Annotated in this window: 57 protein-coding genes (2 of these 57 cut by a window edge); 24 read left to right on the top strand and 33 right to left on the bottom strand. The window is 66.9% G+C overall.

Features of this window, described 5'->3' with window-relative positions; translation table 11 throughout:
- The 5 genes from mftE to mftA form a co-directional block, all read right to left on the bottom strand.
- Position 1 carries a 1-nt sliver of a mycofactocin biosynthesis peptidyl-dipeptidase MftE gene (gene mftE, locus ACJH71_RS09560; protein WP_406757769.1) on the bottom strand. 746 nt of this gene lie to the left of the window's left edge, so a 1-nt sliver of its 747-nt coding sequence is all that appears in the window; the start codon is cut by the window's left edge — 1 of its three bases falls inside, at position 1; its stop codon lies off the left edge, out of view.
- 194 nt (positions 2 to 195) lie between these two features.
- Positions 196 to 1,386, bottom strand: coding sequence for a pre-mycofactocin synthase MftD (gene mftD / locus ACJH71_RS09565; protein WP_406757770.1), 1,191 nt, complete (start codon positions 1,384 to 1,386; stop codon positions 196 to 198).
- Positions 1,387 to 1,388: 2 nt separating this feature from the next.
- Positions 1,389 to 2,570, bottom strand: coding sequence for a mycofactocin radical SAM maturase (mftC, locus tag ACJH71_RS09570; protein ID WP_406757771.1), 1,182 nt, complete (start codon positions 2,568 to 2,570; stop codon positions 1,389 to 1,391).
- Positions 2,567 to 2,872, bottom strand: coding sequence for a mycofactocin biosynthesis chaperone MftB (mftB, locus tag ACJH71_RS09575; RefSeq protein WP_406757772.1), 306 nt, complete (start codon positions 2,870 to 2,872; stop codon positions 2,567 to 2,569). The genes mftC and mftB overlap by 4 nt, the downstream gene beginning before the upstream one ends.
- A 2-nt stretch (positions 2,873 to 2,874) precedes the next feature.
- A complete protein-coding gene (mftA, locus tag ACJH71_RS09580; protein WP_406757773.1) occupies positions 2,875 to 2,970 on the bottom strand; it encodes a mycofactocin precursor MftA in 96 nt (31 codons plus the stop codon).
- Between the two features lie 105 nt (positions 2,971 to 3,075).
- Here mftA and mftR point away from each other — a divergent pair, with 105 nt between their 5' ends.
- Entirely contained in the window at positions 3,076 to 3,672 is a 597-nt protein-coding gene (gene mftR, locus ACJH71_RS09585; RefSeq protein WP_406757774.1) for a mycofactocin system transcriptional regulator, read from the top strand.
- Between the two features lie 3 nt (positions 3,673 to 3,675).
- On the opposite strand, the gene ACJH71_RS09590 is transcribed toward mftR, so the two are convergent.
- Positions 3,676 to 4,728, bottom strand: coding sequence for a TIGR03857 family LLM class F420-dependent oxidoreductase (locus ACJH71_RS09590; protein WP_406757775.1), 1,053 nt, complete (start codon positions 4,726 to 4,728; stop codon positions 3,676 to 3,678).
- A gap of 81 nt (positions 4,729 to 4,809) precedes the next feature.
- Here ACJH71_RS09590 and ACJH71_RS09595 point away from each other — a divergent pair, with 81 nt between their 5' ends.
- Genes ACJH71_RS09595 through ACJH71_RS09605 form a run of 3 tightly spaced genes read left to right on the top strand, consistent with a single transcriptional unit; the run spans position 4,810 to position 8,053 of the window.
- Positions 4,810 to 5,802, top strand: coding sequence for an aromatic ring-hydroxylating dioxygenase subunit alpha (locus tag ACJH71_RS09595; RefSeq protein ID WP_406757776.1), 993 nt, complete (start codon positions 4,810 to 4,812; stop codon positions 5,800 to 5,802).
- A complete protein-coding gene (locus ACJH71_RS09600) occupies positions 5,799 to 6,416 on the top strand; it encodes a cysteine hydrolase (RefSeq protein ID WP_406757777.1) in 618 nt (205 codons plus the stop codon). Before ACJH71_RS09595 ends, ACJH71_RS09600 begins: the two co-directional genes overlap by 4 nt.
- On the top strand, positions 6,404 to 8,053 hold the full coding sequence (locus ACJH71_RS09605; protein WP_406757778.1) for an acyl-CoA synthetase: 1,650 nt from the start codon (positions 6,404 to 6,406) through the stop codon (positions 8,051 to 8,053). Before ACJH71_RS09600 ends, ACJH71_RS09605 begins: the two co-directional genes overlap by 13 nt.
- A 5-nt stretch (positions 8,054 to 8,058) precedes the next feature.
- On the opposite strand, the gene ACJH71_RS09610 is transcribed toward ACJH71_RS09605, so the two are convergent.
- Complete coding sequence (locus tag ACJH71_RS09610; RefSeq protein WP_406757925.1) at positions 8,059 to 9,486, bottom strand: aldehyde dehydrogenase family protein; 1,428 nt, start codon at positions 9,484 to 9,486, stop codon at positions 8,059 to 8,061.
- A 17-nt stretch (positions 9,487 to 9,503) separates the two neighbouring features.
- The gene (locus ACJH71_RS09615; RefSeq protein WP_406757779.1) at positions 9,504 to 10,322 is read right to left on the bottom strand and encodes an NAD(P)-dependent oxidoreductase; all 819 of its coding nucleotides are present in this window, start codon (positions 10,320 to 10,322) and stop codon (positions 9,504 to 9,506) included.
- Between the two features lie 125 nt (positions 10,323 to 10,447).
- Between ACJH71_RS09615 and ACJH71_RS09620 the strand changes: the two genes are divergently transcribed.
- The 3 genes from ACJH71_RS09620 (at position 10,448) to ACJH71_RS09630 (ending at position 13,823) form a co-directional block, all read left to right on the top strand.
- Entirely contained in the window at positions 10,448 to 11,233 is a 786-nt protein-coding gene (locus ACJH71_RS09620; RefSeq protein WP_406757780.1) for an SDR family oxidoreductase, read from the top strand.
- 23 nt (positions 11,234 to 11,256) lie between these two features.
- Positions 11,257 to 12,537 carry a cytochrome P450 gene (locus ACJH71_RS09625; protein WP_406757781.1) on the top strand — a complete coding sequence of 427 codons (1,281 nt, stop codon included), beginning with the start codon at positions 11,257 to 11,259 and terminating at the stop codon, positions 12,535 to 12,537.
- 74 nt (positions 12,538 to 12,611) lie between these two features.
- The gene (locus tag ACJH71_RS09630; protein WP_406757782.1) at positions 12,612 to 13,823 is read left to right on the top strand and encodes a cytochrome P450; all 1,212 of its coding nucleotides are present in this window, start codon (positions 12,612 to 12,614) and stop codon (positions 13,821 to 13,823) included.
- 4 nt (positions 13,824 to 13,827) lie between these two features.
- Here the strand turns inward: ACJH71_RS09630 and ACJH71_RS09635 are convergent, their stop codons facing one another.
- The gene (locus tag ACJH71_RS09635) at positions 13,828 to 15,363 is read right to left on the bottom strand and encodes an aldehyde dehydrogenase family protein (protein ID WP_406757783.1); all 1,536 of its coding nucleotides are present in this window, start codon (positions 15,361 to 15,363) and stop codon (positions 13,828 to 13,830) included.
- A 104-nt stretch (positions 15,364 to 15,467) separates the two neighbouring features.
- Between ACJH71_RS09635 and ACJH71_RS09640 the strand changes: the two genes are divergently transcribed.
- From ACJH71_RS09640 to ACJH71_RS09655, 4 genes are all read left to right on the top strand, one after another.
- A complete protein-coding gene (locus ACJH71_RS09640) occupies positions 15,468 to 16,796 on the top strand; it encodes a CaiB/BaiF CoA transferase family protein (RefSeq protein WP_406757926.1) in 1,329 nt (442 codons plus the stop codon).
- A gap of 75 nt (positions 16,797 to 16,871) precedes the next feature.
- On the top strand, positions 16,872 to 17,303 hold the full coding sequence (locus ACJH71_RS09645; RefSeq protein WP_406757784.1) for a Zn-ribbon domain-containing OB-fold protein: 432 nt from the start codon (positions 16,872 to 16,874) through the stop codon (positions 17,301 to 17,303).
- Entirely contained in the window at positions 17,300 to 18,448 is a 1,149-nt protein-coding gene (locus tag ACJH71_RS09650) for a thiolase family protein (RefSeq protein ID WP_406757785.1), read from the top strand. Before ACJH71_RS09645 ends, ACJH71_RS09650 begins: the two co-directional genes overlap by 4 nt.
- A 15-nt stretch (positions 18,449 to 18,463) precedes the next feature.
- Entirely contained in the window at positions 18,464 to 19,693 is a 1,230-nt protein-coding gene (locus tag ACJH71_RS09655; protein WP_406757786.1) for an amidohydrolase family protein, read from the top strand.
- Positions 19,694 to 19,761: 68 nt separating this feature from the next.
- On the opposite strand, the gene ACJH71_RS09660 is transcribed toward ACJH71_RS09655, so the two are convergent.
- The 8 genes from ACJH71_RS09660 to ACJH71_RS09695 form a co-directional block, all read right to left on the bottom strand.
- Complete coding sequence (locus tag ACJH71_RS09660) at positions 19,762 to 20,520, bottom strand: SDR family NAD(P)-dependent oxidoreductase (protein ID WP_406757787.1); 759 nt, start codon at positions 20,518 to 20,520, stop codon at positions 19,762 to 19,764.
- Positions 20,521 to 20,651: 131 nt separating this feature from the next.
- Positions 20,652 to 21,140 carry a nuclear transport factor 2 family protein gene (locus ACJH71_RS09665; protein ID WP_406757788.1) on the bottom strand — a complete coding sequence of 163 codons (489 nt, stop codon included), beginning with the start codon at positions 21,138 to 21,140 and terminating at the stop codon, positions 20,652 to 20,654.
- The gene (locus tag ACJH71_RS09670; RefSeq protein ID WP_406757789.1) at positions 21,133 to 21,555 is read right to left on the bottom strand and encodes a Zn-ribbon domain-containing OB-fold protein; all 423 of its coding nucleotides are present in this window, start codon (positions 21,553 to 21,555) and stop codon (positions 21,133 to 21,135) included. Before ACJH71_RS09670 ends, ACJH71_RS09665 begins: the two co-directional genes overlap by 8 nt.
- A 5-nt stretch (positions 21,556 to 21,560) precedes the next feature.
- On the bottom strand, positions 21,561 to 22,769 hold the full coding sequence (locus tag ACJH71_RS09675) for a thiolase family protein (RefSeq protein ID WP_406757790.1): 1,209 nt from the start codon (positions 22,767 to 22,769) through the stop codon (positions 21,561 to 21,563).
- 16 nt (positions 22,770 to 22,785) lie between these two features.
- Positions 22,786 to 25,005: an acyl-CoA dehydrogenase gene (locus ACJH71_RS09680; protein WP_406757791.1), complete on the bottom strand. Its 2,220-nt coding sequence runs from the start codon at positions 25,003 to 25,005 to the stop codon at positions 22,786 to 22,788.
- Entirely contained in the window at positions 25,002 to 25,916 is a 915-nt protein-coding gene (locus ACJH71_RS09685) for an IclR family transcriptional regulator (RefSeq protein WP_406757792.1), read from the bottom strand. Before ACJH71_RS09685 ends, ACJH71_RS09680 begins: the two co-directional genes overlap by 4 nt.
- A gap of 50 nt (positions 25,917 to 25,966) precedes the next feature.
- Positions 25,967 to 26,791: an SDR family oxidoreductase gene (locus tag ACJH71_RS09690; protein ID WP_406757793.1), complete on the bottom strand. Its 825-nt coding sequence runs from the start codon at positions 26,789 to 26,791 to the stop codon at positions 25,967 to 25,969.
- A 4-nt stretch (positions 26,792 to 26,795) separates the two neighbouring features.
- On the bottom strand, positions 26,796 to 28,058 hold the full coding sequence (locus ACJH71_RS09695) for an amidohydrolase family protein (RefSeq protein ID WP_406757794.1): 1,263 nt from the start codon (positions 28,056 to 28,058) through the stop codon (positions 26,796 to 26,798).
- Positions 28,059 to 28,083: 25 nt separating this feature from the next.
- Here ACJH71_RS09695 and ACJH71_RS09700 point away from each other — a divergent pair, with 25 nt between their 5' ends.
- The gene (locus ACJH71_RS09700; RefSeq protein ID WP_406757795.1) at positions 28,084 to 28,902 is read left to right on the top strand and encodes an AraC family transcriptional regulator; all 819 of its coding nucleotides are present in this window, start codon (positions 28,084 to 28,086) and stop codon (positions 28,900 to 28,902) included.
- A gap of 64 nt (positions 28,903 to 28,966) precedes the next feature.
- Here ACJH71_RS09700 and ACJH71_RS09705 read toward each other — a convergent pair whose 3' ends face one another.
- The 8 genes from ACJH71_RS09705 to ACJH71_RS09740 form a co-directional block, all read right to left on the bottom strand.
- On the bottom strand, positions 28,967 to 30,145 hold the full coding sequence (locus ACJH71_RS09705) for an acyl-CoA dehydrogenase family protein (RefSeq protein WP_406757796.1): 1,179 nt from the start codon (positions 30,143 to 30,145) through the stop codon (positions 28,967 to 28,969).
- Positions 30,146 to 30,158: 13 nt separating this feature from the next.
- On the bottom strand, positions 30,159 to 31,244 hold the full coding sequence (locus ACJH71_RS09710; protein ID WP_406757797.1) for an acyl-CoA dehydrogenase family protein: 1,086 nt from the start codon (positions 31,242 to 31,244) through the stop codon (positions 30,159 to 30,161).
- Between the two features lies 1 nt (position 31,245).
- Positions 31,246 to 32,109, bottom strand: a complete 864-nt coding sequence (locus ACJH71_RS09715; RefSeq protein ID WP_406757798.1) for an amidohydrolase family protein — start codon at positions 32,107 to 32,109, stop codon at positions 31,246 to 31,248.
- A complete protein-coding gene (locus ACJH71_RS09720) occupies positions 32,106 to 33,719 on the bottom strand; it encodes an acyl-CoA synthetase (RefSeq protein ID WP_406757799.1) in 1,614 nt (537 codons plus the stop codon). The genes ACJH71_RS09715 and ACJH71_RS09720 overlap by 4 nt, the downstream gene beginning before the upstream one ends.
- 2 nt (positions 33,720 to 33,721) lie before the next feature.
- Entirely contained in the window at positions 33,722 to 34,972 is a 1,251-nt protein-coding gene (locus ACJH71_RS09725) for an amidohydrolase family protein (RefSeq protein ID WP_406757800.1), read from the bottom strand.
- A gap of 14 nt (positions 34,973 to 34,986) precedes the next feature.
- Positions 34,987 to 35,781: an enoyl-CoA hydratase gene (locus ACJH71_RS09730; RefSeq protein WP_406757801.1), complete on the bottom strand. Its 795-nt coding sequence runs from the start codon at positions 35,779 to 35,781 to the stop codon at positions 34,987 to 34,989.
- A 135-nt stretch (positions 35,782 to 35,916) separates the two neighbouring features.
- Positions 35,917 to 36,714: an SDR family NAD(P)-dependent oxidoreductase gene (locus ACJH71_RS09735; RefSeq protein WP_406757802.1), complete on the bottom strand. Its 798-nt coding sequence runs from the start codon at positions 36,712 to 36,714 to the stop codon at positions 35,917 to 35,919.
- Positions 36,715 to 36,729: 15 nt separating this feature from the next.
- The gene (locus ACJH71_RS09740) at positions 36,730 to 37,491 is read right to left on the bottom strand and encodes a crotonase/enoyl-CoA hydratase family protein (RefSeq protein ID WP_406757803.1); all 762 of its coding nucleotides are present in this window, start codon (positions 37,489 to 37,491) and stop codon (positions 36,730 to 36,732) included.
- A gap of 152 nt (positions 37,492 to 37,643) precedes the next feature.
- Between ACJH71_RS09740 and ACJH71_RS09745 the strand changes: the two genes are divergently transcribed.
- Positions 37,644 to 38,393, top strand: coding sequence for a TetR/AcrR family transcriptional regulator (locus ACJH71_RS09745; RefSeq protein ID WP_406757804.1), 750 nt, complete (start codon positions 37,644 to 37,646; stop codon positions 38,391 to 38,393).
- On the opposite strand, the gene ACJH71_RS09750 is transcribed toward ACJH71_RS09745, so the two are convergent.
- Entirely contained in the window at positions 38,394 to 39,569 is a 1,176-nt protein-coding gene (locus ACJH71_RS09750) for a thiolase family protein (RefSeq protein WP_406757805.1), read from the bottom strand. It abuts the gene before it with no gap.
- A 113-nt stretch (positions 39,570 to 39,682) separates the two neighbouring features.
- Here ACJH71_RS09750 and ACJH71_RS09755 point away from each other — a divergent pair, with 113 nt between their 5' ends.
- From ACJH71_RS09755 to ACJH71_RS09765, 3 genes are all read left to right on the top strand, one after another.
- Positions 39,683 to 40,306, top strand: a complete 624-nt coding sequence (locus tag ACJH71_RS09755) for a TetR/AcrR family transcriptional regulator (RefSeq protein ID WP_406757806.1) — start codon at positions 39,683 to 39,685, stop codon at positions 40,304 to 40,306.
- A gap of 67 nt (positions 40,307 to 40,373) precedes the next feature.
- Positions 40,374 to 41,897: an oxygenase MpaB family protein gene (locus ACJH71_RS09760; RefSeq protein WP_406757807.1), complete on the top strand. Its 1,524-nt coding sequence runs from the start codon at positions 40,374 to 40,376 to the stop codon at positions 41,895 to 41,897.
- Between the two features lie 15 nt (positions 41,898 to 41,912).
- A complete protein-coding gene (locus ACJH71_RS09765; RefSeq protein WP_406757808.1) occupies positions 41,913 to 42,671 on the top strand; it encodes a nuclear transport factor 2 family protein in 759 nt (252 codons plus the stop codon).
- Positions 42,672 to 42,703: 32 nt separating this feature from the next.
- Here ACJH71_RS09765 and ACJH71_RS09770 read toward each other — a convergent pair whose 3' ends face one another.
- Positions 42,704 to 43,591, bottom strand: coding sequence for an enoyl-CoA hydratase/isomerase family protein (locus ACJH71_RS09770; protein ID WP_406757809.1), 888 nt, complete (start codon positions 43,589 to 43,591; stop codon positions 42,704 to 42,706).
- A complete protein-coding gene (locus ACJH71_RS09775; RefSeq protein ID WP_406757810.1) occupies positions 43,588 to 44,280 on the bottom strand; it encodes a hypothetical protein in 693 nt (230 codons plus the stop codon). The genes ACJH71_RS09770 and ACJH71_RS09775 overlap by 4 nt, the downstream gene beginning before the upstream one ends.
- A 68-nt stretch (positions 44,281 to 44,348) precedes the next feature.
- On the opposite strand from ACJH71_RS09775, the gene ACJH71_RS09780 reads away from it, so the two are divergent.
- From ACJH71_RS09780 to ACJH71_RS09815, 8 genes are read left to right on the top strand one after another with little or no spacing between them, the layout of a single operon-like run.
- Positions 44,349 to 45,188 (top strand): enoyl-CoA hydratase/isomerase family protein, encoded by an 840-nt coding sequence (locus tag ACJH71_RS09780; RefSeq protein WP_406757811.1) that lies wholly within the window; start codon positions 44,349 to 44,351, stop codon positions 45,186 to 45,188.
- A 17-nt stretch (positions 45,189 to 45,205) separates the two neighbouring features.
- Positions 45,206 to 46,012, top strand: a complete 807-nt coding sequence (locus ACJH71_RS09785) for an enoyl-CoA hydratase/isomerase family protein (protein ID WP_406757812.1) — start codon at positions 45,206 to 45,208, stop codon at positions 46,010 to 46,012.
- Positions 46,009 to 46,797: an enoyl-CoA hydratase/isomerase family protein gene (locus tag ACJH71_RS09790; RefSeq protein WP_406757813.1), complete on the top strand. Its 789-nt coding sequence runs from the start codon at positions 46,009 to 46,011 to the stop codon at positions 46,795 to 46,797. The genes ACJH71_RS09785 and ACJH71_RS09790 overlap by 4 nt, the downstream gene beginning before the upstream one ends.
- A complete protein-coding gene (locus tag ACJH71_RS09795; protein ID WP_406757814.1) occupies positions 46,797 to 48,266 on the top strand; it encodes a class I adenylate-forming enzyme family protein in 1,470 nt (489 codons plus the stop codon). Before ACJH71_RS09790 ends, ACJH71_RS09795 begins: the two co-directional genes overlap by 1 nt.
- Positions 48,256 to 49,782 carry a class I adenylate-forming enzyme family protein gene (locus ACJH71_RS09800; RefSeq protein WP_406757815.1) on the top strand — a complete coding sequence of 509 codons (1,527 nt, stop codon included), beginning with the start codon at positions 48,256 to 48,258 and terminating at the stop codon, positions 49,780 to 49,782. Before ACJH71_RS09795 ends, ACJH71_RS09800 begins: the two co-directional genes overlap by 11 nt.
- Entirely contained in the window at positions 49,775 to 51,349 is a 1,575-nt protein-coding gene (locus ACJH71_RS09805) for a class I adenylate-forming enzyme family protein (RefSeq protein ID WP_406757816.1), read from the top strand. The genes ACJH71_RS09800 and ACJH71_RS09805 overlap by 8 nt, the downstream gene beginning before the upstream one ends.
- Positions 51,346 to 52,167: a mycofactocin-coupled SDR family oxidoreductase gene (locus ACJH71_RS09810; protein WP_406757817.1), complete on the top strand. Its 822-nt coding sequence runs from the start codon at positions 51,346 to 51,348 to the stop codon at positions 52,165 to 52,167. Before ACJH71_RS09805 ends, ACJH71_RS09810 begins: the two co-directional genes overlap by 4 nt.
- Before the next feature lie 7 nt (positions 52,168 to 52,174).
- The gene (locus tag ACJH71_RS09815) at positions 52,175 to 53,656 is read left to right on the top strand and encodes a class I adenylate-forming enzyme family protein (RefSeq protein WP_406757818.1); all 1,482 of its coding nucleotides are present in this window, start codon (positions 52,175 to 52,177) and stop codon (positions 53,654 to 53,656) included.
- Here ACJH71_RS09815 and ACJH71_RS09820 read toward each other — a convergent pair.
- The 5 genes in view from ACJH71_RS09820 to ACJH71_RS09840 are tightly spaced (at most 16 nt apart) and all read right to left on the bottom strand, a layout consistent with a single transcriptional unit that may run on beyond the window.
- The gene (locus ACJH71_RS09820) at positions 53,651 to 54,829 is read right to left on the bottom strand and encodes a cytochrome P450 (RefSeq protein ID WP_406757819.1); all 1,179 of its coding nucleotides are present in this window, start codon (positions 54,827 to 54,829) and stop codon (positions 53,651 to 53,653) included. The genes ACJH71_RS09815 and ACJH71_RS09820 overlap by 6 nt on opposite strands.
- 14 nt (positions 54,830 to 54,843) lie before the next feature.
- Complete coding sequence (locus ACJH71_RS09825) at positions 54,844 to 55,248, bottom strand: hypothetical protein (protein ID WP_406757820.1); 405 nt, start codon at positions 55,246 to 55,248, stop codon at positions 54,844 to 54,846.
- A 15-nt stretch (positions 55,249 to 55,263) separates the two neighbouring features.
- Complete coding sequence (locus ACJH71_RS09830; RefSeq protein ID WP_406757821.1) at positions 55,264 to 55,965, bottom strand: hypothetical protein; 702 nt, start codon at positions 55,963 to 55,965, stop codon at positions 55,264 to 55,266.
- Positions 55,962 to 56,090, bottom strand: coding sequence for a hypothetical protein (locus ACJH71_RS09835; RefSeq protein WP_406757822.1), 129 nt, complete (start codon positions 56,088 to 56,090; stop codon positions 55,962 to 55,964). Before ACJH71_RS09835 ends, ACJH71_RS09830 begins: the two co-directional genes overlap by 4 nt.
- Before the next feature lie 16 nt (positions 56,091 to 56,106).
- Positions 56,107 to 56,417: the end of a CbbQ/NirQ/NorQ/GpvN family protein gene (locus ACJH71_RS09840; protein ID WP_406757823.1), read on the bottom strand. 484 nt of this gene lie beyond the right edge of the window; only the last 311 of its 795 coding nucleotides appear in the window; its start codon lies off the right edge, out of view; it ends in the stop codon at positions 56,107 to 56,109.

Genomic DNA, 56,417 nt, shown 5'->3' on the forward strand with positions numbered 1-56,417 from the left:
TCGGACGATGGTAAGCGAATTCACCTGTCGTACACCAGTTGTTGACGAGTACGACCCAAGTAAATTTTTCGCTCCGGGGCCCGGACTGCTCTCGAGTGATCACGTCCGTCCCGTCCGCCACGGGCGTATCAGAACTGACGCTGATTTAGCAGGTGGGCGCGCCGACCCGACGAGTGGCGGACCTGTGCCTTCCGACTAGGCCTCGGCGGCCGGGACGCCGAGCGCCCGGGTGAATCCGGCCGGAATCAGGATGTCGTCCGGCGACAGATCATGCACCGAGGACCGACCCAAGCCCATCAGGGCCGAGTCGATGCCGCCCCGGAGGATGTCCAGGACGTTCTCCACGCCGGGTTGCCCGGCGGCGCCCAGACCCCACAGGTAAGCCCGGCCGATCATCACCGCACGCGCACCCAGCGCCACGGCCTTGACGACGTCGCTGCCCCGCCGGATGCCACCGTCCAGCAACACCTCGATCTGGTCGCCCACCGCCTCGGCGATGGCCGGAAGGGCGCGGATCGCCGCGGGCGTGCCGTCCAGGTTGTTGCCGCCGTGGTTGGAGACCGATATCGCCGAAACACCGGCATCCACAGCCCGTTTCGCGTCGTCTACCCGCATCACGCCCTTGAGCATGAACGGCCCGCCCCACAGCTCACGCAGCCAGGCGATGTCTTCCCAGGTGGGGGGTGGGGTGCCCATCCATTCCCCGTAGGCCTGGAAGAACGGCGGACCGGCCTCGCCGCGGCCCGCCTGGTTGGGCACCCGCAGGCTCGGCGGTCGCAGGGTCTTGGCCCACCGAAGGAACCATCCGGGCCTGGTGAGAGCCTCAGGCATCATCTTGACCATGGTCTTGAGGTCCATCTTCTCCGGGATGGTGGGGCTGCCCCAGTCCCGCCCGTGCGAGAAGCTCCAGTCGGTGGTCGCGATCATCCCGACGGCCCCGGCCGCCCGGGCGCGCTCCGCCCGCTCGGCGATGGCGTCGCGTCCGCCCAGCCAGTAGATCTGGAAGAAGGTCTTGGGGTTGGCGGCGATAACCTCTTCCATCGGCTTGCTGGCAAACGACGACAGGCCCATCGCGGTTCCGCGCGCCGCCGCCGCTCGCGCAACGGCCACCTCGCCGTCCGGGTCGACTGCCTGCACACCGGTCGGCGAGATCATCACCGGCATCGAGATCTCTTGCCCCATAACCGTTGTCGACAGTTCACGACTGGCGGGCGCACCCACCACGTGCGGTGCGAATCCCAGTTCGCTGAATGCCGCCACGTTGTCGCTGACCGTCAGGCCCTTTTCACTGGCCGAGATCAGCGAGGAGTACGCGGACTTCGGGAGCCGCTTCTTGGCTCGCTCCTGGGCAATGGCAACAGTTTCGAACCAGACATCACGAGCCATGATCAGATTGGACTTTCATTGCAGAGGCGGGCCGGCGGACGCATGGACAGCGTCAACGGCACCACAGTGGTGATCGGCTTGCCGCGGGAGTGGTCCGCGGCCGGACGGGGCTTGGTGCGATCAGCGGCCAGCGCGGGAGCGCCGTAGCCCTGGACACATTCCGGATCGGGCCCGTCCAGCGGCAGGCCGGTGAAGAACTTGGCGGCCATGCAGCCGCCCCGGCAGCTGTCGTAGTGGTCGCAGCTTCCACACGCCCCTGCGGACTGCGGCTCGCGCAGTTCACGAAACAGCGGGGCGTTCTTCCAGACGTTGTCGAAACCGCCGTCGGACAGCACGTTTCCAGCCAGGAAGCGGTCGTGGATGGCGAAGGGGCAGGCGTAGACATCACCGACGGGGTCGATCAGGCACACCACTCGGCCGGCACCACACATGTTCAGCCCGGCGAGCGCACCGGGCGCGCCCAGGCCGGACAGGTGGAAGAAGGAGTCGCCGGTCAACACGCGTTCCCCGTTGGCCACCAGCCAGTCATAGAGCTGGACCTGCTGGCCGGCGGTCGGGTGCAGGTCGTCCCACACGTCGGCGCCGCGGCCCGACGGCCGCAGTCGGGTGATCCGTAGCGTGGCTCCATAGCGGCTGGCCAGCGCTGCGAAGTCGTCGAGTTGGTCGATGTTGTGGCGGGTCGCAACCACCGAGATCTTGGCATCGGAGAATCCGGCCGCAGCCAGGTTCTCCAGCGCGCGGATCGCCATGTCGAACGAGCCGGGGCCGCGGATCGGGTCGTTGACCTCGGCGGTGGCACCGTCCAGGGAGATCTGGACGTCGACGTAGTCGCTGGCCGCCAGCTTGGCCGCCACCTCGGGGGTGATCCGCAGACCGTTGGTGGAGAACTTCACCCCCACGTGGTGCTCGGTCGCGTAGTCCACCAGCTCCCAAAAGTCCGAGCGCACAGTGGGTTCCCCGCCACCGATGTTGACGTAGAACACCTGCATGCGTTCCAGCTCGTCGATGATGTCCTTGCATTGCCGCGTGGACAGCTCGCGGGGATCGCGCTTGCCCGACGAGGACAGGCAGTGCACGCACGCCAGGTTGCAGGCGTAGGTCAGCTCCCACGTCAGGCAGATCGGAGCGTCAAGCCCGTGCTCGAATTGTTCGATCAGCCGGGGCACCGGTGCCACGGATGTCATTGGCCCTCCCTGGGCATCAGCATCTTCGAATCCGCCAACACGCGCAGCGCGTGTAGGTACGGACCCTGGTCGGCGTCGTCGACTCCGGCTGCGCGGCAGGCGGATCGGACATCGTCATGCTCCGGCAGAGACCGCACCACCTCGACGATGGTGCGGTTCTTCAGAAACGACAACTTGCGGGTGCCGAAGTGGTACAGCAGCGCACCAAACGGCTCCGGACGGAGCGCCACCTGCGGGTGCAGCTCCCAGCCGCGGTCGGGGTCGAACACCGTTGCCTCCGACTCCACGGCGACCTCCGGCATGGTCAGTAGACGCCGCACATGCCGTCGATGGACACCTCTTCGACCAGGGTCTCGGTGACGATCTCGGCTGCAGTCTCGTTCTGCTGGTTCTGGTCCATGACGCGGGCCTTTCTCACATTCGGGTTCGACAACGGACTGTCGTGTCCGTCACAATCTCGGACAGAATATGGCATCGAGTGCCGTAAAGGAAGTGGGGCTGTCAGATGGGCGGTACACCGGATGCGCACCCCCGCGCCGGGCGGCGGCGCTCCACCACCCCGCAGCACATCACCGACGTGGCCATCGACCTGTTCGCCGCCCGCGGATTCGGCGAGGTGAGCGTCGACGACGTGGCGCAGGCCGCCGGCATCGGCCGGCGCACGGTATTCCGGTACTACGCCTCGAAGAACGCCATCCCGTGGGGCGACTTCGACGCCCACCTGCAACAACTGCGCGAACTGCTGGACGGCATCGACCCCGCCGCACCTCTCGGCGATGCGCTGCGCGCGGCATTGTTGGCGTTCAACACCTTCGACGCGAGTGAGACGGAGCGCCATCGCCGGCGGATGCGGGTGATCCTGCAGACCGATGAGCTGCAGGCGTACTCGATGACGATGTACGCCGGCTGGCGCAACGTCATCGCGGAGTTCGTGGCACGCCGCGCGGGCTGCGACCCCGACGACCTGCGGCCGCAGACGGTGGCGTGGATGATGCTAGGGGTGGCTCTCAGCGCCTACGAACGCTGGCTGGGAGATGAGTCGCTGGTGTTGCCTCAGGTTCTCGGTGCGGCGTTCGATGCGATCCGCGGCGGGCTGGACTGACGCTCACCCCACGACGTCGCGGTAGGCGGTGACCACCGGCTCCAGCTCGTCAGGGGTGGCCCCGTGCAGGATCACCGCGTCGGCTCCGTAGTCGAACTCCTCGCGGATACGCTCCGCGCAGCACCGCGCCGGTCCGGTGGCCGCCGGCTCCAGCCACTCGCCGGGGATCAACGTCGCGATGTGCTCGATCTGCTCGGCGGTGGCCTTGTGGTCGATACCGCCCGGGATCGAGGTCACCACCGGGTCTTCGCGGAAGCGCTGCAGCACCGCCGGGTCCCAGTTATTGGTGCGCACCAGCAGATCGCCGTAGCCCTGTAGATAGGTAGCCAGCCGCGCCACGGTCTTTTTCAGCCGCAGCTCTTCGGGCAGGTGATCGCCCACGGTGGCGAAACACGACCACACCCGCACGCTCGCCGGGTCGCGGCCGGCTCGTTCCGCGGCGTCCTTCACCGTTTTCACGCTGCGCTGCAAGGTCTCCGGGGTGAAGTAGGTGTGCAGGATGACGTCGTCGAACAATGCGCCGCCCAGCTCGAGCGTCTTGGGCCCGAATGCCACCAGCGCCAGCCGGATGTCTTCGCGGAAGTCCGGGTCCAAGAACAGCACCTGATAGCGGCCGATCGGCCCGTCGTGGCCCAAGATCACCTCGCCTTTCCAGAGTCGGCGCATCACCTGCGCGAAGTCGGCCATCTGCGCGGTGGTGACGTTCGGGATCCCGAACGCGGCGTACAGGGCAGCCACGCCGCGGCCGATGCCCAGGGTGAATCGTCCCCGCGACAGTCGGTGCATGGTGGTCGCCCATGACGCGGTGATCAACGGATGGCGGGTGTTGTGATTGGTTGCCGCGGTGGCGATCTGCATCCGGTCGGTGACCGCGCACGCCGCCCCGACCAGCGACGACGCCTCCTTGACGTTCCAGCGTTCGGAGATGAACGCGGTCCCGAACCCGAGTTCCTCGCCACGGCGGGCTTCATCCAGCAGCGCGGCCGGGCCCTCCCCGCCGGCGCCGGCCAGCAGGTAGTAGCCCAGTTCATCGAGAACCCGATCGGACCCGACCATGACCACACTCCATTCCTGCCGATACATCTATCGATGGGTTTACGGTACGGTATTCAGTTGGATGCCGCGGGAGGAAATGCGATGAAGGTTCCGTTCACCTGGAAGGTCACCGGCTGGTTCATGATCGGCTGGTCACCGGAGTTCGCCATCGGAGAGACCCGGGCCCTGCATTACTTCGGCGAGGACCTGGTCGCCTACCGGGACGCCGGCGGTGGACTGCACGTGATGGAGGCGCACTGCAAGCACATGGGCGCCCACTTGGGCCACGGCGGCACGGTGGTCGAAGATCGCGTCGAGTGCCCCTTCCACGGCTGGCAGTGGGGACCCGACGGCTGCAACAAATTCATCCCCTATCAGCCGGACCGGCCGAACAAGGCGTTGCGCCTGCGGGTCTACCCGGTCCGCGAGCAGCACGGCTGCGTGTTCGCATGGCACCACCCCGACGGCGCCGAACCCCATTGGGAGATGCCCGACATCTTCGGCAAGTTTCCCCAGTTCACCGCCGGCCCGCAGGACTACTATCGGGCCTACCCGGAATTCTCCCGACGTCTGGAGAGCGAACCGGTCCATCCACAGATCGTCGCCGAGAATGCCGCTGACAGCGCACATTTCCAGTACGTACACCACGCGACGGTGACGCCCAGACTGCTCGACTGGGAGATGGCCGGCCAGGAATGGCACTTCGTCGCCGGTTTTCCCGACGAGCGCGCGGCTGACCCGGAACAGATGGCGTTGCGCTTCCACAGTCACCTGTTCGGGCTCGGCGGGGCGATCAGCATCTTCGAGGGCGTGCAGCAGCACCGGCTGATCTTCACCTGCACCCCGGTCGACGAGGGCCGCTCGGACCTGTTCTATTCGATCTGGTGGCCGAGGGTTCCCGGCGACGACTCCGACGCGCCGCCGGACGACGTCCGGGCGCGTGTCGAGAAGCAGTTCCTGACCACCGTCGAAGACGATCTGGGTATCTGGCGCTACCAGCGCTACATCCAGAATCCGGCACTGTCCAAGGTCGACGCGAAACCGTTTATGACACTGCGGAAGTGGGCGACACAGTTCTACGATGTGCCGGCATGACCGCCACACTGGCGGAATTGGTGGCGCCGGAGCACACCGCACTCATCACCCAGGAGCTGCAGGGCGCGGTGGTGGGACCCGACGCCGGCTTGGCGGCCCTCGCCGACGAGGCGCGCCGTGAGGCGCTGCCCAACATCGGCCGGCTGCTGCCGGTGGCGCGGTCGGCCGGCGTTGCGGTGGTGCACTGCCTGGTGCACCGTCGCCCGGACGGCCTGGGCTCGAACCACAACGCGCGGCTGTTCGCCGCCGGCCGCCGCGCGGTGCGCATCGATCCGGGCAGCGCCGGTGCCACCCTGCTGCCCGAGTTCGGGCCGGAGCCGTCTGACCTGGTGCTCAGCCGCTGTCACGGCCTCGGGCCGATGGGCGGAACCGATCTGGACGCAGTCCTGCGCAACCTGGGCGTATCCACCGTTGTCGCGGTGGGGGTCTCGCTGAACGTGGCCATCCCGAACCTGGTCATGGACGCGGTCAACGCCGCTTACCGCGTGGTGGTGCCCCGCGACGCGGTGGCCGGTGTCCCGGCCGAGTACGGTGCTGCCATCATCGACAACACGCTGTCGCTGCTGGCGACGATCACCACCACACAGGAGCTGATGGACACGTGGCACCCCTGACCCAGTTCACCGTGCCCGAGGTCACCGACGCGGTGGCCGCGGCGATTCCCGACCGCGACATGATCGTCCAGGGCGACCGGCGCTACACCTATGCCCAGATCCTCGAGCGGTCCAACCGGCTGGCGTCCTACCTGCACTCGCGCGGGCTGGGGTGCCACACGCCGCGGTCGGATCTGTCCGCGCACGAGACCGGCCAGGACTTGTTGGGCATCTACGCCTACAACGGCAACGAGTTCGTCGAGACCCTGCTGGGCAGCTTCCGGGCCCGGGTGGCGCCGTTCAACGTCAACTACCGCTACGTGCGCAAGGAATTGGCGTACCTGCTGGCTGATTCCGGCGCCACCGCGCTGGTGTATCACGCCGCGTTCGCCCCCACCTTGGCCGAAGTACTCCCCGACCTTCCGCAACTCAAAGTGCTCATCCAGATCGCTGACGACTCCGGCAACACCCTGCTCGATGGGGCGGTCGACTACGAGACGGTGCTGGCGGAGAGCTCGCCGGAGCCGCCTCCGGTGCAACCCTCGCCCGACGATCTGTATGTGCTCTACACCGGTGGCACCACCGGGATGCCCAAGGGCGTGCTCTGGCGTCAGCACGACATCTTCATGGGCTCGTTCGGCGGCCGCAACCTGATGACCGCCGAAGAGGTCAGCTCCATCGACGACATCGTGGGGCCGGCTCGGGAGAACCCGGGCATCAGGCTGATGATCCTGCCGCCGCTGATCCACGGCGCCGCCCAGTGGGCGGTGATGACCGCGATCAACACCGGCCAAACTCTGGTCTTCCCTTCGGTTGTGGACCATTTCGACGCCGACGACGTGGTACGCGCCATTGAGCGCGAGAAAGTGCTGTCGGTGACCGTGGTCGGCGATGCGATGGCCCGGCCGCTGCTGGACGCGATCCGCAAGGGCAGCGCCGACGTATCGTCACTGCTGGTGGTGGCCAACGGCGGCGCCCTGTTGACGCCGTACGTCAAGCAGCAGATCGTCGAGACCCTGCCCGGTGCGATGGTGATCGACGGGGTCGGATCCTCGGAGACCGGCGCCCAGATGCGTCACATGTCGACCTCGGGTGCCGTGTCCACCGGAACGTTCGCCGGCGGACCGGACACCTGCGTGGTGGCCGAGGACCTGGTGACCGTCCTGCAACCCGGCCACGACGGTCTGGGCTGGCTCGGCCAGCGCGGCTACGTCCCTCTGGGCTACAAGGGCGATGCAACCAAGACCGCGGCGACGTTCCCGGTGATCGATGGGGCACGCTTCGCGGTTCCCGGCGACCGGGCGCGGCACCTGGACGACGGTTCGATCGAGCTGCTCGGCCGGGATTCGGTGACGATCAACTCCGGTGGGGAGAAGATCTTCGCCGAGGAAGTCGAGACGGCGCTCGCGTCGCATCCGAGTGTCGTCGACGTGGTGGTCGCGGGCCGGCCCAGTGAACGCTGGGGCCAGGAGGTGGTGGCCGTGGTGGCCCTCGCCGACGGTGCCGCCGTGACGGCCGCCGAACTCATCGAGCATGCCGGCGGGTCACTGGCCCGCTACAAGCTGCCCAAGGCAGTCGTGTTCCGGGCGACGATCGTGCGCAGCCCGGCCGGCAAGGCCGACTACCGGTGGGCGCGCGAACAGGCCGAGCAGGGCTAGCGTCGTCAGCCGCGTTTGATCCGGCGGCGGGTCCGGTTGCGCGCCGAGCGCAGCATCGCATCGGCGTAGAAGCGCATCGCGGGTCGAAACGGCGGCGCCGCACTACCGGTCATGCTGAACGGCAGGTCGGAGCCCACCACGGTCCGGTAGTGGCTGAACGCGTCAAAGCCCGCCTTGCCGTGGTAAGCGCCCATGCCGCTGCGGCCCACCCCGCCGAACGGTGCCCCCGGCGGAATCATCTGTGCCGCAAAATCGTTGCGGGCCACTCCACCGCTTCGGGTGCGCCGCACGAAGTCCCGGAAGCTCTTGCCGCCGGGACCGAACCAGTAGGCGACCAGCGGAGCGGGGCGCGCGTTGATCGTCTCGATCGCTTCATCGAGGGTGCCATAGCCCTGCACCATCAGCACCGGACCGAAGATCTCCTCGTCGGCGATCCGCATGGTCGCATCGACGCCGCGCACGAGGGTGGGGGCGATCTTGCGGGAAGCTCGATCCGGCAGCGCCTCCCCATCCGGCTCGACGGCCTCCACCACGGCACCGCGGTCGCGCGCGTCGTCGATCAGAGCCAGCACCCGGTCGAAGTTGGCTTCGTTGACGCTTGAGCAGTAGTCGCCATTGGCCAGGATCGTCGGGAACATGTCCCGCAACGTTTGCCGGGCGACATCGACAAATGCGTCGATGTCGCGCTCGGGCACCAGAACATAGTCCGGACACACGCAGACCTGACCGCCGTTGACCATGCGGGCCGAGGCGATCCGCTTCGCCGATCGCGCGATATCGGCGCCGGGCGCCACCACGACGGGATTCTTCCCGCCCAGTTCCAAGGTCACCGGGACCAGGTTGTCCGCGGCGGCGCGCTGAACCAGCGCACCCACCGATGGCGAACCGGTGAAGAAGACGTGGTCGAACGGCAGACCGGCGAACGCGGCCGCCACCTCGGCGCCACCGGTGACGACGGCGAACTCGCTCTCGTCGAAGTACTTCGGTGCCAGCTGCGCCATCAGCTCGGCGGTGTGCGAGGTGATCTCGGACATCTTGACCATCACCCGGTTGCCCGCCGCGAAGGCTGCCGCCGCCGGCACCACCACCAGTTGCAGCGGGAAGTTCCACGGCCCGATGATTCCCACCACGCCGAGCGGGCTGGGCTGCACCTCGGCACACAACCCGACCAGCCGGGCCGCACGCAGCAACTTGCCCGGCCGCATCCATTGTCGGACATGCGATCTGGTGTGCTCGACCACGGGGACGATGCCGATCATCTCGGTGGCCAATGAGGCCGCTCGCGACCGGGTGCCGAAGTCCTGCGCCATCGCCTCGGTGAAGGCGTCGACGTTGTCCAGCACCATCGCGAGCAACCGGTCGATGCGGCCGCGCCGGACCGCGGCGCCCGGCGGCCCGTCGGCCACGAAGGACCGCCGCTGCTTCTCCAGCAGATTTGCCAGCTCGGCCGTCACGACAGGTCCAGTGGCCCGTTCTCGGCCACGGTACGCAACTGGCCCAGTTCGACGCCACGATCCGCGGCGGCCTCGATGCAGGCCGCCACATCCTTGCGCATAAAGGGCGCAACGACTTTGGCGAAGCTATCCACACCACCGGCCGACTGCACATACCCCGCGGCCCGGCTGCCGCCGCTGCATTGCGACAGTGCCTCGAACAAGCTGGTGTCGCGCACTCCGAGGCTCTTGCCCAGCTCGACCGCGGCGGCGACCAGTTGCGCATTGGCGGCGAACAGCACGTTGTTGATCAGCTTGAGGTTGAGCGCGGTGCCCAGCCCCCCGGTGGTGATCACCGGATCGGCATAGGACGCCAGCACCGGCTGCGCACGGGCCACCGCGTCGTCGGGGCCGCCGAGCAGCACGGTCAGCCTGCCGGCCTCGATGTCATGAGCGCCGCCGCTCACGGGAGCGTCCACCAGCACCGGGCCGTGCGGGAACTCCGCCGCCAATTTGGTCAAAGTGCTCACGGTCCCGGTGGTGTGGGAAACCACGACTGTGCTGGAGTCGGCATGGGCAAGCAAGCCGTCGGCGCCGGTGGCGACATCGAGCAGTTGGGCGTCGGAGAACAGGCAGCTGATCACGACGCCGGCATTGCGGGCGGCCGCGGCGACCGACTCGACCGGCACGGCACCGACGTCGGCGAGCCGCTGGCGCACCTCGGGCCGGCGCGCGTACACCTGCACGCGATAGCCGGCGGCTACCAGGCGCGCGACCATCGGTTCGCCCATCTTGCCGGCTCCCACGAACCCGACGACCTGGCCCGTTGCGCTCATTCTCGGCTCCTCAAGGCAGCTTTCGGCTATCCGGTAAGGGCAACCGTAGCATTGTCCGCACGCGCCGAATTCGTTACAGTCGTGCTTACTGTCGACTTTTCGGGTACACCAGAAGGCTGGCGAGGATGACCAACCCGCAGCGCAAGGTCGTGGTCGTGGGCGCGGGGTCGGGAATCGGCGCCGCCACCGCCGCGCACTTCTACGAGCGCGGAGATTTCGTTCTCGCCGTCGACGTGCGCGCCCACCACACGCCGGCGTCGCAACACGCCTGCTGCGACCTGCGGGATCCGGCAGCCATCGCTGAGTTCACCGCCGGAATCGGCGACGGCTGGGACCTACTGGCCCACGTCGCCGGCCTACCGGGCACCGCATCGACTGCCGACGTACTCACGGTGAACTACCTGGGTATGCGCCTGATGACCGAGGGCCTGCTACCGCGGCTTCGTCGCGGCGGGTCGGTGGTCGCGGTGGCATCGACGGCGGCACTCGGATGGGAGCAGCGCATCCCGGCGCTCAACGACCTACTCGAAGCGACGGACGCGCAGGCCGTCCTGCGCTGGCAGGCCGGCCAGGACCCGACCTACCCGGTCTACAGCACCTCCAAGCAGGCGATGATCCTGTACGCCAAGCGGCGAGCCGCAACGGCCCACGCCGAGTACGGCGTACGGATCAACACGGTGAGCCCGGGCCCGGTCGAAACGCCGATCCTGCCCGACTTCGAGCAGTCGATGGGCAAACAGCTGCTCGACACCGTACGCGCCACCGTCGGCCGGCATGCCGGCGTCGACGACATCGTGCCGGTGATCGACTTCCTGGGCTCCCCCGCCGCCGGATGGATCACCGGCCAGGACGTTCTCGTCGACGGCGGGTTCATCACCTCGATCACCGCCGGCACCCCCATCACCGCGTAGGGCCAACGCCCCGAGAGGAAACCATGACACTGGATTCGTCACCGACCACACCGGTATCGCCGCACCCCTACCATCGCCTGGACATCTCCGAAACCGGCTTCTGGGGCAAGGACTTCCGGACCCGGGACGAGACGTTCGCGACGCTGCGCGGCGAACCGGGGCTGACCTGGCACCGGCCCATAGACGCGGTGTTCCCCCACCAGGAGACCGGATACTGGGCGGCGACCCGCCATGCCGACGTCAAGTTCATCAGCCAGCATGAAGAGCTGTTCTGTTCCAGCGAAGGCGTCAGCGTCGACCCGATGCCGGCCGAGATCCAGCGCAACATGACGTTCTTCCTGGCGATGGACCCACCCGATCACACTCGGTACCGCAAGCTCATCAGTTCGGGATTCACCCCGCGCCAGGTTCGGCGCATCGAGGATCAGATCAAGGCCAACTCCCGCAGCATCGTCGACGACCTGTTGACCCAGTTGCGCACCGGCGACCAGATCGACTTCGTCGCAAGCTGTTCGGGCCAACTGCCGATGCGCACGGTCTCGGACATGATCGGCATCGACCCGGCCGACCAGCAGAAGGTCGCCTACGCCGCCGAATGCCTGTTCAGTGGGAGCGACGACGAGTACGCCTCACTGGAGGAGCGGGCCGTGCACGTCATGACGCAGCTGGGCGTGCTGGCCGGCTCCGGCGTCGAGCTGGCACAGCGCCGCCGCGCCGAACCGCACGATGACCTGATGACCGAGTTGGTCAATGCCGAGGTCGACGGCCACCGCCTCACCGATTCCGAGCTCGGCTCATTCATGGTGCTGCTGGGCTCTGCGGGCAACGACACCACCAAGCAGGCCACCACGCACGCCTTCAAGGCCTTGATCGAACATCCTGAGCAGCGCGCCTGGCTGCTGGCCGATTACGACAATCGGATCGGCGGGGCGGTCGAGGAGTTCGTGCGATGGGCGACACCGGTACTCGCCTTCGCCCGTCACGCGGTGGTGGACACCGAGGTCGCCGGGACCGAGATCAAAGCCGGCGAGAAGGTGGCGCTGTACTACTGCTCGGCAAACCGCGACGAGTCGGTGTTCGACCGGCCGCATGAGTTCGACCTCACCCGCGCCACCAACCCGCACCTGGGCTTCGGCGGCGGCGGCGCGCACTACTGCCTGGGCACCCATGTCGCCCGGATGGAGCTGCGTCACCTGTTCTACGAGCTGCTCACCCGGCTGCCGGAAGTCAGGATCGGCGAGCCGGAGTACCTGCAGAGCACCTTCGTGCACGGCATCAAGCGGATGCCGATCAGCCTGGCCTGACGCTGGCGCAATACTCGCTTAGTCGGTTACTGTAATCATTACAGTATGTAGCTACACCCGACGGGAGATCAGCCGTGGAGAGTCAGGTTGACGACATCGCTGCCGCACTCGACAAGCCGGCCGACTACCTGAAGAACCCCTATCCGTACTTCCGGAGCAAGCGAGAAGGACTCGGAGTCTTCCCCGGAACGGTCATGGACTACTCCAAGACCCCGGCATCGCTTCGGCCCAAGACCCAATTCGCCGCGGTCTCCTTCGAGGCCGTGAATCAGGTTTTCCGCGAGGCGGATTCCTTCAACTCGCACATCTACGACGTCACTATCGGGCTGTTCATCGGACCGACGATCCTGGCGATGGAGGGCGAGCCACACCGCAAGCATCGCAATCTGGTCTCGGCGGCCTTCAAACGGAAATCACTGGTGCACTGGGAGCCGGAGGTGGTCCGGCCGGTCTGCAAGGCCCTGATCGACGAGTTCATCGGCGGCGGTACCACCGATCTGGTGTCCGGCTTCACCTTCGAATTCCCCACCCGGGTCATCGCCAAGCTGCTGGGCCTGCCCGAAGAGGACCTGCCCTGGTTCCGCCAGCGGGCGATCGAGCTGATCAGCTACACCGTCAACTACGAGCGGGCGTTTGCCGCTTCAGCGGAATTGAAGGACTACTTCCTGGCCCAGATGGCCAAACGCAAGTCCCAGCCGACCGAAGACATCATCGGCGACCTGGTCACCGCGGAGGTCGATGGCGAAAAGCTCACCGACGAAGCGATCTTCTCGTTTCTACGCCTGCTGCTGCCGGCCGGCCTGGAGACCACCTACCGGGCCACCAGCAACCTGCTGTATCTGCTGCTCACCCATCCCGAACAGTTCGCGGCGGTGCGCGCCGACCACGATCTGATCGGCGCCGCGATCGAGGAGGGGCTGCGCTACGAGACGCCGCTGACCACGGTGCAGCGCACCGCCATCCGCGACACCGACGTGGCCGGCGTCGAAGTCCCCGCCGGCGCCGTCGTCGACGTCTGCATCGGTTCCGCCAACCGCGACGAGGCCCGGTGGGAGCGGCCGGAGGAATTCGACATCTTCCGCAAGTGGATTCCGCACATCACATTCGCCGCAGGCGAGCACACCTGCATGGGCCTGCATCTGGCCCGCATGGAGATGCGGGTCGCGATGGAATCCCTGCTGGAACGCCTCGGTGAGATCACCCTGGTGACCGACGGTAACCCGCATATCTACGGGCAGCCGTTTCGCTCCCCGCGGTCGCTGCCGGTGACCTTCACCGAGAAGTGACGGCTTACGCCCCACGCGGTTTGCGGTAGCCGATTGTCTTGGTCTCCAAGTACTGCGAGAACCCCTCGATCCCGCACTGCCGGCCCCAGCCGCTGCTCTTGTAGCCGCCGAACGGCGCGTCGGCTCCGTAGTACATGCCGCCGTTGACGCCGACCGCGCCGGTCCTGATCCGGCGAGCCACAGCCAGTGCCCGCTCGTTCGATGCCGAGACCACGGCGCCGGCCAGCCCGTAGGCACTGTCGTTGGCGATGCGCACCGCCTCGTCGTCGTCACCGAACGGCAGCATCACCACCACCGGCCCGAACACCTCCTCCCTCGCGATGGCGGCGCTGTTGTCGACCCCGACGATCACCGTCGGCTGCACGTAGTGCCCGCCCGCCAGCTCGTCCGGAAGGCCGGCGACTTCGCCTCCGCCGGTGGTGATCTCGGCCCCGTCGCGGCGGGCCTGCGCGTAGGCGTCGAGCACTCGCCGCTTCTGTGCGGCGCTGATCAGCGGGCCGACCAGGGTTTGCGGCAGCGCCGGGTCGCCCACGGTGACGGCCGCGAAGGCCGCGGTGACCGCAGCGACCAACTCGTCGAACAGGCTGGTGTGCACCAGCATCCGGGTGGTGGCCGCGCAGGCCTGCCCTGCGTGCACGCACACCCCCACCGCACCGGGGATCACCTTGGCCGGGTCGGCGTCGTCAAGCACGATCAGCGCCGACTTTCCACCCAGCTCCAGGAAGGTCCGCTTCATGGTGTCGGCGCTGGTGCGGGCCAGCAGCTTGCCGACTGTAGTGGATCCGGTGAACGAGATCATGTCGACCCGGGGGTCGGTGCCGAGCAGTCCGGCCACCTCGTTGGACGGCGTGGGCACGACGTTGACCACCCCAGCGGGGATGTCGGTGTGCTCAGCGATCAGGCGCCCCAGCCGGGTGGCGTTCCACGGGGTGTTCGGGTCGGGCTTGAGGACGACGGTGTTGCCGGCCGCCAGGGCCGGCCCCAGCTTGTTGAGGATCACCTCGATGGGAAAGTTGGACGGCGTGATCGCCGCAACCACACCGACGGGCTCCTTGACGACGGTGCGGACGTTGCGGTCGCCGAACAGTCCCCCGCCGTCGAGTAGCCGCTCCCAGTCGAATTCGTCGATCAACCGTCCCGGGTAGCGCAGCCCAGCTACGAGCGGCCAATCCAGCTGTGCCAGTTGGGTCGTCATCACCGGGCAGCCGACCTCGGCGATCAACTCGGTGCGCAGCTCTTCCTTCTCCGCCTCCAGCGCCGACTGCAGTTGCGCCAGGCAGCGCTTGCGCAGTTCGCGGTTGGTCGACCAATCGGTGTCGTCGAACGCTCGGCGGGCCGCGGCGATGGCCTGGTTCATGTCGTCCGCGCCGGCGGCCGCCGTGGTTCCCAACAGCCGGCCGGTGGCCGGGCTGAGGTTGTCGAACTGGGCGCCCGAGGCCGCTGCCACCAGTTTGCCGTCGATCAGCAGGCGCGACTCCGCCACCACAGCAGCCCGTTCGCCGATCTCAACGCTGCTGGTCTGCCGTCCGATGTCGCTCACCTCGCCCCTTTCGGATGCCCAACCGTAACCATTACAGTAGAATACTTCAATTGGTTCTCGAGGGGTTCACACGGCGGCAGGAGCGCGCTGAGTTGATCAAAGTCATGGACGGCTTCCGGGTGCTGGAAGTCGCGCAGTTCACCTTCGTGCCCGCGGCCGGCGCGATCCTTGCCGACTGGGGCGCCGACGTGATCAAGGTCGAGCACCCGGTGCGCGGTGACACCCAGCGCGGGTTCATCCGGATGGGCGGTTTCGAGCTCAACCCCGACCGGCATCCGCTGATCGAGCACCCCAACCGGGGCAAGCGCAGCGTCGGCATCGATATATCGACTTCCGGTGGGCAGCAGGTCCTTTACGAACTGGCGGCAACGGCGGACGTGTTCTTGACGAACTATCTGCCGCGCGCGCGGCAGAAGAACAAGTTCGACGTCGAGCACATCCGCGCCGCCAACCCCAACATCGTTTACGCCCGCGGCAGTGCCTACGGCGACAAGGGCCCCGAGCGCGACATCGGCGGCTTCGACGGCACCGCGTTCTGGACCCGCAGCGGGATAGGCCACGCGCTGAGTCCCGAGGAACTCGGGGCGCCGCTGTCCCAGGGCATCCCCGCGTTCGGCGACTCCGTCGGTGGGATGAACATCGCCGGCGGGATCGCCGCCGCGCTGCTGCACCGCGAGCGCACCGGCGAGGCGCTTGAGGTCGACGTGTCATTGCTGTCCACCGCATGGTGGGCGGCCGGTGCCAGCGTGACACAGGGCATGGACACCGGCGAGGCGATGCGGGCGATGATGCCGGAATCCGGCGGTTCAGCGAGGCTCGACGAAGGAGAGGCGAAGCTGGGACCGGCGCGCGGGCCGAGCGGTTCAGCGAGGCTCGACGAAGGAGAGGCGAAGCTGGGACCGGCGCGCAGGCCGAGCGGCTCCCCCGCGAACCCGTTCCTGGGCAACTACACGACCTCCGACGGCGGCACCATCAACCTGTGCATCGTCAGCCCGACCGGCTACATCCGAGACACCTTTGAGCATCTGGGGATTCCCGAGGCGGCCGACGACCCGCGCTTCGCCGAGGTCCTGCCGCTGATGCAGAACGCCGAGGCGGCCGGCGCACTGGTCGTTGCCGCGATCGGCGCCAAGCCGTTCGAGTACTGGCGCCAACACCTCAAGACCATGAAGGGTCAGTGGGCGCCGTTCCAGAGCCTGGTCGATCTGGGCTCCGACGAGCAGGCCATCGCCAACGACATGATCGCCGAGGTCGAACCCAGTGACGGCGGACCGCCGTTCAAGGTGGTCCGCGGCCCGGTTCAGTTCAACCACGAGCCGCTGGAGACCACGCGTGCTCCACAGGCCTCCGAGCACACCGAGATCGTCCTGATGGAGCTCGGGATGGATTGGGACCGCATCGAAAAGCTCAAAGAATCGGGCGATATCGCCTAACCATCGTTGAGTCTGCGGCCACGGCGCTGCCTACTCGACCTTTTCCGCCACCAACGCAGAGTCAACGGAGGACCGATGCAGAAAGCGCTAGCACCCGACATTTCGACATGGCCGGAGGCGAGCCCTCAGCTGATCGGCAGCCGCTGCGGCGCCTGTGCCGCCACGGTGGTCCCGGTCCAGCCGCACTGCCCGAGTTGCAGCGGCGACCAGATGAGCCAGGAGCTGCTGCCGCGCACCGGAACCCTGGTGGCCTGGACCACCCAGGGCTTTCCGCCCGGGGCACCGTATCTGGGCCCGGCCGGTACGGACTTCGTACCGTTCGGTGTCGGTCTGGTGCAGCTGGGCGACGTCATCCGGGTCGAAGGTCGCCTTACCGAGAACGATCCGGACAAGCTGGAATTCGGCATGCCGGTGGAGCTGGTCATGATTCCGTTCACCTCCGACGCCGACGGCAACGAGGTCGTCACCTTCGCCTTTCGGCCGGTAGAGGAGACCGCGATCCCATGACTCATGACGTAGCGATCATCGGTGTCGGCCTGCACCCGTTCGGCCGATTCGAGGGCAAGTCCGCGATGGCGATGGGAGTCGACGCCATCTTCGCCGCGGTGGCCGACGCCGGCGTGGACTGGAAGGACATCGGGGCCGCGACCGGCGGCAGCTGGACGGTGGCCAACCCCGACGCCATCGTCGGGATGGTCGGGCTGTCGGGCATCCCGTTCACCAACGTGTTCAACGCGTGCGCCACCGCAGCCAGTGCGACCAAAGTCTGCGCGGACGGCATCCGGCTGGGTGACTACGACATCGGCATCGCCGTCGGCCTGGACAAACACCCGCGCGGGGCGTTCACCGAAGACCCGGCGCTGGTCGGAATGCCGCGGTGGTACGCCGAGAACGGTCAGTACCTGACCACTCAGTTCTTCGGCATGAAGGCCAATCGCTACCTGCACGATCACGGCATCTCCCAGCAGACGTTGGCCAAAGTCGCGGCGAAGAACTTCCGCAACGGCGTGCTGAACCCGAATGCGTTCCGGCGCAAGCCGATCTCCGAGGAGGAGATCCTGGGCTCGGCGATGCTGAACTACCCGCTGACCCAGTACATGTTCTGCGCACCCGACGAGGGCGCGGCGGCGGTGGTCATGTGCCGCGCCGACATCGCCCACCGCTACACCGATAGGCCGGTATACCTGCGGGCGGTGGAGGTCCGCACCCGGCGCTACGGCGCCTACGAGGTGAACACCACCTTCGCCCCGGTCACCGAAGACGTGGCGCCCACGGTGTACGCCGCCCGCGATGCCTTCGAAAAGGCCGGTGTCGCACCCGAAGACGTCGACGTCATTCAGTTGCAGGACACCGATGCCGGCGCCGAGATCATCCACATGGCCGAGTGCGGATTCTGCGCCGACGGCGACCAGGAGAAGCTGCTGGCCGACGGGGCAACCGAGATCACCGGGTCATTGCCGGTCAACACCGACGGCGGGCTGATCGCCAACGGCGAGCCGATCGGGGCGTCGGGACTGCGTCAGATCCACGAGCTGGTGCGCCAGCTGCGCGGTGAGGCCGGTGACCGCCAGGTGCCCGGACAACCCAAGGTGGGTTTCGCTCAGCTCTACGGCGCGCCGGGCACAGCAGCAGCAACCATCCTGACCCGCTAGCGACCAGGAGCAATCATGAGCCAATTCCGAGACGCACCGATCTTCGATGCCGACCAACACATGTACGAGACCCCCGATTCACTGACCAAGTACCTACCGGAGAAGTACTCGCGGGCGGTGCAATTCGCCCAGATCGGCCGCCAGACCCGGATCATCATCAACGGCAAGGTCAGCGACTTTATCCCCAACCCCACCTTCGAGCGGGTCGCCGCGCCGGGCGCACATGAGAGGTTCTTCGCCGGGGAGAACAACGAGGGCCTGACCCTGCGCGAGATGCAGGGCCCGGCCATCGAGGCGCCGGCGGCCACCCGCAACCCCGCCGACCGGGTCGCCGAACTGGACCGCCAGGGCGTCACCGAAGCGTTGAACTACCCCACCCTGGCCAGCCTGGTTGAGCATTCCAGTGCCGACGACCCGGAGCTGACCCTGGCAATCATTCACGCGCTGAACCAGTGGATGGCCGAGCACTGGACCTATGACTACCACGGCCGGGTGTTCTCCACGCCGATCATCAACCTGTCCGAGGTCGAGGGCGCCCAGCGAGAACTGGAGTACATCCTGGACCAGGGCGCCGCGGTGGCCCTGATCAAACCTGGCCCGGTCAACGGCATCCGTGGCTGGCGCTCCCCGGCACTGCCGGAGTTCGACCCGTTCTGGCGTGACGTGCAGGCCGCGGGCCTGCCCATCGTGCTGCACGCCAGCTTCCCCCCGCTCGACGACTATGTCGGTCGGTGGGAACCGCCGTACACGCAGAATTTCATGACACAGAGCGCCTTCCGCTGGATGGTGTTGGGCCACCGGGAGATCGCCGACATGATCACCGCGCTGATCTGCCACGGCACCCTGACCCGGTTCCCCAAGCTGCGCATCGCCAGCGTCGAGAACGGCAGCTCCTGGATTCGGCCACTCTTCGATGACTTCGGCGACCTCTACAAGAAGATGCCGCAGAACTTCCCGGAGCATCCGCACGAGGTGTTCCGGCGCAACATCTGGGTCAGCCCGTTCTGGGAAGGGTGCATCTCCGATGTGGTGGGCACCGTCGGCTGGGACAAGGTGCTGTTCGGCTCGGACTATCCGCATCCCGAGGGGCTGGCCGAGCCGAAGGGATTCTGGAAGTACGCCGAGGGGATGGACGTCCGGCGCACCTATGACTTCATGGGCGACAACGCCCGCCGGTTCATGGGACGACCCATCGCGAACCCCGATCCCGCCGCGCTCAAGCCACCGGCATTCGCCGACGCCTAACGTTGACTCTGCGGTCAGGGCTGCGACACACCGCAATTCACCGCCCTGACCGCAGAGTCAACGCAGTGTCACTTCGGTGCGAAGCGCTGGCCGGCATCCAGGCGGATGCACTGGCCGTTGAGCATCGGATTCTCGACAATGGCGGCCGCCAGCTTGGCGTACTCCTCGGGCCGGCCGAGGCGCTTCGGGAACGCCGCATCCTTGGTCAGCACGGCGGCGAACTCGTCGGGGATGCCCTCGGTGAGGCCGGTGGCGAACAGGCTGGGCGCGATCGCCAGCACCCGGACGCCGACGCCGCCCAGATCGCGGGCCATCGTCAGGCACATTCCGGCGATCGCGGCCTTGGATGCCGTGTAGGCGACCTGCCCGATCTGGCCTTCGAACGCCGCGATCGAGGACGTATTGATGATCACGCCGCGCTCGTCGTCTTCGGGCTCATTGGTGCTCATGTGCCAGGCAGCGAGCCGGCTGACGTTGAAGGTCCCGACGACATTGAGATCCTGGGTGCTGCGAAACGCCTCCAGGTCGTGCGGTCCGTCCCGTTTGATCGTTCGTTGACCGATACCGCCACCTGCTGTGGTGACCGCAATGTGTAGCCCGCCCAACGCCTCGACCGCTTCGTTCAACACCCGCTCGGTGCCGGCGAAATCGGTGACGTCGGCTTCGAAGAACTGCCCGCCGATCGACTCGGCCACTTCCTTACCTTTGGACTGCGGCCGATCCAAGACCGCTACTTGGGCACCGCGTTTGGCCAACAGCTCCGCTGTCGCCTTACCGAACCCCGATGCGCCACCAACGATGATCGCGCGCTTGTTCTCGATCTCCACGAACACTCCCCTTGTTTGGACACGACGATCCGGGATCCGACCCGGTGCCTATACTATAGCTATTCCCGTAATACATTCAGTATGGCGTACAAGGGGCACGGCGATCGAGCTGGGGCAGCTGCGGCAGGCAGTCAGGTGATGAACCGGCCGGCGACCCTGGCCAGCACGGCGCGAACCCGCGGCGAGAGATAGACCGCGAACACCCCGTTGAAGATGTCCTCGCGCAGCCGGGTCAGCGTCGAGGTCTTGATCCGCCAGTCGCCGTCGACCTTTTCGTAGGTCTCGGTGTAGTGGCCGTAGCCGCGCAGGTTGACGCCGGGGCCGAACCGCACCACGTCCTCCAGCGCCCACACCCCGTGCGCCGAGGTCGGCGAGTCCAGCTCGATGTCGGGCGCGTGGACCTGGTGCACCGTGGGTTGATCTCGCAGGCTTTTGCGGGTGAAGGCCACGAATTCGTCGGCTCCGGTGACGACCTTGCCGCCCGCGCTCGAGGTGTCACTGACGAAGTCGTCGGTGAACAGGGCGCGCCAGGCCGCCCAGTCCTTGGTGTCCAGGTAGCGGCAGTAGCGGGACTTCAGGCGTTTGATCGCCTCGATCTGCGCCGCGGCGTCGTCAGCCACGAGCCGTCGCCGGTTCGTAGCGCAGCATCGTGACGTCGTGTTCGGGGTAGTCACAGAACACCGGCCGCACCCGCATTCCGACCGCCAGATCGGCGGGATCGGTGTTGACCAGTTCGGTCGAGAATCGGGGGCCCTCATCCCATTCGACGATCGCCAGCAGTTGCGGAACCGCGTCAGCGAAGTGTAGGCCGACCGGACGGCGGGCCACGGTGAAGGAGTACAGCGTGCCCATCCCGGAGATCTCGCGCCATTCCAGATCGTCGGCCAGGGTGCGCGGTGCGCGGACTCGGGGATAGAACACGTAGCGCTCGGACGACGGCGAGTATTGGATGACGATGCGGTGCTGCGCCAACGCATCCCAGAACGGTGCGGTGGTAGGGGTTTTGACCGGCATCGGCCGCTCGAAGCTCATCATCGCACTCAGTCCCCTTCCAGGATGAGGGTCGTCTGTTCCGACAGGATCCCGCCGTTGCCCGAGACGAAGGCCCGGTTGCAGTCGGCCACCTGCGCGGCCCCGGCCCGGCCCATGATCTGACGGGTGGCGTCGCAGACGTGGTGCATGCCACCGGCCAGGCCGGCCTGGCCGAATCCAAGCTGGCCGCCCGCGGTGTTGAGCGGGAAGTCGCCGCGGAAGGTCAGGTCGTGATCGGTGAGGAACTGCATGCCTTTGCCCTTCTCGCAGAACCCGGCATCCTCCAGCGACAGCAGCACAGTGATCGTGTAACAGTCGTAGATGGAGACCATGTCCATATCCGCGCGCGTCAGATCGGTCATGGCGAAGGCGGTGTCGGCGGCCTCGCGGATCGGAGTCGCCAGCAGGTCTGCGGCGTACGTCGGGGTCTTGAACGGCACGTGTTCGCCGAATCCCTTGATCCACACCGGGCGGTTGCGGGCCCGCTTGGCGAACTCGGCACTGGCGATCACCACCGCGGCACCGCCCACGCAGGGCATCACGATCTCGAGCATGTGCAGCGGATCGGCGATCACCGGGCTGGCCAGGACGTCCTCGACGGTCAGCGGGGTGTCTCGCCAGATCGCGCCGTCGGTGTGGTTGGCGTTGACGCGCTGGTCGACGACCAGTTTGGCCATCGCCCGTTCGTCGTAGCCGTAGACGGCGCCGTAGCGGGTGGCGACCTGCCCGTAGGGACCGTTCTGGCCGAGGTTGCCGTAGGGAATCTCGAACTCGGCTTGCGGAGAACCGTATTGGTTGCTCGATGAGCCGAAGAACATGGCGTCGACCAGCGGTTTAGGCTTACGTTCCGACATCGGGGTGATGTAGCGGGCCGGCAGCGCGCACAGCACGACGTCACAGATGCCGAGTTCGATCGCCGCCGCGGCCCGCCACACCATGGCCGCCGCACTGGCCCCGCCCAGATCCACGATCTCGGCGAACCGCGCTGGGACCCCCAGGTATTCGGCGATCGTGGACGGCACGAAGATCTCGGATTCGCCCAGGTGCGAGGTGACGATGCCGTTGACGAGTTCGCCCGAAAGACCCGCGTCGGCCAGCGCCGCGGCGCTCAACTCGGCCCACTGCTCCAGGGTGAACGGGGCCGGGGTGGCTTTGTTCATCCGTTCCGGCGGCAGCTCGACATAGCCGACGATCGCGGCGTCTCCACGTAGTCCCATGCGGGTGTCCTTCATCTCATTTGCGGGGCAGGCCGAGAATCATCTGCGCGATGATGTTCAGCTGAATTTCCTTGGTACCGCCGCCGATCAGCTCGGCCGGCGACAACAGATACGGCTCGACGACGGCCGGGTCGGAATCGGCGACCATCGCCAGTCGGCCGACGGTGGCCAATGTCGCGTGGAAGGTGCGGCGCAGCAGAACGTTCATCGCCACTTTTGCGATGCTCGACGACGCCCCGAATCCCTCGCCATCGAGCAGCCTGATGGTCTCGCGTACCCCGAGCGCCCTGATCGCATTGGCGTAGGCGTCGAGTTCGCCGAGTGCTCGCAGCGCGTCATCGCGTGATCGGCCCGGGACGGCGGCGATGGATCGCAGCGCGACGGCGCGGTCATTCTCGACGTAGCCGCTGATGGCAGTGCGCTCCTCGGCCATGGTGGCGATCGCCAGCTGCCAGCCCTCGGTGGGCTCCCCGAGCAGCATCTGGTCGGGAACGAAGACGTCGGCGAGGAACACTTCGTTGAATTCGGCTGCCCCGGTGGCCATCACGATCGGCTGGACCTCGATCCCGGCGGAGCGCATGTCCACGATGAAATAGCCGATACCGCGGTGTTTGGCCGCCGCGGGGTCGGTCCGGGCGAGCAGTGCGCCGTAGTCGGCGCGCTGCGCGGCCGACGTCCAGATCTTGTGGCCGTTGATGCGCCAACCGCCGTCGACCTTGACCGCGCGGGTGGTGAGCGACGCCAGGTCGGAGCCGGCCCCGGGCTCGGAGAACAGCTGGCACCAGGCGAGTTCGCCGCGCTGAGTCGGGGGAATCAGCCGCTGCTGCAGGGCATCCGGTGCTGCGCGTACCAGCGACGGCAGGATCCATTCGGCGATGCCCAGCGAGGGCCGGACCAGCCCGGGCCGCTTGGCGAACTCCTCGATGATGATCAGCTGCTGCAACGGGGAGGCATCCCGGCCCCACGGTGCGGGCCACTGCGGGGCGATCAGCCCAGCGTCGGCGATCAGCGTCCGCTGCGGTCCCGTCTCGAAGTGCGGGTAGTCGCCCTGGCGTCCCGGACCGTCGTTGTCCAGCACTTTAGCGGCGTCGAGAGTCGCGGCGACACCCGCCCGGAACTCGGCTTCGGCGCCGCCGAGGTCCACGGTGAAATCCCGCTGCTGCGCGACGGTCAGCTCGCCGAGCCGGCGCGCCCAGTCGGTGGCGGCGCCGATCGAAGCCGCGATGCTGGTGGCGCGGCGCCAATACAGGTGCAGATCGTGCTCCCAGGTGAATCCGATGGCACCGAACATCGTCAGGGTGTCGAACACGGTGTCCGGACATGGCGTGACCGCCGTCAGCGCCGCGGTGGCAGCGGCAATGCGCTGCTGATCGACCGTGTCGGTGACGGCGCGCAGCGCGTCCCAGGCAGCGGCGCAGGCCAATTCGGCGTTGACCAGCAACATGGCCGCCTGGTGTTGCAATGCCTGGAATGTTCCGATGCGGACGCCGAACTGCTCGCGGGTGTGCAGATGCGCGGTGGCCGCCTCGACGCACCACCCGGCGATGCCGGCGCACACCGCTGCGGCGAGACCGACGGCGAGGTACTCCGCGCGCTGGGTGTCGATCCCGATCAGGACGTCGTCGGCGCTCGCCCGGTGATCAGCCAGGGTGATCGTGGCCAGGTCGGTGAGCAGGTCGGTGCCGGCCACCGGCTGGATCGCCGCCCGGGCTGTGTCGACGACGGCCCAGAGGTCGGTTCCCTCCTCACCGCGGGCGCAGACCAGTGCGAGGCGGGCCGAGCGGGCGCCCGAGATCACCTCGGAGGCACCACTGATCAGCCAGCCGTCGTCGGCTCGTCGCGCGGTGAAGTCCGACTGCCCGGCAAGCACGACGGCTGCCGGCGCACCGGCGGCAAGAGCACGCAGATAGTCCGCCCGCGCCGGCGTGGCCTCGGCGAGCAGACCGACCGCGCCGGCGGTCACCGTCGGCAGCAGTGGACCCGGCAGAGACACCGTTCCCGCTGCCTCCAGGACGGCGGCGACGTCGAGCAGTCCGCCGCCCTGCCCGCCGTACTGTTCGGGCAGGTGGATCGCGTGAAACCCGTTGGCGACCAGGTCATCCCACCAGGGTGGCAATTCCCCGTCCGCCAGTGCGTCGAAGGCCTTACGGGTATCGGTCATCGGCGCGTGCCGGGCGGCGAACTGCCGCAGCGACTCTCCAAGCTGGCGTTGTTCGGCGCTGAGCGTCACGCTCACGAGCTCTCCTCATGTTCTCCACGTGCAGTCCACTGGGATTGGATACGCGCAGCGGTCTCGCGCACAGCGGCACCGAGATCGGCGACCTCCGCGGCGGTCAAGGCTGCGAACGGAGCGACCCCCACCGACATCGTCACCGTCCCGTCGATGTCGCGAACCGGAGCCGAGACACTGGCGATCGGATGCCGCTCGGTGCCGCCGAGTTCGTCGGGCAGGTAGTCGACCGCGGTGAGATCGGCGAAGGCCGTCGCCAGTCGCGCGGTGATCTCGTCAGGCTCGCCGTCGGCCGCCAGTGCCTGGAGCGCCGAGTACACCCGGACGTACTCACGGCTCATCCGGTCGATCGCGTAACCGCGCCGGCCGACCTCGTCGAGCACCGCGCCCAGCCGGCGCCGCAGCCGCGGCGACGGTGCGCCCAGTCCACTGAGCCATTCCTTCTTGACGTTCTCGCCCACCCCGGCAATGAACTCACGACCGAACGGGGCAACCAGCGGCATCCGGAATCCGGCTCCCAACTGCAGCCCGGCGATGGACTCCCCGACCGAATCGGTCACCACCACCGTCGCGCCCTGGCGGACGCCGAGGATCACCTGCCGGCCGACCGCGTCGAAAAGCCGCTGCAGCTCGGGACGGAACGCCTGCCGGTTGACCGGGCGGGCCAGCGCGGCCAGGGCCGGGCCCCAGGAATACCCGGCCGACTGGCGGTCCCGCACCAGCCATTGCCGGCCCGCCAGGGTGGCAAGAATCGCGTGGCAGGTGCCGTGACTGATGCCCAGAGTCTGCGAGATCTCCGAGAGAGAGAAATGCCTTTCCGGGTCGGCGGCCAGCAGCTCCAGGATCCGCATCACCCGCTCGGTCGGCGGCGACGAGACCGGGCGCGCCGTGCCGTCCCCGTCCATCGCTGCCGTCATACTTTCGAAAACTACGTCGAATAGTCGACGTGCGCAAATCTCGGCGGCCCTCAGCCGGCGGCCGCCACCCGCACTCGCTCCCGCACCGAAGCCACCACACCGCCGTCGTTGAGGATGTCGGTGCCGGTCAGATAGCCCGCCTTGGTGCTGACGCAGAACGCCAGCAGTTCAGCCATCTCTTCGGGCGTCCCCCAACGCGGGACTGCCGCGTCGGCGACCATCGCCCCCGCACCGGCCCGCTCCTCCAACCGGCCCATCTCGGTGTCCACCGAACCCGGAGAGACCGAGACGATGCGCAACCCTCGGCCGTTGAACCGTTCGGCCTGCGCGCTGGAGTACCAGCGCACGAAGGCCTTGCTCACCGCGTAGGCGAAACCCGAACGCACCTCCGGCGGAAGCGGTTCGCACACGGCGGCCATGGCCTGCGTGAAGCCGTGGACATCCTGCAGCGCCAAAGGAAACTGACCGGTGGGGATCACCTCGTCGGGCAGCAGGTGCGCGGCCATCGACGCCACGTTGACGATCGCCGCGCCCTCGGGTGCCGCACAAAAGAAGATCTCGTTGACGTTGACGGTGCCCACGGCATTGGTCCGCACGACGTAGGCGGCATCCCCCATGCTCGGGCTGACTCCGGCGGTGTGGATCACCGAGGTGACGGGCCCGATGCCGGCCGCGGTATCGAACAGCGCGGTGACCGCGTCGCGATCGGTGACGTCACAGTTGACGGTCGTGATGTCGAGGCCGGCTAAGGCGGCCCCCGCGCCGTCCAGCCGGTCTTGCCGGACATCGCAGAGCACGACCGGCTGCTCGCGACCGACGATCTTCGCGGTGGCCAGCCCCATCCCGCCGGCGCCGCCGGTGATCACCGAAACCATCGCGTCAGGCCTGCGCCAACTGCTTCTGCGCGTACCGCTGCGCCCATTCGGCCCGCGGCCGGATGGAGACGTCCACGTCGGTGGCCGTCGCCCGCAGCGCGCCTACCGTCGCCTGCGCACGCGCGGTGTGCGCGAACGGGTCCCAGCCGAAGAACCGGCAGGAGTTCTCCCAGGTGATCTTGTTGATGTCGGAGTCGTCGGCGCCGGCGGCCTCCAACTCGGCGAGCACCTGCTCGGGAGCGTCCGGCCAGAAGCAGTCCGAGTGCGGATAGTCGCATTCCCAGGCGATGATGTCGATGCCGATCTCGTGGCGCAGCTTCAACGACGTCTTGTCGGTGACGTAGCAGGCCAGCGAGTGCTCGCGGAACACCTCGGACGGCAGCTTGTCGCCGAAGTCGCGGCGCAGCCACTTCTGGTTGGTGTAGTGACGGTCGCTGCGGTCCAGGTAGAACGGGATCCAGCCGATACCGCCCTCGGAGAACGCGAATTTCAGGTCCGGGTAGTTGCGCATCGCCGGACCCCACAACAGATCCTGGGCGCACATCGCCGAAATCTGGGTGGCCAGGATGATCAGGTTGTCGATCGGGGCGCCCGGGGCCATGCTGATCGCCCCGAAGCCGGTGCCGATGTGCAGACACATCACCACCCCGGTCTCCGACAGCGTGCGGAACACCGGGCCCCAGTAGTCGTCGTCGTGGTAACTGGGCAGGCCCTCCAGGTGCGGCAGCTCGGGCATGGTGACCGCACGGCAGCCCTTGGCCGCCACCCGACGGATCTCGGCGCACATCGCCTCGGGGTTCCAGGTCGGCAGGATCGCGATCGGGATGAAGCGGCCCGGATAGGAATCGGCCCACTCGTCGATGTGCCAGTCGTTGTAGGCCGACACCATCACCAAGGTGACATGTTCGCGGGTCATGTTCAGATGCCGCGCGGAGAACCCGGTGAAGGTCGGGAAGCACATCGAGGCAAGGATGCCGTTGCGGTTCATGTCGCGGACCCGCTCGTGCACGTCGTAGACCCCGGGGCGCATCTCGGCGAAGCCGGCCGGGTCTCGGCCCCACTCCTCGGCCGGCCAGGACACCACCGCGTTGAGCCCGCTGACGCCTTGCGGGCGGCCCTGATACATCCACTGGTCGACGCCTTTTTCGTCGGTGACGACGATCGGCGCCTCCGCTTTGAACTTGGCCGGGACATGGTTGAGGAACATGTCGGGCGGCTCCACCACGTGGTCGTCGATGCTGACCAGGATCAAGTCGTCGATGTTCATGCCTTTACTAGTACCCTGGAAAACCGTGACCGTCTCCGCGCGATCGGCCATAGAGTTTGCAGAACCGGCCAACATCGATCTGCGTCGCGGCGGCCGTGCCCGGGCCGGCAGCTACCTCTACGAGGGGCAGCATCTGGTCACCGGGTGGCATTCCCACGACATGCACCAGATCGAGTACGCGGTCGGCGGCGTGGTCGAAGTCGAGACCGCCGCGGCGCACTATCTCCTGCCGCCGCAGCAGGCGGCCTGGATCCCGGCCGGCCTGGAGCATCAGGCCACCATGCGCCCGGAAGTCCGCACCGTCGCGGTCATGTTCGACCCCGAGTTGGTTCCGGTCGCCGGCGACCGGGCGCGCATCCTGACGGTCTCGCCGCTGATCCGGGAGATGATGCTGCATTCGGTGCGCTGGCCGATCGAGCGGGCCGACGGCGACGCCGTCTCCGACGACTTCTTCCGCACCCTGGGGCACCTTGTCTCCGACGCCCTGGACCACGAGGCGCCACTGAGCCTGCCGATCTCCGATCATCCGATCGTCGGCGCGGCCATGGCCTACACCAAGGCACACCTGGCCTCGGTGACCGTGGCTGAGGTGTGCCACGCCGTCGCCGTGTCCGAGCGCACCCTGCGCCGTCAGTTCGAAGCGGTGATCGGCATGTCGTGGCGGACCTACCTGCTCAACGCCCGGATGCTGCAGGCGATGGCACTGCTGGCCGCCCCGGATCAAGGCGTGCAGCAGACCGCTACCGCCGTCGGGTTCGACAGCCTGTCTGCCTTCACCCGAGCGTTCACCCGATTCGCCGGCGAGGCGCCGTCGAGCTACCACCGCCGGATCACGGCGGTTTAGCGAGGCTCGACGCAGGAGAGCCGAAGCTGGAACCGCCGCAGGATCACGGCGTCGTGACTACCAGCTACTTCACCAGCGGCGCAGAGTAATTCGGTTTGCCCAGACCCAACACGTATTGAGCGATCATGTTGCGGAACACCTCCAGGGTCCCGCCGTAGATGCCGACCAGTGGAGCGAACCGGAAGACGTAGTCGCTTGCCCCACCATCGATGGCACCGTCGGTGTCGATCGGCAGCGCCGATGCACTTCCGAGCAGGTCCATCAGGTCCGGCGAGACGTCGCGCATCGCCTGCGCCAGCGCCACCCGTCCGAAAATTGATGGCGCCGACAGCGACGCCTCCACCCGAGCTGCTGCCTTGCCCAGTCGGTAGGCCACCGAACGATCCGCGATGCTCCCCGACCGCCCGGCCACCTCGCCCGCCTTGTCGACTGCGACGGCCATGAAGTTCGCCTGGTGCATCATGATCGAGACGTCCTGCAATCCATCGGGATTGGCGTCCACCGCACCGTGTTCGACGTTGAGCGGCTCGCGCAGCACGGTCCACCCGCCATTGACCTCGCCGAGTCGGTATTTGTCGTCGACGCGGACATCGCTGTAATAGACGATGTTGGTACGGTCACCGTCGACGGTCCGCAGGCCCTGGATCTCGATGCCCGGAGTGTTCAACGGCACCAGGAACATGGTGAGGCTCTTGTGTTTCCGCGCGTCCGGATCGGTGTTGGTGATCAGGAAGACGTACTGGCAGTTGTGGGCTCCGGTGGTGAACATCTTGGAGCCATTAATAACCCAGCTAGATCCATCCGGCTCGCGCACCGCGCGGGTCTTGCAGGTTGCGACGTCGGAGCCGCCTTCGGGCTCGGTGTAGCCCAGGCAGAGCCGGATGTGGCCGCTGAAGACGCCGGGCAGAATCTCCTCGCACAACTCGGGCGAGCCGAAGGATGCGACGGAGCGGGCTACCATCGCCGTGGTTCCCCAGGTGACCCAGGGCACGTGGGCGCGGCGCTTCTCCAGTTCCCAGATGCGTCGGCGGACGCGGGGGAAGCCGCCATCGGCTTCGGTTTTCCACTCCGATTCCAGGTAACCGGCGGCACCCAGCGCCAGGTGGACGCCCTCGTCGAAGTTGTCCCCGGTCTCGCGGTCGCGGCGCTTGACGTCCTCAGTCACGTGGGTGGCCAGGAATGCGCGCACCTCGTCGCGGAAAGCCAAGTCATCGTCGGTCAGCTGCGGTTGTGAGAAGTCCATGATCGTTGGTGTCCTATTCGGCTGCGTAAGCGGCGGTTTCGCGGGCGGCTGTTTCACGAACGGCGACGAGCTCCCCTATGCGGCAGGCGGTGGCTCCGGGATCACCCCCGGCCAGTGGCCAGCCGCGGGCCCGAACCAGGTAGGCGGTGGCCGCGGCTTCGGCGGACACGCCCAGGCCGCCCTGGATGTGCACCGCCATGGTGGCGGCCTTGGCGGCCTCCTCTGCCATGAAGACGAAGGCCGAGGCCGCCAGCTCCGGACGCTCATCGGGCTCGTTGTCCATGAACCATCCGGCGCGGTAGGCCAGGTTGCGGCCGGAGGCGACCGTGATCGCCATATTCGCCAACGGATGCGAGATCGCCTGCAGGGTGCCGATCGGAACCCCGAGGGTGTAGCGGGTCTTGGCGAACTCCGCGGCGATGGTCATGGTCTGCTCCACCATCCCGACCAGCGCGGAGGCGGTCAGCAGTCGCCATTCATCCAGCGCCCGCTGATATTCCGCCAGCGCCTGAGGCCCGCTGGCCAGCACGGTCGCCGCGTCGGCGTCGGCCGGGTCGACCCAGGCCATCGGCAACCGACCGATATTGTCGACCCGAACCGGCCGGGTACCGAAGGAAAGTCGCACCACCGCATCACCCTCACGGACGATGATCGTGTCGGCGATCGATCCGGTCGGCAGCAGTCGGCGTCCGGCGGTGGCCTCCTGGTGCGGGTCGAACGCAATCAGACGAGTCCCGCTCACGATGTCGGCGGTGTCGTCCGCCTCCGGCGGCAAGCCTCCAAGCCGTTGCAGTAGCCGTGCCGCACAGACCTGGTCGATCCAGGGCACCGGCGCCAGCGATCGACCGATCTCCTCGGCGACCAACGCAAGGTCGACCAGGGTGGCACCGTCGCCGCCGACCGATTCCGGCAATGCCATGGTCGTGGCGCCCATCGCGCAGAGTCGCTCCCACAGGTTCTTGTCGAAGCCGGATTCCTCTGCGGCGCGCACCGTTTCGATCGGACAGTGCGTGGTGAAGAACTGCTTGTAGGCAGCCTGCAACGCTACGTGGTCCTCGGTCAGGCTGTAGTCCAGCCTGCGCAGTTCGAAGCGATCCATCTCAGCTCTCCTGTTCGGGTACGGTGCCGCGTTCGGCAAAGAAGAAGTCGGCTGCATTGCGGTAGAGGTATTTGTCGAGCACGTCGGGCGGCAGGTCCAGAGCGCGCGCCTCGGGCACCACCCGGTCCATCCGCAGCACCGGCCAGTCCGAGGCGAAGATGACCTTGCCGGCACCCCGGGTGCGCATGAAGTGCAGCAGGGCTTCCGGCAGACGTTTCGGCGACCAGGCCGAGGTCATCAACCGCAGGTTGCGGTACTTGATGAGCAGGCGGATCGCGACGTCCCACCAGGGGTCGGCGCCGTGGATCATGCACAGCCGCAATTCGGGAAAGCGCACGCAGACCCGGTCCAGGTGGATCGGGTGCTGCACCTCACCGGGGATCGGCGGCCCCGGAATGCCGGTGTTGACGCACAGCGGCAGATCCAGTTCGGCGCACTTGGCGTAGAGCGGGTAGTAGACGGCGTCGCTGGGCGGATATTGGCCATCGCCCCAGAAGCTTGGCCCCACAACGGCGTAGACCACCGGCAGGTCGACCGCGACAGCACTCAATTCCCGAAGCGCGGGCACCGGACGCAGCAGGTTCATGCCGCCCATTGCCAGCGCGAACCGATCCGGCCGGGCTTCGACGAACTTCCGGGCGGTCACCGAGGGTTTGACCAGGTTGTCCATCAGGACCGCCTTGGTCACGCCGTGGGTGTCCATCTCGTCGAGCAGCGCCGACATGTCGACCGGCGCGAACATCGACTCGGGTCCCTTGAAGTAGTCATCGCGCGTTCTGACCATCCAGGACGGCTGCTCATTCTCGCCGAAGTGCACGTTCACCAGACAATCGATGACTCGTGACTGCTCGCTCATGCCCGTCATGCCGTAGCCACCTCATTCACCTGTCGTTTGGCCCAGCGGTAGTCGGCCTTGCCATTGCCCAGTCGGCGCACCTGCGCCACCATGACGTACGCCTTGGGCACCTTGAAGCCCGCCAGCACCGATCGACAGTGTGCGTCCAGTTGCTCGTCGGTAACACCCGAATCCGGTTGCGGAACAACCAGCGCCACCAGTTCCTCGCCCCAGCGCTCGCTCGGGCGGCCCACCACCAGCGCGTCGGCCACCGCCGGGTGAGCACGCAGCACGCCCTCGACCTCTTCGACGAACACCTTCTCCCCGCCGGTGTTGACCACCAGAGCGTCGCGCCCGAACAACCGCAGCGTGCCGTCCTTCTCGATGCTGGCGCGGTCGCCGGAGATCACCATCCGTTGACCGTCGATCTGACCGAAGGTGCGCTGCGTCGCGTCGGCGTCGTCGAAGTATCCGAGCGGGATCCGTCCGGTCCGCACCACCCAACCCACCTCGGGATCACCGGGTTCCAGGAACCGGGTGCGGTCCTGCGACACCACCGATCCCCCGGTCCGTAGATCGAATGTGTCACGCCGCGCGTCGCGCTGGCTGCGCCCGAAGCCCAGATTGCCGGTCTCCGAGGAGCCGTACCCGTTGATCAGGGTGATCTGCGGAAGCAGTTCCAGCAACGCGGCCTGATACTTCGGATTGGTTGCGGCACCGCCGGTTGCGATCGAGTGCAAGGACGTCAGGTCATAGGTCGCGTTGCGCAGTTCGGCGACCAGGGGCGCGGCGTACGCGTCGCCCACCATGGTCATGAGCCCGACCTTTTCGCGCGCGGCGGTCTCCAGCACCGTACGGGGGTCGAACCTGGCGCGGCTGTCATTGAGGATCACCGTCTGGCCGGACAGGATCGCCGAGAACGCGGTCCACAGCCCGGCGGCGTGCATCAGCGGCGACAGCGCGAACCAGTGCGGACCGGCATGCTGCACCTTCTGGTGGATCTCCGCCACGCCGGCGTGATCGTCACCGACCATCGACGACACGTAGATGTCGCTTTGTCGCCACAGCACGCCCTTCGGACGCCCGGTGGTTCCCCCGGTGCAGATCATCAGCAGATCGTCCGGCGACGGCGCCACCGGCTGATCGGCGTCGCCCTGCGCCAGCGCATCGTCCAGCGCTACCGCATCGAGTCCGGGGTCGGCTGCGCCGTCGTCGATCCTGATCAGCAGGTCAGCGCCGGATTCATGTAGTGTGTCAATAAATTTCGCCTCGAGCGAGGCGTGGTAGATGACCGCTCGGGGACGCAGATAGTCCAGGAGCTCACCGGCCTCGGCCGGGGTGTAGTAGTGGTTGACGTTGACCGGGACCGCGCGGGCCTTGAGACAGCCGATCACCATGTCGGGGTACAGGTCGTTGTGCATGAGCAGCGCGACCCGGTCCTGGCCGCACTCCCAGTTGCGCAACTCCGAACGCTCACGCTGGGCGCCGAGCCCGCGGCCGGCCAGGTAGTTGGCCAGCCGGCGGGTGCGCTCCGCGGATTGCGCGAACGTGCTGCGCCGATCCCCGCAGATCGTCATAGCCCGGTCGGGTACGGCCTCGGCGATCGCGTCGAGGACCGCGCCGAGGGTCCATTCGCCCACTTTCAGACCGAAGCTGCCAGGTGAGCGGCGCCCGGTGCGGCACGGTTCGGATCACCCAGAAGGGTCAATGCGTTGTCCCGCATCACCATTCGGGTATCTTCCGCGCTGAACTCAGGGAACTGCGGGATGTCTGCGGTGAAAGTCGTCGGGTCGGCGAGTCCCTCACCGTGCGGCCAGTCCGAGCCGAACAGGATCTTGTCGACGCCAATGGTGTCGGCCAGCAGCTTCACGTCGTCCTCGTAGTAGGGGGCAATCCAGACGTTGGTGCGCAGCTGCTCGATCGGATCTTCCTTGTAATGATACGGCGCATTGTTGGCCGACTTCTTCAACCGCTTGATCAGCCGGTAAACGAAGTACGAGCCGTTCTCGATGCTGACCACCTTGAGCTTGGGGTGACGGGTGAACACCTGGTGCACGATCATCGAGGCGATGGTGTCGTGGATCGCCCGATCGTCCATGATCACCATGTCCAGCGGGTCGCGCTTACCGAATCCCTTGAACACGCCGCTACCGCCCCACAACGCCGGGATTGCCATGTAACCGGAGTCAGACAGATGGAAGACGACTGCGACGCCCGCCTCGGCGAGGCGCGCCCACACCGGGTCATGCACCGGGTCACCGAGGGACCGGGCCCGAACCTCGCCGGGCACCGGTGCCGGGCGCACACACACCAGCTTGGCGCCGCGGCTGATCACGAATTCGACTTCGTCGACGGCTTTTTCGGGGTCAGCCAGCGAGATGATCGGTGCGGATATCACGCGGCCGTCGGGACGGTCGAAGCCCCAGTCCTCGTCGAGCCACAGGTTGAACGCGTGCACCGATGCAATGGTGGCGGGGATGTCGTGTTTGAGCCCCTCCTCCACACCACAGGCGAAGGTCGGCAGCATGAACACCGTCTCCAGCCGCTGCCGGTCGAGGACCTGCACGCGGGCGTCGCGGTTCTGGTATTCAGGATGCTCGGAGAGCCTGTCGAGCTTCATCAACGACGCCGGCTCCACGCCTTCGGGGATCTCGCCGCGGAACAGCAGATCCAGGCAGCCGGGTTCGATGATCGGGTCGAAGTTCGGGTTCGGGATGAAGTGGTTGACGACCCCGCCGAACACCGCCAGGGTGCGATGGCCGTCCTGCACCATCTGGACACCGCGGCTGCGGAATTCCTTGGGCAGGTGCCGAGTGAAGGCGTCCAGCGGCTCGTAGTAGTGGTTGTCGACGTCGACGGCCAAGTACGGAAGCCGTTCAGCTGCGGCAGTCATGTGCTCAACCTTTCTCAAGACAGGGGCGGGAAGTTCGGCGGGCGTTTCTCGAAAAAACTGGTGATTCCTTCGATCAGGTCGGGCCGCGACAGCGATTCGTACATCAGGGTTTCGGCGCGGGCGCTGACCGCTGCGACGTCGTCGAGTGCGTCACCGTAGGCCTGCGCTTTGATCACCGCCAGCGAGGCCGGTGAGCAGTTCGCGGCGATGTCGGCGGCGTACGCCATCGCACGTTCAAGCAGCAGCTCGGGCGCCACGACATGGTTGACCAGACCCAGCTCGCGGGCTTCCTCGGCGAGGAAGGTGCGTCCGGACAGCAGCAGATCCATCGCCGGGCCCATGCCCGCCAATCGCGGCAGTATCCACGTGATTCCGTGCTCGGCGACAAGTCCGCGCCGGGTGAATGCGGTGGCGAATTTGGCACCGGCCGCGGCGAACCGCACGTCGCACATCAGCGCATGGGTCAGCCCGATCCCGACACAGGAGCCGTTGATGGCCGCGATCACGGGTTTGCGCAACTCGGTCAGGAAATGCGGGGGGCGGTCCCCGACCAGTTGGGACACGTCGGTGCCGGATGCGTCGACGGCGTCGGGACCCGTTTGAGTGCCGCCACCCAGATCCGCACCGGCGCAGAATCCCCGGCCACTACCGGTCACCACGATCGCCCGCACCGCGGGATCCGCCTCGGCACCATCGATGGCGGAGTAGAAACCGGCGGCGATATCGGGGCCCCAGGAGTTGAGCCGCTCCGGACGGTTGAAGGTGATCAGCCCGACGCCGTCACGCACGTCGTAGAGCACCGCGGTCATCGACCCCGCAACCTCCGCCTCGAAGCAACCGGATAGTTCTTACTGTATACCTTTCGGTAGCGCATTCCGCAACCTCCGAGGTTCCTGCCTCAAGCCACTATGCACGCAGGTCAGGGGCAAATTCGGGTCAGCCGATCAGGTGAAATCCGAGCCGCCGTCAACGTTGACGTTGGCGCCGGTCATGTAGGCGTTGCGACGGGAGGCCAGAAAGGCTGCGACCGCGCCCACTTCGTCCGGCAGGCCCGCCCGTGGCAGCTGCGCCGGGTGGCCAAAATGCTCGGCGATAGCCTCCATCAGCCGGTAGGGGTCCTCCCCGTCCACCCCGACCGAGCGAGCCCAGCCGACCAGCGCCTCGGAGGCGACGCTTCCGGGCGAGACCACGTTGACCAGAATCTCCTCGGGCGCCAGGAGCAGTGCCAGGTTCTTCGAGATGCTGTTCACCATCGCCTTGGCCGCGGTGTAGGCAACCAGGACTGTGCTCTGGCGCTGCGTCGACTGCGCCGAGAAATTGACGATTCGAGCCCATTCGGCCTTGCGCAGCAACGGCAGCGCCGCCTGCACGGTATGCACCATCCCCATCGCGCCCTGGTCGATCGCCCGGCGCCACTGCTCATCGGTGAGATCCTCGAAGGTGCCCTGCACGTCGGGGCCGGCCGCGTTGATCAGAATGTTGAGCTCGCCGCCCCACCGTCTCCCGAGTTCGGCGAAGGCTTCGTGCACCCGCTGCTCGTCGCAGGCATCGGCGACTATGCCGATCGCCTCCGGACTGCCGCGTCCCCTCAGGTCGTCACACGCGCGGTCCAGGTCGGCAGCCGAGCGTGCCATGACCGCCACCCGAGCCCCGTCGTCGGCCAGACAACGAGCGGTGGCCAGTCCCATCCCCCGGCCACCACCGACGACGACGGCGCGCGCGTTGTGCAACCCCAGATCCACGGCCGCAGACCAGGGTCAGGCGCCGGTCCAGTTCGGGGCGCGTTTCTCGGCGAACGCGATGGCACCCTCCTTGGCGTCATGGGAGGTGAACACCGGCGCGATCAGTTCGCCCTGCTTCTGCCAGATCTCATCCTGACTCCAGCCGGCGGACTTCACCATGATCTCCTTGGTCACCGCGACGGCCAGCGGGCCATTGGCGGTGATCCGTTCGGCCAGGGCGATCGCCCCGTCCAGCGCTTCGCCCGGCTCGGTGAGCACGTTGACGAAGCCCCACTGGGCGCCCTGTTCGGCGGTGAAACTCTCACCGGTCAAAGCCAATTCGAGCGCCTTCTGATACGGAATGCGGTGCGGCAACCGCAACAGGCCACCGCCGGCGGCCACCAGCCCCCGCTTGACCTCGGGGATACCGAATTTCGCGCCCTGGGCGGCCACCACCAGGTCGGTGGCCAGCACCAGCTCGGTGCCACCGGCCACCGCGTGTCCTTCAACCGCGGAGATGAGCGGTTTGCGCGGCGGGCGCTCGGTGAAGCCGAGCCCACGTCCCGGCACATACGCCAACTCCCCTGCCGCGAACGCCTTGAGATCCATTCCTGCACAGAAATTGCCGCCGGCTCCGGTCAGCACCCCGACCGACAGTTCGGGAGTGTCGTCCAGTTCGTCGCAGGCCGCAGCCAACCCCTCGGCGACCGCCTTGTTGGCCGCATTGCGCGCTTCCGGCCGGTTGATAGTGATGACGAGAATCCGTCCGCGACGCTCACGCAGTACCGCTTCTGACACGGCTCACCCTTCAGGCGTTGTGACAAGGTATATCAAAATGCTTACCATAGGCTTTACGGTAAGAGAAGCTCATTACCCCGCGCAGGCGAGCGGTACAGGTAGGTTTGACGGCGACGAACCGGCCGTGTCGACCAGAACTGGAGGTATCCGCAGTGGCAAAGCAGCCAGTCGCCGAGAAACGCCAACGGCGCGAACGCGGATCGATCAACCCCGACGACATCATCGACGGCGCGTTCGAGCTCGCCGAACAGATCGGGGTCGACAACCTGAGCATGCCGTTGCTCGGCAAGCATCTCGGTGTCGGCGTGACGAGCATCTACTGGTACTTCCGCAAAAAGGATGACCTCCTCAATGCGATGACCACCCGGGCCCTGCGCCAGTACACGTTCGCCACCCCATATGTGGAGGCCAAGGACTGGCGTCAGACGTTGAGCAATCACGCACACAGCATGCGGTCGACGTTCCTGGGCAATCCGATCTTGTGTGATCTCATCCTGATTCGGGCCGCGCTGAGCCCGCGGGCCGCGCAGCTCGGCGTCCAGGAAGTGGAGCGGGCGATCGCCAGCCTGGTGGAGGCCGGCTTGTCGCCGCAGGACGCCTTCGACACCTATTCGACGGTCTCGGTGCACATCCGCGGGTCGGTGGTGCTGCAGCGCCTCTACGAGAAGAACCGGGCATCGGACGCCGAGGGGCCGTCCGATTTCGAGGAGGCCCTCGTCATCGACCCGGCCGTGACCCCGCTGCTGGCAGAGACCACCAGGCAGGGGCATCGAATCGGCGCAGCAGATGACGCCAACTTTGACTACGGGCTCAACTGCATTCTCGATCACGCCGAGCGGCTGATCGAGCAGAACTCCAAGCCGGCGCGGCGTCGCGCCACGCCGGCTTCGGCCAAGCGCTAGCTAGACCTCGATCACCACAGCGCCACCCTGGCCGCCACCGGCGCACATGGCGGCCACACCGATGCCCCCGCCGCGCCGCTTGAGTTCGTAGAGCAGCGTGGTCACCATCCGGGCGCCGGATGCGGCGATGGGGTGCCCGAGACTGCAACCGCTGCCGGAGAAGTTCACCAGCTCTTCGTCGATGCCGTATTCCTTGCACGCCGCGATCGGCACCGAGGCGAAGGCCTCGTTGATCTCCCACAGCGCGACGTCGCCGACGGACAGCCCGGCCCGCTGGAGCACCTTGCCGATCACCTTGACGCCGCCGAGCCCGGTGTCGCGGGGAGCGACACCGACCGAGGCCCAGGCCTTGACTGCGCCCATGACAGTCAGGCCCTTGTCGCGGGCGTAGTCGGAGTCGACGATCGCGACTGCGGCCGCGGCGTCGTTGGTGCCGCTACTGTTGCCGGCGGTGATCGAGAAGCCATCGATCTCGGGGTGCAGCACCTTCAGGCCCGCCAGCTTCTCCACGGTGGTTTCGCGGCGGGGGAATTCGTCGACCTTGAACTCGGCTACCGAGCCGTCGGGCAGTTCGACCTTCAGCGGGATGATCTCGTCGACGAACTTGCCGGCATCGATCGCGGCGATCGCCCGCTGGTGCGAGCGCGCGGCCCAGGCGTCCATCTCCTCGCGGGTGATGCCCGCCGCCTGCGCGGTGTTCCACCCCACCGTGATCGACATGTCGCGGGTGGGCGCATCCGGGGTCTCCGGGTGCGTCGGGGGCATCCAGCGCTCCTCGAACTTCAGCTCGGGGCCAGGGATGCGCCAGTTCGTCAGCGGCGTCATCGACAGTGATTGCACGCCGCCGGCGATCAGCACCCGCTCCATCCCGGAACCGATCTGCGCCGACGCGTTGCCGATCGCGGTCAGGCTGCCGGCGCAATGCCGGTTGACCGACTGACCGGGAACCGACTCCATGCCGCAGGCAGCAGCCGCGTAGCGAGCGAGATCGCCTCCACCGTAATGCGATTCGGCGAAGATGATGTCGTCGATCTCGGCCGGATCGATGCCGGCCCGGCGCACCACCTCGGGCAGCACCGTGGTGATCAGCGTCTCCGGGGGCGTGTTGACCAATGTTCCCTTGAACGAACGTCCGATGGCCGTGCGAACGGCGCCGACGATGACAGGTGTAGGCATTTTTCCGACCTTACATTATTCGCAGTTTTTGTAAAGCACGTGATCGAGCCTGTCAGGTACACCGCCAGTGCGTGGGCGGTTCTCCGCCCAGATCACGCGGTACCCTGCCCGCCATGACGCCGGACAGCGCGAATCAATGGCGGGGCACTTCATCGGCCGAGCGCGCCGACGATCGACGGCAACGGCTGATAGACGCCTGCGTGGAGGTCCTGGGGCGCGACGGCGCGTCCGGACTAGGCGTCCGGGCCGTCTGCCGGGCGGCCAACGTCAGTCACCGCTACTTCTACGACTTGTTCCCCGACACCGACGCCTTATTGCTAGCGGCATATCAACAGGCCGTACAACAGTTGCTCGCCGAGGTCGGATCAGCCATCAATGCCAGTGGCACGGATATTCGCGAGCAACTGCGCGTCGGTTTCGACGCGGCCACGGCCTTCCTGGAGGAGAACCCGGCATATGGCCGGTTGATCTTCCAGGAGGCACTGGCGAATGAGGCTCTGCGACGACATGCGGCCCCGGCCCTGCCGGCATTCCTGCTCGCCGCACGGGAAATGGCCGAACCGGGTGGCACGTCGGCAGCCCATCCGCTTGAGACGGCCCTGATATCCGGTGGACTGGCGGCAATATTCATCGAATGGCTCACGGGAACGGCCGCATTCAGCCGGTCGGAGTTGGTCGACTACTGCACGGACTCAATGATGGCAATCCTGTTCCTGGGCCGCCGGCCGCCTAAGTAGTTGACAGGCGTCAACCCATGGGACACACTCGTGTCCCATGTCGGTTAGTGGCTTACCGGATTACCCGGTGGCAGAGCTGGGACCCGAGGGCTTCTTTGGGCCGGATTCGTTGGCGTGGCGGGTCTTTACCGCCCCGGCCACAGCCCTGATGATCGCGCAGATCACCAATCTGCTGGAAGTACCGCACATCGACTTCCAGTCGGTGCTTGTCGATCACGACCCACTGTTCCCCACCAATCGCAAACGTCAGCGGGGGCTTGGTAGCGCGCGTAAAGATGGCTATTTCCATGACCGGCTCCGCCGAACGTTGAGCGTTCCTTTGCCGATTCTCTTTGCGGACAAGCAGTCCGCCGTCGCGTGCGCCGACCGCTTGATGCACTACCACCGGCCGATGACCGGCCAGCCCACCGACGTTGCCCCCGCGTATTCGGCGACGTCGCCGGAGACCATGTTGTTCGGCGCGGTCACGATCTCCCACGCCGCGCTGACGGCATACGAACGGTTCGCGTTTCGCCAGGGGCGGCTCCCTCGGCGCTTGGATATGACCGATCGCGACCGGTACTTCGCTGAGATGTCAACGCTGGCGATCATGATGGGCGTACCCGCCGCCGACGTGCCGATGACCGCAACCCAGGTGGACGCCTACTACCGGTCGATCGCCGCCAAGTTCAAGCTTCGTCGTGGCTTCCGCAGCGCTCAGTTCAAAGCTGCTGCCGCACTGGTTGTCCCTAGAGGGTGGCGTGATGTGCCGAAGACAGCTGGCGACATTGGGCTGATGGCCTCAGCCGCCGTCGCATACGCGGCATTACCACGCCCGTCGCGTCGCCTGAACGGGCTGCCCGCCGTCGCAGATCCGATGCTCTACGCGCTATATGCGGCGTCCCTTCCGCTCTTCGCACTCTTGAGCTTGCCGGGAATCCGGTCGCTCGTCTTGCGCTGGTACCTCGGCGCTGCAGACACCGCCACGCTCACCGCGGCGCGGCGGACACTGTCACCCCCGAGCAAGCCCCGCAGCGTTCCAGGCATTCGCATGACCGACCCCAGCCCTCTCCCGGCGGGCACCGGGCCGATTGCCATGGCTGAGGCCGAAGCGTTGGCATGGTTCGACTCGCTCGCATCCTGCCCGGTAGCGACACTTCGAGGTCGCTGGGCGGGGCGGGAGGTGCTGACCGGAGGTCCGCTGGACGGCGCGTTGGCCAACGTGTCGTGGTACGGCAAACACTTCGACGGAATTCACGCGGTGCATCCGCTGATGGTTCGCGATAGGGCCGGACGCCCCTTTGCGTTGAACCCGTCCGCGGTGCCGATGCGGTTGATCTCGCACCCGATCCCGGCGCCACGCTGGATACCAAGACTGGCACCGCGACTGGTAACTGCACTCAAGCCGATCCTGCGGGCGCGCACCTACGGAGCGGATCTGACCACCACAACTTTTCGTGGAGTTACCACGGCCGCGATGGCCTACCGCGATAAGCCTGTGGTCGACGTGTTCCGGTTGGTTGACGAAAACACCGTATTGGGGTTGATGGATTATCCCGGCATGTCCAAGCCCTGTTTCTTTGTCCTGCAACGTGATCCACAGACATCGTGATCAAAGGAGACCGCAATGTTCGATGAGGCCAAATTTCAAGAAGCCCTAGCCCAGCCCCGCTTGCAGGGCCACGTCCCGGAGTTTCTTCACTCAAACCGGGCGGTTCCCATTCGGGTCATCCAGGAACCCGAACTCCAGGCGATGACCAAACAGTGGTTCGTCGACTTCGACCGCAAGCTGGACCACTACAGCACACACTTCAACACGGACCTGTCCTGGGTTATGACCTGGGCGAAGAAATACTGGTGGAGCTTTTTGGTCCGCGACATGGACATCAACAACGAGTTGTACGCTCCCGACGTCACCTACACCGACGTCACTACCTTCGGTCGAACCATCGTCGGTATTGATGACTTCGTCACCTACAACTTCGCGTTCTTCGAAGCGATTCCGGACTGGCGCTATGACCCGCTGCCCGACCAGGTCTATATCGACGTCACACCAGAAGGCAAAGTCCGTACCATGATCCGCTACATCGGCAGTGGCCACTGGAGCGGCGGCCTGAGGCTGCATCCCTACGATGAAACGGCGCCCGTCATCTACGGCGACGGCCGTTTCATCCAGGCTCCGGCCGTCGATCGGTACCACTTCAACGCCGACGGACTCATGGAAGAGGGAGAAACCCTCTACGACATCCTGGACGGGCTACAGCGTGGCGGCGTGCTGCCCCGCGACGACAGCTGGGCGCTACGCACCTTGTTCTCCGCATCCAAGATCCCGGCCACTATCAACCGCGTACGCCAGCGCATCCCGATCCTGCGAACGCACACCTAAGGCCACGTCAGCGCTGATCAGGAACCGGCAATTCACGGCTCCGGTACGTGAAAGTGCTCGTCACGCAGCCGGAACGCCTCCTTGGTTCCGTGCTGCGCCCGGGTCTTGACGAAGTTGAACTCCCCCGGCGCGAACTGCAGGTTGGTGCCGTAGGCGTGAAACAGGTAGCTGGCCACCTCTTCGCCCTGATACGCCTGACTCTGCTCGACGAGCCGAAACGCCTCCTTGGCGATGACGACCCCGTCGGCGGGCATCTTCGCGGCCTTGCACGCCCAGTATCGGGCCCGCGCGGTCACCGCCGCCGGATCGCAGGTCTCGGTGAACACACCCAGGTGTTCGACCGCGGCGGCCTCGACGATATCCCCGGTCAACAACAGGCGCCGCGCCAGCACGGGGCCGAGCCGATGAAAGAACATGTGCAGGCTGCCCAGCGCCGGGCCCAGAAACCGCGTCGCGGGCATACCGATCTTGGTGTCACGCGCAATCACCGAAATGTCGGTCATCAGCGCCATCTCGAAACCGCCGCCGAGCGCATACCCACTGATCTCACCCACCGTGACCTTCGGAAAGCCCATCAGGTTGTGATAGAAGCCAAATGATTTGCGGTCCACCGTGAGCCGCCGGCGCTGGCTCGGCCGGCCCTTGGCCGCCGGCTGCGCGGCCTCCCCGCGCTCGCCGTACCAGCCGTAGGCGTTGTTCATGTCAGCTCCGGTGCTGAACACCCCTTCGGTGCCGCGCAGCAGCACCACGACCAGATCGTCGTCCTCGGCGACCCGGTCCAGGCAGCGGGCGACCGCGTCGCGCATTGCGGCATCGTAGGAATTGCGCCGCCCGGGATTGTTCAGCGTGACGGTGGCGATGCGCCCGTCGAGGTCGACATCGAAAAGCACACGGTCGTCGGTGGTCTCGGCAGCGCTCATCGGTGCGACTCCTCATCCTGTCTGCGGCCGAATCGAATGGCACTCAATTTGTTCGGCGGCGCCGCCGCCGTGGTGACCTCGCCGGTGCACAGCACCTCGCCGCGATAGAGAAGTCGCGCCGTGGAAGCGATACCCCGCTCCACCTCGGTTCGCACGATGTCGAAGTCCAGCTCGGTGAGAATGGGTGTCGGGCGCCGGTAGCTGACCAGGAGTGAGCGGGTACGCCCGGCCGAGCCGGCCGCGCAGCTCTGATGCTGCGTCACGCAGTCGAAGAACACTCCGAGAAAGCCGCCGTGCACCAGCCCCGGAGGCCCTTCGTAGGGCAGCGGGAACGTGACTGTGCCCGAGGCTGTCTGGCCATCGAGGTGGTCGAAGCGATACTCCGGGAAGCAGGGGTTGAACGACCCGACGTCGAACGCGTGCCCCAGGTAGACCCGGCCCGCCGGGTCGTCAGCGTCTTCCAATCGGGGCATGGCCTCCACCGGGGCCACTGCAGCCAGTTGCCGTTCCCAGTCGGCGAACTGCGTCAGCATGTCGTCCACCAGCGGATGCGGGTGTTCCAAGGCGAGCAGCAGCCCGGTCAGGCGCCGCATGGCGCCGGCCACCGCGACGGTCTGCCCCAGCGGCTGCTCGCCGAAACGGGCGGCATCGCCGGCCGAAACCACAGAGTTCCCCGAACCGTCCGCCATAGGCCTTTCTCCGCCGAATCGCGCTAATCGTATAGCCTACTGTAGCTATCACGATATAGCGTTGAAAGGTGGACAGCACCGTGGCCGACTCCCCCGATTCCGGGTCCGGCTCCGCCCCCGATGGCGCAGTGACGGCGCAACGTGACGGCACGCTGCTCCGGCTGACCCTGGCGCGCCCAGAACGCCGGAATAGCCTGAGCTCGTCGATGACCGATGCACTGGTCACGGCCCTGACCGAGGCGGCAAGCGACGACACGTTGCGCGCCCTCCATATCCGGGGCGCCGGCGATGATTTCTGCGCGGGGGCCGACTGGGTGGCCACCAATGCCGGCGGCCAACGACCCCGCACCGGCGATCTGGTTCGCCGCGTCCCACACGGCGCGCACCGGGTGATCGAGCTGCTGCAGACCATCGCGTTGCCGGTCGTATGCAGCGTCCGAGGCTGGGCGGTGGGCCTGGGTTGCAATCTGGCGCTGGCCGCCGACTTCACGGTGGCCGCCACCGACGCGGTGTTCTGGGAACCGTTCGTGGCGCGCGGCTTCAGCCCCGACTCGGGATCGACCTGGCTGCTGCCACGGCTGGTGGGACTGGCTCGGGCCAGGCGCATGTTGCTGCTGGGTGAGCAGGTCAGTGGCGCATCCGCGCAGGATTGGGGATTGATCCACCAGGCGGTGGCGCCGGCAGATGTGGACTCGGCCACCGAAGAGCTGCTGGCCGCCTTGACACAGGGGCCCACGGTCGCGATCGGCCTGACCAAGCAGGCGCTGCACTACGCACAGCAGGCAACGCTGCCGCAAGCCCTGACCCAGGAGCTGTTCAACCTTGAACTCAGCTGCCGTACCGGGGATTTCAAAGAGGGCCTAGCCGCGTTTGCGCAACGGCGACCGCCTGGCTTCACCGGCCGCTGAGAAGGAAAGAGACGGCAATGCCGACGTTCGACACCATCGACTACGACGTGCGGGGGCACACCGCCACCATCACGCTGAACCGTCCCGAGGCGCTCAATGCGTTGAGCCCGCACATGGTCACCGAACTGCGGTCCGCCTACGCCGAGGCCGAGAGCGACGAGGCGGTGTGGGTAGTCATCGTCACCGGCAACGGGCGGGCGTTCTGCACCGGCGCCGACGTGAAGGAGATCCCCGGCGACGGCAAGGTGGTCAATGAACGGCCCTATCTGTCCACCTACGAGCAGTGGGAGGCGCCGCAGGAGGGCACTCCCCCGTTCCGGACGATGGCCAAACCGGTGCTGGCGGCCATCAACGGGATCTGTTGCGGCGCAGGGCTGGACTGGGTTACCACCTGTGACATCGTGATCGCCTCGGACCGCGCGACGTTCTTCGACCCGCACGTCTCGATCGGCCTGGTCGCCGGACGTGAAGTGGTGCGGCTGGCCCGGGTGCTACCCCGCTCCATCGCGCTACGGATGGCCATGATGGGCAAGCATGAGCGCATGGACGCGCAACGCGCCTATGACCTCGGCATGATCAGCGAGGTGGTGGAGCATGACCGATTGCTGACCCGCGCACACGAGATCGCCGACGTGCTGAACTCCAACGCGCCGCTGGCGGTACGCGGAACCCGGCTGGCGATCCTCAAGGGCTTGGACCTGCCACTGCACGAGGCGGAGATGCTCGCCGAATCATTCCGGGAACGTAACCTGCACACCGCGGATTCCCTGGAGGGCCCCCGGGCCTTCGTCGAGAAGCGCGCACCGGAATGGCAGTGCCGATGAGCACGGAGTTCACCACGATCCTGCTCGACTTCGACCGCGCCGCACGCGTCGCCACCATCACGTTGAACCGGCCGGACCGCCTCAACGCGTTCGACCGCACCATGTGCGAGGAGATGGCCGCGGCATGGCGGATCGTCAAACTCGATACTGAGGTCAACGCCGTCGTGCTGCGTGCCGCGGGTGAGCGGGCATTCAGCGCCGGACTGGACATCAAGTCCTCCTACGGCCAGCCCGACAACATCTGGAACCATGAAGATCCCGGCGAGTTGCTGAGTCCCAAGTGGCAGAAGATGTTCAAGCCGGTGATCTGCGCCGTCCAAGGCATGTGCACCGCGGGTGCGTTCTACTTCATCAACGAGGCCGACGTAGTGATCTGCTCGGACGAGGCCACGTTCTTCGACTCCCACGTCTCGGCCGGGCTGGTCTGCGCACTCGAGCCGATCGGGCTGATGCGCCGAATCGGGTTGGGTGAAACCCTGCGGATCGCACTGATGGGCAACGATGAACGGCTCAGCGCCGACACCGCGTTGCGCATCGGCCTGGTGACGGAAATCGTGGCGCGCGATCAGCTTTGGACGCGAGCGCACGAGATCGCCGCCACCATCGCGGCCAAGCCGCCCTCGGCCACCCAGGGCACGGTCAAAGCGATCTGGGAGTCCTTGGACAAGCCGTACCGTGCCGCCCTGGACCAGGGCCTGATCTACACCAGGCTGGGCAACCCGCTGGGCAAGGCCGAACTCGACGCACGACCGCCGCGCCCCGCCGCATCGCCACGGATCCGCTGATGGCGCATCCGCTGAGCCGGCGCATTGCCGACGTGCTCGATCTGGCGCCCGAGGAACCGGCATTGCAGTACGACGGCCGGTGGCATTCCTGGTCGCAACTCGGAGCCCTGGCGGAGCGCATCGCGGAACTGACACCGCCTGGTGGACGCGTCGGGATCCTGCTGCGCAACCGCCCCCCGCAGGTGGCCGCATTGCTGGGGGTGTTGCTCGCCGGGGGCTGCGTGGTGGTGATCAATCCGTCCCGCGGCGACGACCGCACCCGCACCGAGATCGCCGCGCTGCAACTCCCGGTGATCGTCGGGCAGGCCGATGATCTGGCCGCCCTGGTCACCGCGACACCGCGCACCACGGTGGTGACGATCTCCGATCTCACCGCCGACCCGCAGATCACCGCGGCAGGCGAGCCCAGCTCCGATCCCGGGCGCCCCGACGTGGCGGTGTGGATGCTGACCAGCGGAACCACCGGGCCACCCAAGCGCGTCGACCTGCGTTACGACATGTTGGCGCACAGCGTGATCGGCCCCGATCCCGAGCATCTCCCCGCACCCACCCAATTGCGCCGCGGCATCGCGATCGTCAACGCGCCGCTGGTGCACATCGGCGGCGTGTACCGGGTGTTGCAGTGCATCGCCGAGGCACGATCGTTTGTGCTGCTGGAGCGATTCGAGCTGCAGCGCTGGGCCGAGGCGGTACGAACCTGCCGGCCACGCGCCGTCTCGTTGGTGCCGGCCGCGCTGCGCGCGGTGCTGCATTCGGATCTGGGCCGCGAGGACCTGGCCGGGATCCGGGCGGTCACCTCCGGGACCGCGCCGCTGTCCGCCGACGACGCCGACGCGTTCACCGCCAAGTTCGGTATCCCGGTGCTGACCTCTTACGCCGCCACAGAATTCGGCGGCGGCGTGGCCGGCTGGACGCTGGCCGATCACAAACAGTTCTGGCAGGACAAACGCGGCAGTGTCGGGCGCGCCAGCCTCGGCGCGCAACTGCGTGTGGTCGACGACGACGGCGCCCCGCTCGGCGCCGATCAGCCCGGGCTGCTCGAGGTCAAGCCTGGCCAGCTGGGGCCCGCCGCGGACTGGATGCGCACCACCGATGTGGCCCGTATCGACGCCGACGGCTTCCTGTGGATCCTGGGCCGGGCGGATCAGGCCATCATCCGCGGCGGATTCAAGGTGTTGCCCGACGATGTTCGGGTCGCGCTGGAGGCACACCCGGCGGTCAAGGGTGCCGCGGTGGTGGGCCGTGCCGACGAGCGTCTGGGACAGACGCCGGTGGCGGCGGTCGAGCTGCGCTCTGGAGTCTTCGCCGACGCCGTGACGCTGACCGAGTTTCTGCGCGGCCGGCTGGCCGGTTATGAGATTCCGACCGAGATCGTGATCGTCGACGTCATCCCGCGGACGCCGTCGGGCAAGGCCGACCTGAGCGCGGTTCGGGACCTGATCGACCTGTCGAGTAAGCATGCCCGCTGAAACCCTGCCGCAGCTGCTGCGCACTCAGGCGCAGGCCCGCGGCGTCCACCCGCTGCTGATCTGCGACACCGAGCGGATCAGCTACGCCGACGCTGAGGAGCGCTCCGCGGCGTTGGCCCGCCGACTGGTTGCGCTGGGAGCCGGCAAGGGCAGCCACATCGGCCTGTTGTATCCCAACGGCCCAGCGTTCGTGGTCGGCTTGCTCGCCGCCTGCCGGATCGGCGCGGTGGTGGTCCCATTCCCCACCCTGTCAACGGCGCCGGAGCTGCGTGACCAACTGGTGCACAGCGACGTGCAGATCCTGCTGGCCACCGCGTCCTACCGATCACACGACTATCGGGCACGGTTGACCGAAGTCCTCGGCGATGTCGATATCGTCCGTGCAGCAACGCTGTTCAGCACCTACGCGCCGCAGCTTCGCCATGTGCTGTTCGACGCCGACCACCGGGGAACACCCGACGACCAGGACACCCTCGAAACCCTGGAGGACCTGGAAGCCGATGTCGACGGCGGCGACCCGCTGGCGATCATCTATACCTCCGGCTCCAGCGGCACGCCCAAGGGCGCGGTGCACACTCATGCCGGCCTGATCGGGCATCAACGCAACCTCAACGCAATCCGGCGGCTCACCACCGAGGACATCTTGTTCTGCAACTCCCCGTTCTTCTGGATCGGTGGGTTCGCGTTCGCGCTGATGGCCACGATGCTGGCCGGATCGACACTGCTGTGTTCCAATGCCGTCGACCCCGCTGTCACGCTGGACCTGCTCGAAGCCGAGAAGCCCACGATGACCAATGGTTACGTCGCCGGCATCACCCCCCTTGCGCAGCACCCGAGCTTCGCCGGGCGCGATCTGTCCACCCTGCGCCGCGGCAACCTCTATCCGATCATGGCGCCAGGCACCCGCCCGGCCGATCCCGAGTTGCGGCACAACATGCTGGGGCTGACCGAGACCGGCGGCGTCGTACTGCTCAGCGGCGACGAAACCGACCAGCCCGAACACCGACGCGGAAGCTTCGGCATGCCGGCCCCCGGTTTCGAGTGCCGAGTCGAGTCCGGCGAACTGTGGGTACGCGGCCCCTACCTGATGCAGCGCTACCACAAGCGCAGCCGCGAGGAGTGTTTCGACGCCGACGGCTGGTTCCATACCGGCGATCTGGTCCGCACCGACGCCGACGGCTTCTACTACTACCTGGGCCGACACGACAGGGTGATCAAGACGGCCGGCGCCAATGTGTCCGCCATCGAGGTGGAGCAAGCCATCGCCAAGGTGACCGACGGCGCCGTCGCGCATGTGTTCGCCGTGCCTGACCCGGACCGGGGCCAGCTGGTGGCCGCGATCATCGTGGCCGGCAACACCGAGATCGACGCGCAGCAGCTACGCACGCGGCTTGCCACCGAGCTGTCCGCCTACAAGATCCCGCGCCGGATCGCCTGTGTCCCCGCCGCCCGGGTCCCGCTGCTGGCCAGCGGGAAGGTCGACCTGCGCCGGTTGGCGGAGGTGCTCAATGCCTGATCTCGTGCCGTCCCCGCTGACCATCGATGCCGTGGTGCGATCGGGTGCCGCCGCCGACCCGGACAAACCGATGGTGATCGACTCGACCGACCGCCTGAGCTACGCGGATCTGGATGCGTCGTCTCGGGAACTGGCCGCAATCCTGGTGCAGGCCGGTGTCGGCAAGGGCACCCGGGTGGGGCTGATCATGCCCAACTGCGTCGACTGGGTCCGAACAGCGGTCGCCGTGACCCGGATCGGCGCGGTATTGGTTCCCCTGAGCACCTTGCTGACCCCGCCGGAACTCCGCGCGCAACTTCGGGTCGCTGCGGTGCGGTTTCTGATCAGCGTCGAGGAGTTCCGGGGCCACCGCTACCTCGACGATCTACGCGCGGATTCGTCACTGCCGCGGGACCTTCCCGCACTGCAACATGTCTGGTCCACGCAAAGCTTGGCCTCCGCCGGCGACGGCGCGGGCGAGATCGTCGACGCCATGACCGCGACCGTGAATCCCGCCGACCCGATGCTGATCATGTTCACCTCCGGCAGCAGCGGCACACCCAAGGGGGTGCTGCACTCACACGGCAGCGCTCTGGGTGCGGTCTCATCCGGGCTGGCCGCCCGCTGCATCGACGCCGACACCCGGCTGTATCTGCCGATGCCGTTCTTCTGGGTCGGCGGTTTCGGCGGCGGGGTGCTTTCGGCGCTGCTGGCCGGGGCGACCCTGATCACCGAGGAGATTGCGCAACCCGAGACCACGTTGAGCCTGCTGGAATCCGAGCGGGTCACCTTGTTCCGTGGCTGGCCGGACCAGGCCGAAGCGTTGGCCCGCCACGCCGGTTCCACTGACCTGTCGGCGCTGCGGCCCGGCAGCCTGGAGGCGCTGCTGCCGCCGCGATTGCGCGCCGAGCCCGGGGCGCGCGCCAATCTGTTCGGGATGACCGAGGCCTTCGGGCCGTACTGTGGCTATGCCGCTGATACCGACCTGCCACGTTCGGCGTGGGGAAGCTGCGGTAAACCGTTTGCCGGCATGGAGGTTCGGATCGTCGACACCGACAGCGGCGTTCCGGTGGCCCCCGACACGGTTGGGATGATCCAGCTGCGCGGGCCGCACACGTTGCGCGGCATCTGCGGTCGCACGCGGGAAGCGGTCTTTACCGTCGACGGCTTCTACCCGACTGGCGACCTGGGCCGGCTCGATCCCGACGGATTCCTGTTCTATCACGGCAGATCCGATGACATGTTCAAGGTCAGTGGCGCCACGGTCTATCCGAGCGAAGTCGAGAAGGCCCTGCGCAGCATCGCCGGGGTCGAGGCTGCGGTCGTCACCAACGTGCCCGACGGAACACGGAACCGGGTGGGAGTGGTGGTGGCCGGCGACGGCTTGACCATCGACGGACTGCGCGATCGGTGTCGCGATCTGGTGAGCTCGTTCAAAGTGCCGGCGGTATGGCTGATCGTCGCCGGCACCGATGCCATCCCGTACGGGCCAACCGGCAAGGTCGACAAACGGCGGGTGCGGGAGATGTTGACGACTGGATGCCACGCCGATACAGGCGTGAACCAACAACGGAGGGAACGGATATGACAGGCCGACTGACAGGCAGGGTGGCATTCGTCACCGGCGCGGCGCGGGGACAGGGACGCGCCCACGCGGTACGGATGGCCAGTGAAGGCGCCGACATCATCGCCGTCGACGTGGCCGGGAAACTGCCCGACTGCGTGCCGTACAACCCGGCAAGCCCCGAGGATCTGGCCGAAACCGTCCGATTGGTGCAGGACACCGGAGCACGCATGGTGTCCTCGATCGTCGACACCCGCGACTACGACGGCTTGCGTGAGGCGGTCGCCGACGGCGTGGCAGAACTCGGCCGCCTCGACATCATCGTGGCCAACGCCGGTGTTGCTGCCCCGCAGGCCTGGGATGCCATCTCGCCGGAGAACTTTCGCGATGTCATGGACATCAACGTGACCGGCACCTGGAACACCGTGATGGCCGGCGCCCCACACATCATCGCCGGGAAGCGCGGCGGCTCGATCATCTTGATCAGTTCGGCGGCCGGCATCAAGATGCAGCCGTTCATGGTCCACTACACGGCCAGCAAGCACGCCGTCACCGGGATGGCCCGTGCGTTCGCCGCCGAACTGGGCAAACACGCGATTCGGGTCAACAGCGTGCACCCCGGTCCGGTCAACACCGACATGGGCACCGGCGACATGGTCAGCGCGCTGGGCCAGGCGATGGAGACCAATCCTCAACTGTCGCAGATGCTCACGCCCTTCCTGCCCACCTGGGTAGCCGAACCGGAGGACATCGCCGGCACCGTGTGCTGGCTGGCCAGCACCGACTCGCATCTGGTCACCGCCGCCGCCATTCCGGTGGATCAAGGCTGCACACAGTACTGAGCACGCCATGGAACGGTTCAGCGCTGCACTGTCCGCGAGCTTGAACAGCTACGGCGCAGCACCGTGTATCGAGTTCGAACGACGGTGGTATTCCGGAGACGACATCACCGGATACATCGCTTCCGTCGAGGATCACCTGCGCCAGGCGGGAATCGGCCCCGGCGAACCGGTCGGACTGGTGGTGCGCAACCGGGTCCCCCACGCCGCAGTCATCCTGGGGCTCATTGCCGCCGAGCGGCCGATCGTGATGATCTACTCCTACCAATCGGCGCAGGCGATCGCGCGCGACATCGACGCGCTACGGCTACCGGCGGTCCTGGCCGACCGGCAGGACTGGAGCGACGCGGCGATCGCGGCGGCCGGCCATCACGGATCTGCCGTGATCGCGCTCTCCGATCGACCGCTCGGAGTCGAAACGCTTACCCGGCGAGCACAGCTCGCCGATCTCCGGCAGGAGACGTCACCGCACCGGCCTGGATTACACATCCTGAGCAGTGGAACCACCGGACCACCCAAACGGGTGCCGGTCGACACATCGGCGTTGCAGCACACCGTGTTGACCATGACGGTCGGACGGACTCCGCTCCCCGACGATCCGCCGGAACTGGTGTACTGGCCGTTCGGCAGCATCGGGGTCTGCCAACTCCTGGTCGGCCCTTACCTGCGCAAGCGGGTGGTGCTGCTGGAGAAGTTCACCGTCGAAGCGTGGGTGCATGCGGTCAAGACCCACCGGATCAGGCGGACCGGTGTGCAGCCCGCCATCCTGCGGATGCTTCTCGACGCCGACGTAGCCAAAGAGGACCTCGCGTCCTTGGAGTACCTGCCCGGGGGTTCGGGACCGCTCGAGCCGCAGCTGCGCGAGGAGTTCGAGGCCCGCTTCGGCACTCCCCTGCTGTGGGCTTACGGCGCAACCGAGTTCGCCGGATCCGTCTGCGCCTGGACACCGGAGCTGTACCGCCAATACGGTGCTGACAAGCCGGCCAGCTCGGGAAAGCCGCTACCCGGCGTGCAGGTGCGCATCGTTGATCCAGGCACCGGCCGCGAGGTGCCTGTCGGTGCGCACGGGGTGCTGGAGGCCCGGATCGAGGTGGTACGGCCGGACTGGATTCGCACCACCGACGTCGCATCGGTGGACTCCGACGGGTTCATCACTTTGCACGGCAGGGGCGACGGGGCGATCAATCGCGGTGGGTTCAAGATCCTGCCCGAGACGGTGCGCGCCGTACTGCTCACGCATCCGGCTGTTCGAGACGCCTGTGTGGTCGCCATCCCCGATAGCCGGCTCGGCCAGGTGCCGGCCGCCGCGGTCGAACTGCGGGGAGGCACTCCGCCGCCGTCGGCCGATGAGCTCATCGGCTTGGTGCGCGAGACGCTGCCCAGCCACCATGTGCCCGTCGCCGTTGCGGTCGTCGATGAGTTGCCGCGCAATGCCGCGCTGAAGGTACGCCCCGCCGACGTCGCTGCGTTGTTGGAGGCGCGATCATCATGACGCCGGCCCGATCCTTAACGGCAGCGTGGGCAGTGCGCACGTCGCAGACGGCCAGGTGATCTCCGGAACGAAGCCAGGTACGAGCTCGAACTCGGGAACACGAGACAGCCATTCCGAGACGACGAGCTTGAGTTCCATGCGAGCCAGGTGCGAACCCAGGCAGCGGTGCGGTCCGCCGCCGAATCCCCAGTGTTTGTGGACCTTTCCGTCGAGAACCAGATCATCCACGGAGCGCTCGTCGGTCCCGTCCCTATTGATCGCACCGAGACAGAGGCGCACCTGGGCGCCCGCCGGAAGTTCGACGCCGGCAACCGTGACCGGGCGAGTGGTCGCTCTTCCGACGACCGGTGCCGCAGGTTCGAGGCGGATCATCTCCTCGACAAAGACCGCGATGCCGTCGGCATCGTCGCGCAACCTGGCACGCAACTCGGGTCGGCGGGCCAATTCCAGCATCGTTGCGCCTATCGTTGCGGTGACGGTGTCCAGACCTGCCAGCACGAACACCAGAGACAGCCCGATCGCCTCGTTGTCGCTCAGCGCGTCCGCACCCCGCAGGAGCTCCGAGAGAATGCCGGGAAACGGATCCTTCCGTTGTTGCGCAACCGCTTCGGCGAGATATCCGTACAGTTCCACGGTGGGGCTCAGATCCACGCTGGCGGGATCATCGGCAAGGCTCAACGCGATGATCGCGTCCTTCCAGGCGACCAGACGGTCTCGATCCTCGAGAGGCAGCCCGAACAGCGTGAGGAATACCTGCGACGGATAGGGGGTGGCCAGCTGCGCCATTACCTCACACCGATCACGCTGAGCGATCTCGGAGATGATCTCAGCGGCCTGCGCCTGCAGCGAGGGCAGCAGGGCGATCAGGGTCTGGGGACTGAAGTAGCGATGCAGCAGCTGCCGATAGCGGGTGTGCTCGGGGGGATCGAACCCCAACGGAACCAGCGGGACGGGGCTGATCATGTCGTCGTAGGGGATCCTCGACGAGAACACCTCCCAATTGCGTAGGGCGGCGAGAACATCTTCGCGGCGAGTCAGGTAGTACCAGCCGTCGCCGGCCAGCACCGGACCGAGATCACGCAACGCCGCCCAGCCTTCACCGCGATCGCGGGACATTGGCAGGTCGGCGTAGGCCACGTACGGCAGTTCCGGCGCTATGCGTGCATCGGTCATCGGCGCAGCAGTCCTCAACCGCCGGCCTGTTGTTCGGCCTGCTGTTTGGCCTGGCGGGCCTGATACCGGTCCACCAACTCCCGAAATCCGAGCCGATCGTATTGCGGGACCGGCTGGATACCCCAGATGTCCTTGGCGGTGTCCCTTCCCTCGGCGCCCTCTGGGGGCCCGAGCGGCGGATACGGATACTTGCATTCGAGGTCGTCGTCGGAGTAGCGCACCTTGAGCAGTTCGCTGCAGATCTGGGTGAGGCTCAGCGTCGGGTAGCCGTAGTACACCGCCATGAACGGCAGGGTGAACGCTCCCTCGATGACGAGCGCCACCAGGCACACCAAGGTGGCGCGTTTGATCCACTTGTGCATCCGCGCGTAGTAGGGGGTGGTGCCCGGAGGCAGTGCCTCGGCGGCAGGTGTTTCCATCGTGGGACTCCTTTATCAGTCGGAGAAGATTTCCCGGTTGACGGTGTGCAGGTACGGGATCGCCAAAAACGGTGTGATGTAGAAGATGTCGTAGAGCCACCAGCCGATCACCGGGAAGATCACCCCGGCATAGCGCACGTCGGCGTACATGGTCATGTTGAAGACGTAGAGAATCCAGATGAGTACACCCATCCAGCAGGTGACGATCATCCACTGGTGGCCCCAACGCTTCATCTGCAAGAAGCCGATCGCGGCGGCGCAGCGCATCGCGAAGACCGTAAGGATCATGCCGAAGACCATGGATTTCTCGCCCGGCCCGGCGGCGCCGCCCACCCACAGTTCGTTGTAGTGCCAGAAATAGCCGGCGTCGAACATGTGGCCCCAGCCGATCATCAGCACCCGGTTGATCAGGGTGTGGTTGGCGACCAGGTCCAGCGACCAACCCAGGCTGTTGAGCATGCCGTCGATCAGCACCAGGTAACCGATCAGGGTGACGATCATGGGCCGCACTGCCAGACCCGCACGCTGCGCCTCGCGCTGCAGCCCCACGCCGCGCAAGAAGATCGGCAAGCCGATGATGCCCGGCACCCACATTCCCATCAGCGCCGCGCCGGCGATCATCCAGCGGTCGGCCCGGCGTTGGGCGGCACGCGATTGCGTCTCGTGCTCCTCGATCCCGGCGAAATCCGTTGTCGAACCGGACGCGGTCGGGCTCATAACAGCCACCAGCCCCGGGCGAACGACATGTATAGCTGGATGCCGAACATGATGGCCAGATAGCCGTAGATGAAGATCTGAAAGACGATCAGCGCTCGCTTGCGGTTGCGTTCTTGCTGGTCCACTTCGCAGCTTCCTTTCCTAGGGGCGCTCGGTCTGGGTGGTGAACACGCCGGCGGCCACTTCACGCAGGCCGTCGTGGATTCCGCCGTCGGTGGTCAGCGGCGCCAGGATGCACGCCTCGGCTGCCTCGAGCTCGCTCGCGCCGGCGCCGACCAGCTGCGCAGCGTTGACCAAGGTGCGGGTCGACGGCGGTTCGAAGTGCAACGCCTGGTCTGCGGTGCGCAGCGCAGTGGCACACTGCACCAGGCGACCGGCGATCTGCGGTTCGATACCGGTCTCGGCGACGATCACCTGCGCCTCGCGCTCGGGCGGCAGGTAGTGCATGGGCA

The organism is Mycobacterium sp. SMC-15 (assembly GCF_045310925.1).
In the GTDB taxonomy this organism is placed as follows: Bacteria; Actinomycetota; Actinomycetes; order Mycobacteriales; family Mycobacteriaceae; genus Mycobacterium.

Bases quoted from the DNA above. Each gene is read 5' to 3' on its own strand.
- mftD (WP_406757770.1), bottom strand. From the start codon at position 1,386: ATGGCTCGTGATGTCTGGTTCGAAACTGTTGCCATTGCCCAGGAGCGA.
- mftC (WP_406757771.1), bottom strand. From the start codon at position 2,570: ATGACATCCGTGGCACCGGTGCCCCGGCTGATCGAACAATTCGAGCAC.
- mftB (WP_406757772.1), bottom strand. From the start codon at position 2,872: ATGCCGGAGGTCGCCGTGGAGTCGGAGGCAACGGTGTTCGACCCCGAC.
- mftA (WP_406757773.1), bottom strand. From the start codon at position 2,970: ATGGACCAGAACCAGCAGAACGAGACTGCAGCCGAGATCGTCACCGAG.
- mftR (WP_406757774.1), top strand. From the start codon at position 3,076: ATGGGCGGTACACCGGATGCGCACCCCCGCGCCGGGCGGCGGCGCTCC.
- ACJH71_RS09590 (WP_406757775.1), bottom strand. From the start codon at position 4,728: ATGGTCGGGTCCGATCGGGTTCTCGATGAACTGGGCTACTACCTGCTG.
- ACJH71_RS09595 (WP_406757776.1), top strand. From the start codon at position 4,810: ATGAAGGTTCCGTTCACCTGGAAGGTCACCGGCTGGTTCATGATCGGC.
- ACJH71_RS09600 (WP_406757777.1), top strand. From the start codon at position 5,799: ATGACCGCCACACTGGCGGAATTGGTGGCGCCGGAGCACACCGCACTC.
- ACJH71_RS09615 (WP_406757779.1), bottom strand. From the start codon at position 10,322: ATGAGCGCAACGGGCCAGGTCGTCGGGTTCGTGGGAGCCGGCAAGATG.
- ACJH71_RS09620 (WP_406757780.1), top strand. From the start codon at position 10,448: ATGACCAACCCGCAGCGCAAGGTCGTGGTCGTGGGCGCGGGGTCGGGA.
- ACJH71_RS09625 (WP_406757781.1), top strand. From the start codon at position 11,257: ATGACACTGGATTCGTCACCGACCACACCGGTATCGCCGCACCCCTAC.
- ACJH71_RS09640 (WP_406757926.1), top strand. From the start codon at position 15,468: ATGGACGGCTTCCGGGTGCTGGAAGTCGCGCAGTTCACCTTCGTGCCC.
- ACJH71_RS09645 (WP_406757784.1), top strand. From the start codon at position 16,872: ATGCAGAAAGCGCTAGCACCCGACATTTCGACATGGCCGGAGGCGAGC.
- ACJH71_RS09650 (WP_406757785.1), top strand. From the start codon at position 17,300: ATGACTCATGACGTAGCGATCATCGGTGTCGGCCTGCACCCGTTCGGC.
- ACJH71_RS09655 (WP_406757786.1), top strand. From the start codon at position 18,464: ATGAGCCAATTCCGAGACGCACCGATCTTCGATGCCGACCAACACATG.
- ACJH71_RS09670 (WP_406757789.1), bottom strand. From the start codon at position 21,555: ATGATGAGCTTCGAGCGGCCGATGCCGGTCAAAACCCCTACCACCGCA.
- ACJH71_RS09675 (WP_406757790.1), bottom strand. From the start codon at position 22,769: ATGGGACTACGTGGAGACGCCGCGATCGTCGGCTATGTCGAGCTGCCG.
- ACJH71_RS09685 (WP_406757792.1), bottom strand. From the start codon at position 25,916: ATGACGGCAGCGATGGACGGGGACGGCACGGCGCGCCCGGTCTCGTCG.
- ACJH71_RS09690 (WP_406757793.1), bottom strand. From the start codon at position 26,791: ATGGTTTCGGTGATCACCGGCGGCGCCGGCGGGATGGGGCTGGCCACC.
- ACJH71_RS09695 (WP_406757794.1), bottom strand. From the start codon at position 28,058: ATGAACATCGACGACTTGATCCTGGTCAGCATCGACGACCACGTGGTG.
- ACJH71_RS09705 (WP_406757796.1), bottom strand. From the start codon at position 30,145: ATGGACTTCTCACAACCGCAGCTGACCGACGATGACTTGGCTTTCCGC.
- ACJH71_RS09710 (WP_406757797.1), bottom strand. From the start codon at position 31,244: ATGGATCGCTTCGAACTGCGCAGGCTGGACTACAGCCTGACCGAGGAC.
- ACJH71_RS09715 (WP_406757798.1), bottom strand. From the start codon at position 32,109: ATGACGGGCATGAGCGAGCAGTCACGAGTCATCGATTGTCTGGTGAAC.
- ACJH71_RS09725 (WP_406757800.1), bottom strand. From the start codon at position 34,972: ATGACTGCCGCAGCTGAACGGCTTCCGTACTTGGCCGTCGACGTCGAC.
- ACJH71_RS09730 (WP_406757801.1), bottom strand. From the start codon at position 35,781: ATGACCGCGGTGCTCTACGACGTGCGTGACGGCGTCGGGCTGATCACC.
- ACJH71_RS09750 (WP_406757805.1), bottom strand. From the start codon at position 39,569: ATGCCTACACCTGTCATCGTCGGCGCCGTTCGCACGGCCATCGGACGT.
- ACJH71_RS09755 (WP_406757806.1), top strand. From the start codon at position 39,683: ATGACGCCGGACAGCGCGAATCAATGGCGGGGCACTTCATCGGCCGAG.
- ACJH71_RS09765 (WP_406757808.1), top strand. From the start codon at position 41,913: ATGTTCGATGAGGCCAAATTTCAAGAAGCCCTAGCCCAGCCCCGCTTG.
- ACJH71_RS09770 (WP_406757809.1), bottom strand. From the start codon at position 43,591: ATGAGCGCTGCCGAGACCACCGACGACCGTGTGCTTTTCGATGTCGAC.
- ACJH71_RS09775 (WP_406757810.1), bottom strand. From the start codon at position 44,280: ATGGCGGACGGTTCGGGGAACTCTGTGGTTTCGGCCGGCGATGCCGCC.
- ACJH71_RS09785 (WP_406757812.1), top strand. From the start codon at position 45,206: ATGCCGACGTTCGACACCATCGACTACGACGTGCGGGGGCACACCGCC.
- ACJH71_RS09790 (WP_406757813.1), top strand. From the start codon at position 46,009: ATGAGCACGGAGTTCACCACGATCCTGCTCGACTTCGACCGCGCCGCA.
- ACJH71_RS09795 (WP_406757814.1), top strand. From the start codon at position 46,797: ATGGCGCATCCGCTGAGCCGGCGCATTGCCGACGTGCTCGATCTGGCG.
- ACJH71_RS09800 (WP_406757815.1), top strand. From the start codon at position 48,256: ATGCCCGCTGAAACCCTGCCGCAGCTGCTGCGCACTCAGGCGCAGGCC.
- ACJH71_RS09805 (WP_406757816.1), top strand. From the start codon at position 49,775: ATGCCTGATCTCGTGCCGTCCCCGCTGACCATCGATGCCGTGGTGCGA.
- ACJH71_RS09810 (WP_406757817.1), top strand. From the start codon at position 51,346: ATGACAGGCCGACTGACAGGCAGGGTGGCATTCGTCACCGGCGCGGCG.
- ACJH71_RS09815 (WP_406757818.1), top strand. From the start codon at position 52,175: ATGGAACGGTTCAGCGCTGCACTGTCCGCGAGCTTGAACAGCTACGGC.
- ACJH71_RS09820 (WP_406757819.1), bottom strand. From the start codon at position 54,829: ATGACCGATGCACGCATAGCGCCGGAACTGCCGTACGTGGCCTACGCC.
- ACJH71_RS09825 (WP_406757820.1), bottom strand. From the start codon at position 55,248: ATGGAAACACCTGCCGCCGAGGCACTGCCTCCGGGCACCACCCCCTAC.
- ACJH71_RS09830 (WP_406757821.1), bottom strand. From the start codon at position 55,965: ATGAGCCCGACCGCGTCCGGTTCGACAACGGATTTCGCCGGGATCGAG.